This window comes from Kitasatospora sp. CB02891, assembly GCF_002803145.1.
Lineage (GTDB): Bacteria > Actinomycetota > Actinomycetes > Streptomycetales > Streptomycetaceae > Kitasatospora > Kitasatospora griseola.
The window spans coordinates 291552-346397 of the sequence record NZ_NNBO01000002.1 but is presented as its reverse complement, the minus strand read 5'-3'; the positions used below and the strand labels follow the sequence as shown (position 1 = coordinate 346397).

57 protein-coding genes and 1 riboswitch (2 of these 58 running past the window's edge) are annotated in these 54846 nt (G+C 73.5%); of the genes, 25 read left to right on the top strand and 32 right to left on the bottom strand.

The window, feature by feature from the left end; genetic code table 11:
- The 3 genes from CG736_RS06965 to CG736_RS06955 form a co-directional block, all read right to left on the bottom strand.
- Positions 1–165, bottom strand: partial view of an SDR family oxidoreductase gene (locus CG736_RS06965; RefSeq protein WP_100585281.1) — the beginning only. Its footprint begins 612 nt before the window's first position; 165 of the gene's 777 nt are visible here — the first part of the coding sequence; its start codon is at positions 163–165; its stop codon lies beyond the left edge, outside the window.
- A gap of 32 nt (positions 166–197) precedes the next feature.
- The gene (locus tag CG736_RS06960) at positions 198–1484 is read right to left on the bottom strand and encodes a cytochrome P450 (protein ID WP_100585280.1); all 1287 of its coding nucleotides are present in this window, start codon (positions 1482–1484) and stop codon (positions 198–200) included.
- Positions 1485–1559: 75 nt separating this feature from the next.
- Complete coding sequence (locus CG736_RS06955; protein ID WP_100585279.1) at positions 1560–2546, bottom strand: NAD-dependent epimerase/dehydratase family protein; 987 nt, start codon at positions 2544–2546, stop codon at positions 1560–1562.
- Between the two features lie 349 nt (positions 2547–2895).
- Here CG736_RS06955 and thrS point away from each other — a divergent pair, with 349 nt between their 5' ends.
- From thrS to CG736_RS06935, 4 genes are all read left to right on the top strand, one after another.
- Entirely contained in the window at positions 2896–4110 is a 1215-nt protein-coding gene (gene thrS, locus CG736_RS06950; protein ID WP_100585278.1) for a threonine--tRNA ligase, read from the top strand.
- A 197-nt stretch (positions 4111–4307) separates the two neighbouring features.
- On the top strand, positions 4308–4946 hold the full coding sequence (locus CG736_RS06945; RefSeq protein ID WP_100585277.1) for a hypothetical protein: 639 nt from the start codon (positions 4308–4310) through the stop codon (positions 4944–4946).
- Positions 4947–5140: 194 nt separating this feature from the next.
- Positions 5141–5935, top strand: coding sequence for a thioredoxin domain-containing protein (locus CG736_RS06940; RefSeq protein ID WP_100585276.1), 795 nt, complete (start codon positions 5141–5143; stop codon positions 5933–5935).
- A gap of 4 nt (positions 5936–5939) precedes the next feature.
- Positions 5940–6545, top strand: coding sequence for a vitamin K epoxide reductase family protein (locus CG736_RS06935; RefSeq protein WP_100585275.1), 606 nt, complete (start codon positions 5940–5942; stop codon positions 6543–6545).
- A gap of 63 nt (positions 6546–6608) precedes the next feature.
- Here the strand turns inward: CG736_RS06935 and CG736_RS06930 are convergent, their stop codons facing one another.
- Together CG736_RS06930 and CG736_RS06925 are read right to left on the bottom strand one after the other, a co-directional pair.
- Positions 6609–7220 carry a TetR/AcrR family transcriptional regulator gene (locus tag CG736_RS06930; protein ID WP_100585274.1) on the bottom strand — a complete coding sequence of 204 codons (612 nt, stop codon included), beginning with the start codon at positions 7218–7220 and terminating at the stop codon, positions 6609–6611.
- Between the two features lie 27 nt (positions 7221–7247).
- A complete protein-coding gene (locus CG736_RS06925; RefSeq protein ID WP_100585273.1) occupies positions 7248–8114 on the bottom strand; it encodes an alpha/beta fold hydrolase in 867 nt (288 codons plus the stop codon).
- A 199-nt stretch (positions 8115–8313) separates the two neighbouring features.
- Between CG736_RS06925 and CG736_RS06920 the strand changes: the two genes are divergently transcribed.
- Positions 8314–8808, top strand: coding sequence for an SRPBCC family protein (locus CG736_RS06920; RefSeq protein WP_100585272.1), 495 nt, complete (start codon positions 8314–8316; stop codon positions 8806–8808).
- A gap of 19 nt (positions 8809–8827) precedes the next feature.
- Here CG736_RS06920 and CG736_RS06915 read toward each other — a convergent pair whose 3' ends face one another.
- Complete coding sequence (locus CG736_RS06915) at positions 8828–10408, bottom strand: MFS transporter (RefSeq protein ID WP_100585271.1); 1581 nt, start codon at positions 10406–10408, stop codon at positions 8828–8830.
- Positions 10409–10559: 151 nt separating this feature from the next.
- On the opposite strand from CG736_RS06915, the gene CG736_RS06910 reads away from it, so the two are divergent.
- From CG736_RS06910 to CG736_RS06900, 3 genes are all read left to right on the top strand, one after another.
- Positions 10560–10907 (top strand): helix-turn-helix transcriptional regulator, encoded by a 348-nt coding sequence (locus tag CG736_RS06910; RefSeq protein ID WP_100585270.1) that lies wholly within the window; start codon positions 10560–10562, stop codon positions 10905–10907.
- A 146-nt stretch (positions 10908–11053) separates the two neighbouring features.
- Positions 11054–11683: a YbhB/YbcL family Raf kinase inhibitor-like protein gene (locus CG736_RS06905; protein WP_157815450.1), complete on the top strand. Its 630-nt coding sequence runs from the start codon at positions 11054–11056 to the stop codon at positions 11681–11683.
- Between the two features lie 117 nt (positions 11684–11800).
- A complete protein-coding gene (locus tag CG736_RS06900) occupies positions 11801–12451 on the top strand; it encodes a transcriptional regulator (protein ID WP_100585268.1) in 651 nt (216 codons plus the stop codon).
- Here CG736_RS06900 and CG736_RS06895 read toward each other — a convergent pair.
- The 5 genes from CG736_RS06895 to CG736_RS06875 all read right to left on the bottom strand — a co-directional run bounded on the left by CG736_RS06895 (position 12448) and on the right by CG736_RS06875 (position 16522).
- Entirely contained in the window at positions 12448–12993 is a 546-nt protein-coding gene (locus CG736_RS06895; protein ID WP_100585267.1) for a GNAT family N-acetyltransferase, read from the bottom strand. The two genes, CG736_RS06900 and CG736_RS06895, sit on opposite strands and share 4 nt — an antisense overlap.
- Entirely contained in the window at positions 12986–13846 is an 861-nt protein-coding gene (locus CG736_RS06890) for a nucleotidyltransferase domain-containing protein (protein WP_100585266.1), read from the bottom strand. Before CG736_RS06890 ends, CG736_RS06895 begins: the two co-directional genes overlap by 8 nt.
- 90 nt (positions 13847–13936) lie before the next feature.
- Positions 13937–15382 carry an endo-1,4-beta-xylanase gene (locus CG736_RS06885; protein WP_100585265.1) on the bottom strand — a complete coding sequence of 482 codons (1446 nt, stop codon included), beginning with the start codon at positions 15380–15382 and terminating at the stop codon, positions 13937–13939.
- A 237-nt stretch (positions 15383–15619) separates the two neighbouring features.
- A complete protein-coding gene (locus CG736_RS06880; protein WP_100585607.1) occupies positions 15620–16099 on the bottom strand; it encodes a GNAT family N-acetyltransferase in 480 nt (159 codons plus the stop codon).
- Positions 16100–16120: 21 nt separating this feature from the next.
- Positions 16121–16522, bottom strand: coding sequence for an ankyrin repeat domain-containing protein (locus tag CG736_RS06875; RefSeq protein ID WP_100585264.1), 402 nt, complete (start codon positions 16520–16522; stop codon positions 16121–16123).
- Between the two features lie 195 nt (positions 16523–16717).
- Between CG736_RS06875 and CG736_RS06870 the strand changes: the two genes are divergently transcribed.
- The 3 genes from CG736_RS06870 to CG736_RS06860 all read left to right on the top strand — a co-directional run bounded on the left by CG736_RS06870 (position 16718) and on the right by CG736_RS06860 (position 19274).
- Positions 16718–16912 carry a hypothetical protein gene (locus tag CG736_RS06870; protein ID WP_014134294.1) on the top strand — a complete coding sequence of 65 codons (195 nt, stop codon included), beginning with the start codon at positions 16718–16720 and terminating at the stop codon, positions 16910–16912.
- A 117-nt stretch (positions 16913–17029) separates the two neighbouring features.
- Complete coding sequence (locus tag CG736_RS06865) at positions 17030–18631, top strand: hypothetical protein (RefSeq protein WP_232733846.1); 1602 nt, start codon at positions 17030–17032, stop codon at positions 18629–18631.
- 268 nt (positions 18632–18899) lie between these two features.
- The gene (locus tag CG736_RS06860) at positions 18900–19274 is read left to right on the top strand and encodes an RNA polymerase-binding protein RbpA (protein WP_043908226.1); all 375 of its coding nucleotides are present in this window, start codon (positions 18900–18902) and stop codon (positions 19272–19274) included.
- A 94-nt stretch (positions 19275–19368) separates the two neighbouring features.
- Here the strand turns inward: CG736_RS06860 and fxsA are convergent, their stop codons facing one another.
- The 4 genes from fxsA to CG736_RS06840 form a co-directional block, all read right to left on the bottom strand.
- Complete coding sequence (fxsA, locus tag CG736_RS06855) at positions 19369–19938, bottom strand: FxsA family membrane protein (RefSeq protein WP_043909382.1); 570 nt, start codon at positions 19936–19938, stop codon at positions 19369–19371.
- 988 nt (positions 19939–20926) lie between these two features.
- Positions 20927–22501, bottom strand: a complete 1575-nt coding sequence (lnt, locus tag CG736_RS06850) for an apolipoprotein N-acyltransferase (protein ID WP_232733845.1) — start codon at positions 22499–22501, stop codon at positions 20927–20929.
- 45 nt (positions 22502–22546) lie between these two features.
- Positions 22547–24211: an amidohydrolase gene (locus tag CG736_RS06845; RefSeq protein ID WP_100585263.1), complete on the bottom strand. Its 1665-nt coding sequence runs from the start codon at positions 24209–24211 to the stop codon at positions 22547–22549.
- A gap of 42 nt (positions 24212–24253) precedes the next feature.
- Entirely contained in the window at positions 24254–24694 is a 441-nt protein-coding gene (locus CG736_RS06840) for an Lrp/AsnC family transcriptional regulator (RefSeq protein WP_035859581.1), read from the bottom strand.
- Between the two features lie 208 nt (positions 24695–24902).
- Here CG736_RS06840 and CG736_RS06835 point away from each other — a divergent pair, with 208 nt between their 5' ends.
- The 3 genes from CG736_RS06835 (at position 24903) to CG736_RS06825 (ending at position 28127) form a co-directional block, all read left to right on the top strand.
- Positions 24903–25304, top strand: a complete 402-nt coding sequence (locus CG736_RS06835) for a hypothetical protein (protein ID WP_100585262.1) — start codon at positions 24903–24905, stop codon at positions 25302–25304.
- A gap of 77 nt (positions 25305–25381) precedes the next feature.
- Entirely contained in the window at positions 25382–26005 is a 624-nt protein-coding gene (locus tag CG736_RS06830) for a uridine kinase (RefSeq protein WP_100585261.1), read from the top strand.
- A 316-nt stretch (positions 26006–26321) separates the two neighbouring features.
- The gene (locus CG736_RS06825) at positions 26322–28127 is read left to right on the top strand and encodes an AAA family ATPase (RefSeq protein WP_100585260.1); all 1806 of its coding nucleotides are present in this window, start codon (positions 26322–26324) and stop codon (positions 28125–28127) included.
- 3 nt (positions 28128–28130) lie between these two features.
- Here CG736_RS06825 and CG736_RS06820 read toward each other — a convergent pair whose 3' ends face one another.
- Both CG736_RS06820 and CG736_RS06815 read right to left on the bottom strand, forming a co-directional pair.
- The gene (locus tag CG736_RS06820) at positions 28131–28538 is read right to left on the bottom strand and encodes a hypothetical protein (RefSeq protein ID WP_100585259.1); all 408 of its coding nucleotides are present in this window, start codon (positions 28536–28538) and stop codon (positions 28131–28133) included.
- A 43-nt stretch (positions 28539–28581) separates the two neighbouring features.
- Positions 28582–29256 carry a TetR family transcriptional regulator gene (locus CG736_RS06815; RefSeq protein WP_100585258.1) on the bottom strand — a complete coding sequence of 225 codons (675 nt, stop codon included), beginning with the start codon at positions 29254–29256 and terminating at the stop codon, positions 28582–28584.
- Between the two features lie 68 nt (positions 29257–29324).
- Here CG736_RS06815 and CG736_RS06810 point away from each other — a divergent pair, with 68 nt between their 5' ends.
- Positions 29325–30203 (top strand): SDR family NAD(P)-dependent oxidoreductase, encoded by an 879-nt coding sequence (locus tag CG736_RS06810; RefSeq protein WP_100585257.1) that lies wholly within the window; start codon positions 29325–29327, stop codon positions 30201–30203.
- A gap of 52 nt (positions 30204–30255) precedes the next feature.
- Here the strand turns inward: CG736_RS06810 and CG736_RS06805 are convergent, their stop codons facing one another.
- From CG736_RS06805 to CG736_RS06765, 9 genes are all read right to left on the bottom strand, one after another.
- Positions 30256–31287, bottom strand: a complete 1032-nt coding sequence (locus CG736_RS06805) for a hemolysin family protein (protein WP_100585256.1) — start codon at positions 31285–31287, stop codon at positions 30256–30258.
- Positions 31284–32624: a hemolysin family protein gene (locus CG736_RS06800; protein ID WP_100585255.1), complete on the bottom strand. Its 1341-nt coding sequence runs from the start codon at positions 32622–32624 to the stop codon at positions 31284–31286. Before CG736_RS06800 ends, CG736_RS06805 begins: the two co-directional genes overlap by 4 nt.
- Before the next feature lie 204 nt (positions 32625–32828).
- The gene (locus CG736_RS06795) at positions 32829–33272 is read right to left on the bottom strand and encodes a PH domain-containing protein (RefSeq protein WP_232733844.1); all 444 of its coding nucleotides are present in this window, start codon (positions 33270–33272) and stop codon (positions 32829–32831) included.
- A gap of 59 nt (positions 33273–33331) precedes the next feature.
- Positions 33332–34180 (bottom strand): ATP phosphoribosyltransferase, encoded by an 849-nt coding sequence (gene hisG / locus CG736_RS06790; protein ID WP_100585254.1) that lies wholly within the window; start codon positions 34178–34180, stop codon positions 33332–33334.
- A gap of 33 nt (positions 34181–34213) precedes the next feature.
- Entirely contained in the window at positions 34214–34486 is a 273-nt protein-coding gene (locus CG736_RS06785; protein ID WP_043908254.1) for a phosphoribosyl-ATP diphosphatase, read from the bottom strand.
- A gap of 104 nt (positions 34487–34590) precedes the next feature.
- Positions 34591–35076, bottom strand: coding sequence for a 6,7-dimethyl-8-ribityllumazine synthase (ribH, locus tag CG736_RS06780; protein ID WP_100585253.1), 486 nt, complete (start codon positions 35074–35076; stop codon positions 34591–34593).
- A 45-nt stretch (positions 35077–35121) separates the two neighbouring features.
- Complete coding sequence (locus tag CG736_RS06775; RefSeq protein ID WP_100585252.1) at positions 35122–36387, bottom strand: bifunctional 3,4-dihydroxy-2-butanone-4-phosphate synthase/GTP cyclohydrolase II; 1266 nt, start codon at positions 36385–36387, stop codon at positions 35122–35124.
- Positions 36384–36965: a nicotinamide mononucleotide transporter family protein gene (locus CG736_RS06770; protein ID WP_100585604.1), complete on the bottom strand. Its 582-nt coding sequence runs from the start codon at positions 36963–36965 to the stop codon at positions 36384–36386. Before CG736_RS06770 ends, CG736_RS06775 begins: the two co-directional genes overlap by 4 nt.
- 56 nt (positions 36966–37021) lie before the next feature.
- Positions 37022–37681, bottom strand: coding sequence for a riboflavin synthase (locus CG736_RS06765; RefSeq protein WP_100585251.1), 660 nt, complete (start codon positions 37679–37681; stop codon positions 37022–37024).
- A 188-nt stretch (positions 37682–37869) separates the two neighbouring features.
- Positions 37870–37997: riboswitch (FMN riboswitch) on the bottom strand.
- 149 nt (positions 37998–38146) lie between these two features.
- Between CG736_RS06765 and CG736_RS06760 the strand changes: the two genes are divergently transcribed.
- From CG736_RS06760 to CG736_RS06750, 3 genes are all read left to right on the top strand, one after another.
- Positions 38147–38395, top strand: a complete 249-nt coding sequence (locus CG736_RS06760) for an SCO4226 family nickel-binding protein (protein ID WP_100585250.1) — start codon at positions 38147–38149, stop codon at positions 38393–38395.
- Between the two features lie 44 nt (positions 38396–38439).
- Positions 38440–39078, top strand: coding sequence for an MSMEG_1061 family FMN-dependent PPOX-type flavoprotein (locus CG736_RS06755; protein WP_232733843.1), 639 nt, complete (start codon positions 38440–38442; stop codon positions 39076–39078).
- A gap of 189 nt (positions 39079–39267) precedes the next feature.
- On the top strand, positions 39268–40656 hold the full coding sequence (locus tag CG736_RS06750; protein ID WP_100585248.1) for an FAD-dependent oxidoreductase: 1389 nt from the start codon (positions 39268–39270) through the stop codon (positions 40654–40656).
- 160 nt (positions 40657–40816) lie between these two features.
- Here the strand turns inward: CG736_RS06750 and CG736_RS06745 are convergent, their stop codons facing one another.
- Together CG736_RS06745 and CG736_RS06740 are read right to left on the bottom strand one after the other, a co-directional pair.
- Complete coding sequence (locus CG736_RS06745; RefSeq protein ID WP_100585247.1) at positions 40817–41467, bottom strand: ABC transporter ATP-binding protein; 651 nt, start codon at positions 41465–41467, stop codon at positions 40817–40819.
- Positions 41464–42576, bottom strand: a complete 1113-nt coding sequence (locus CG736_RS06740; protein WP_100585246.1) for an ABC transporter permease — start codon at positions 42574–42576, stop codon at positions 41464–41466. The genes CG736_RS06745 and CG736_RS06740 overlap by 4 nt, the downstream gene beginning before the upstream one ends.
- 107 nt (positions 42577–42683) lie before the next feature.
- On the opposite strand from CG736_RS06740, the gene CG736_RS06735 reads away from it, so the two are divergent.
- On the top strand, positions 42684–43316 hold the full coding sequence (locus CG736_RS06735) for a TetR/AcrR family transcriptional regulator (RefSeq protein ID WP_100585245.1): 633 nt from the start codon (positions 42684–42686) through the stop codon (positions 43314–43316).
- A 255-nt stretch (positions 43317–43571) separates the two neighbouring features.
- Positions 43572–45965, top strand: a complete 2394-nt coding sequence (locus CG736_RS35990; RefSeq protein WP_157815449.1) for an LPXTG cell wall anchor domain-containing protein — start codon at positions 43572–43574, stop codon at positions 45963–45965.
- Between the two features lie 19 nt (positions 45966–45984).
- Here the strand turns inward: CG736_RS35990 and CG736_RS06725 are convergent, their stop codons facing one another.
- Positions 45985–47394, bottom strand: coding sequence for an FtsW/RodA/SpoVE family cell cycle protein (locus tag CG736_RS06725; protein WP_100585243.1), 1410 nt, complete (start codon positions 47392–47394; stop codon positions 45985–45987).
- Positions 47395–47546: 152 nt separating this feature from the next.
- On the opposite strand from CG736_RS06725, the gene CG736_RS06720 reads away from it, so the two are divergent.
- From CG736_RS06720 to CG736_RS36960, 4 genes are all read left to right on the top strand, one after another.
- Positions 47547–48488: a cytochrome c oxidase assembly protein gene (locus CG736_RS06720; protein WP_198520383.1), complete on the top strand. Its 942-nt coding sequence runs from the start codon at positions 47547–47549 to the stop codon at positions 48486–48488.
- A 159-nt stretch (positions 48489–48647) separates the two neighbouring features.
- On the top strand, positions 48648–49037 hold the full coding sequence (locus CG736_RS06715; protein WP_100585241.1) for a DUF302 domain-containing protein: 390 nt from the start codon (positions 48648–48650) through the stop codon (positions 49035–49037).
- Between the two features lie 143 nt (positions 49038–49180).
- Entirely contained in the window at positions 49181–51349 is a 2169-nt protein-coding gene (locus tag CG736_RS06710) for an MMPL family transporter (RefSeq protein WP_100585240.1), read from the top strand.
- Between the two features lie 29 nt (positions 51350–51378).
- A complete protein-coding gene (locus CG736_RS36960) occupies positions 51379–51546 on the top strand; it encodes a hypothetical protein (RefSeq protein WP_167349374.1) in 168 nt (55 codons plus the stop codon).
- Positions 51547–51604: 58 nt separating this feature from the next.
- Here CG736_RS36960 and CG736_RS06705 read toward each other — a convergent pair whose 3' ends face one another.
- The 3 genes from CG736_RS06705 to CG736_RS06695 all read right to left on the bottom strand — a co-directional run bounded on the left by CG736_RS06705 (position 51605) and on the right by CG736_RS06695 (position 54076).
- On the bottom strand, positions 51605–52273 hold the full coding sequence (locus CG736_RS06705; RefSeq protein WP_100585239.1) for an endonuclease: 669 nt from the start codon (positions 52271–52273) through the stop codon (positions 51605–51607).
- A gap of 101 nt (positions 52274–52374) precedes the next feature.
- Positions 52375–53067: an HAD family hydrolase gene (locus tag CG736_RS06700; RefSeq protein ID WP_100585238.1), complete on the bottom strand. Its 693-nt coding sequence runs from the start codon at positions 53065–53067 to the stop codon at positions 52375–52377.
- A gap of 37 nt (positions 53068–53104) precedes the next feature.
- On the bottom strand, positions 53105–54076 hold the full coding sequence (locus CG736_RS06695; RefSeq protein WP_100585237.1) for an ADP-ribosylglycohydrolase family protein: 972 nt from the start codon (positions 54074–54076) through the stop codon (positions 53105–53107).
- 102 nt (positions 54077–54178) lie between these two features.
- On the opposite strand from CG736_RS06695, the gene CG736_RS06690 reads away from it, so the two are divergent.
- Positions 54179–54846, top strand: partial view of a phytanoyl-CoA dioxygenase family protein gene (locus tag CG736_RS06690; protein ID WP_100585236.1) — the 5' portion only. Its footprint extends 121 nt past the window's final position; the window shows 668 of its 789 coding nt (coding positions 1–668); it begins with the start codon at positions 54179–54181; its stop codon lies off the right edge, out of view.

Sequence of the window (54846 nt, the reverse complement as noted above, 5' to 3'; positions counted from 1 at the left end):
GCCCCAGGGCATCCGGGCGTCGTACGGCGCCCAGTGGGTGTGCGCGATGTCCCAACCGGAGGCGGCGAGTTGCTCGGCGATCGCGGCGCCGATGCCGACCGTCCGGCCGACTCCCGTCACCAGGGCGACGGGACGGGCGGGGGTGTGCTGCTGACCGGTCTTCATCGCCGCCGATCCTGTCGGCCCGTCGGGCGTGCTCACAAACGGTTTTCGGCCCGGTGCAGCACGGCCCGCACCGGCCCGTCGGGGTGGACGGTCAGCCGGTAGCCGGCCTCGGTGGGCTGCTCCCGGATCTCCGGCCGGAACGCGGGGAGCAGCTCCTCCAGCAGCAGCGTCATCTCCCGGACCGCGAACTGGGCGCCGATGCAGGCGCGCGGGCCGAGGCCGAACGGGAAGTAGCTGCCGGGCGCGGGACGGCGTTCGGCGGCCAGGAAGCGCTGCGGACGGAACGTCTCCGGGTCGGGCCAGACCTCCGGGTCGCGGTGGGTCAGGTAGGGGCAGAGCAGCACCGTCGCCCCGGCGGGGACGAGGTGCCCGCCGACGGCGCCGGTCTCGGCGGCGTGCCGGGGCATCAGCCAGGCGACGGGGTAGAGCCGCAGCGTCTCGTCGATCAGCGCGCGGATCGCGGCCGCCCGCTCGGCGGAGCCCGCCGGGCCGGCCGACAGCACCAGGTCGCGCTGCTCGGGGTGGGCGTCGAGCAGCAGGAACAGCCAGCCGAGGGTGGTGGCGGTGGTCTCGTAGCCGGCCACCATCAGGGTGAGCAGTTCGTCGCGGACCAACGTCTCGTCGTAGTCGGGCAGTTCGCGGGCGGCGCGGAGCAGCACCCCGATCAGGGTGGGCTCGTCGGCCTGCCGGGCGAGCGCGATGGCGTGCTCGGCGGCGCGGTCGGCGTCGGCGACGGCCCGGCTGAAGTCGGCGTCGCTCTCGCCGGTGGCGGGCGCGAACGCGGGGATGGCGGCGAGGCTGTCCCCGGCGGCGACCAGCTGCCGGTAGGTGGGCTCGTCCAGCGGTCGGGCGGTGAGCGAGCGCCAGATCACGTCGAGCGAGAAGTACCGCAGGTCGGCGTCGAGTTCGCGCACCTCGCCGGCGTCCGCGGCGGCCCGCCAGCGGTCGGCGACGGCCGCGACGGCGGCGCGCAGCTGCGGCTCGTAGGCCCGGATCCCGCGCACGGTGAACTGCGGTTGCAGCAGCTTGCGTTGACGCCGCCAGGGCTCGCCGGCGGCGCACAGCAGGCCGTCGCCGAGCAGCACCTTCGCGCGGTGGCCGTGCTTGACGTACGTGTCGGGGTTGCGGGCCAGCACGTGCTGGACCTCCTCGGGCCCGGTGACCAGCACCACCTGCCGGTCCCCGATCCGGAACCCGGCGACCGGGCCGAGCCGCTGAGCGGCCGTCAGCAGGTCGACCAGCCGCCCGCCGTCGGCCCGCCAGCGGACCAGTTCCTCGGCGTCGAGTTCCGGAAGGGTGCTGTCCGCTGCCGTCACCATCACGTCTCTCCCCTGCCGACCCGTCCGGACGGTGCCCACCTTAACGGAGCGTGGGCACCTCGCGCCGGTGTGCGATCAGCGGGCGTTCAGCAGCCGCTCCTCCTCCGCCGGGGTGAGGCCCTCCTTCTCGGGCACGCCGCGGGCGGCGTCCCAGGCCGCGGTGTCGGCGAGGGTCTCGGCCGGCGGACGGAGCGTCAGGCCGGCGGCCAGGGCGCGCGAGATGTCGATCCGCTCGGCGGCCGCGAACTCCGGGTCGCCGTTCCACAGCGGGACGCCCATGAACGGCTCGACGCCCTCCTTCAGCAGCGTCTCGGTGTCGACCCAGACCCCTTCCACGTCGGAGCCCACGGCGGCCTGGCAGGCGGCGAAGAACTCGCCGATCGGCATGGAGCGGCCGGTGACGATGTGGACGCCGGCGCGTTCGGCGGCGACGCAGCCGAGGATCCACGCCGCGACGTCGCGGACGTCGATGAACTGGGTGGGGGCGGCCGGGTCGCCGGGCAGCAGCACCCGGCCGCCGCGCCGGAAGCGCCGCGGCCAGTAGGCGAACCGGTCGGTCGGGTCGTGCGGGCCGACGATCAGCCCGGGGCGGACGATGCTCGCGCGCTCGCCGTACGCGTCCAGCACGATCCGCTCGCAGGCGGCCTTGTTGGCGCCGTACAGCTGGATCCGCGGCAGGCCGTCGACGACCTCCAGCACCGCGCCGTCCTCGTCCTGGACGGTGGACAGGTCGGCGAACACCGAGATCGTGGAGACGAACACGTACCGGCCGACCCGGTCGCCGAGCGCGTCGACCGAGCGCCGCACCACCTCGGGCAGGTAGCCCGCGACGTCGATCACCGCGTCCCAGCGGCGTCCGTCGAGCGCGGACAGGTCCTCGGTGCGGTCCCCGATCACCGTCTCGACGCCGGCGTCGGCGAACAGCCCGGGGTCGGTCAGGCCGCGGTTGAACATCGTGACCCGGTAGCCGTCGGCCAGCGCGGCCTCGACCACGGCCCGGCCGACGAACCGCGTGCCGCCCAGGACGAGCAGGCTGGGACGGTCGGCGGAAGTGCTCTGCATGGTGGACAACTCCCTCTCGGTGGGGCATCGGAGCCGATCGGTGGCCATCCTCGGCGCGGGACGCCCACCAGGTCCAACGGATTGTCGAGTTGACCGTCCGTCAGGCGCTGGGGTCCCCCCTTCGGTCACCGGCCCGCCGCGGCCCGCCGGTCGGCGCGTCAATTCGGGTGCGGAGCGGGGGTGCGGCTGCTACCGTCCGGGGCATGAAGCGCGCTGCGATGCCGACGACGACGCCGGAGAGTGTCCCGGCGCGCTGACTGCTGTTCTGATCAAGCCCCGGGGCCGAGCGCCCGGGGCTTTCGCATGTGCGGCCGTGGCGGCTCGTCCCCCATCCGGTGAGGAGACCGCCGTGTTCGACCATCGCAAGCTGGGCCGCGAGCTGGGCCTGTTCGACACCGATCCGCTGATCGGCGCGGGTCTGCCGTTCTGGCTGCCGGACGGCGCCGTGGTGCGGCAGGGCCTGGAGGATTTCGTCCGCACCCTGGAGCGGCGTGCGGGCTACCGGCACGTGTACTCGCCGGTGCTGGGCAAGCGCGAGCTGTACGAGCTCTCCGGCCACTGGGCGCACTACCGGGACGACATGTTCCCGCCCCTGTCCATGGGCGAGGACGACCAGCTGGTGCTCCGTCCCAGCCTCTGTCCGCACCATGCCGTGATGTTCCGCTCCCGCTCCCGCAGCTACCGCGAGCTGCCGTTTCGGATGGCCGAGCTGGGCGGCATGTACCGCTCCGAGCGGTCCGGGGTGCTGGGCGGGCTGACCAGGGTGCGGGCGATCCAGCTGAACGACGGGCACATCTTCTGCACCCCGGACCAGGTGGCCGAGGAGGCGCGCGGCGCGCTGGAGCTGATCGCGGTGGCGTACCGGGCGATGGGCATCGCCCCGTCCCGCTACCGGCTGTCGCTGCCGGGCGGCGGCGGCAAGTACGTGGCCCGGCCGGAGCTGTGGGAGCGGGCGACCGCGCTGCTGGTGCGGGTGCTGGACGAGCTGGGCGTGCCGTACGAGGAGGGGGTCGGCGAGGCGGCGTTCTACGGGCCGAAGATCGACGTGCAGGTGGTGGACGCCGCGGGTCGCGAGTCGACCCTGTCGACCGTGCAGGTCGACTTCCACCAGCCCGAGCAGTTCGACCTGCACTACATCGGCCCGGACGGGGCGCGGCACCGGCCGGTGATGGTGCACCGGGCGATCATCGGCAGCGTGGAGCGGGCGGTGGCGCACCTGGTCGAGCAGCACGGCGGGGCGTTCCCGGCCTGGCTGGCGCCGGTGCAGCTGGCGGTGCTGCCGCTGGACGAGGAGCAGGCGGGCGCGGCGCGCGAGCTGGCCGCCCGCTGCCTGGAGCTCGATCTGCGGGCCGAGGTGCTGGGGGCGGACCGCGGCTCGTTGGGCGCGCGGGTCCGGGACGCCCGACTGGCCCCGTACCAGGTGGTGCTCGGGCCGCGCGAGGCCGCCGACGGCTCCCTCGCGGTGCGGCTGCGCGACGGCCGCCGGCTCGATCCGCTGCCCGCCGCGGAGGTGCTGGAGCGGATCGCGGCCAAGGTCCGGGCGCACGCCGTCGACCTGTGGTGAGACCCGCCGGGGGTGTGGCGCGGGCCACCGCGGGAACGTGACAAGTCCCACGCCGCACCCCCGGCCCGGGGCGGGCGCCGAACGCCCCGACGCCGCCCACCACTCACCGAAGTCCCCTTTATCCAGGGCTTATCCGCAGGTGAGGGGCCGAACGGCCCCTCGTGCGGGGGACCTTCGGCGTGGCATACTCCGGAGCCATGACCGGCATTCACGCGACCAGAGCCCTGCGGGGCGCGGTGTTCACCGCGCTCGCCGTGCCGCTGGCCGCGTTCGGCCAGGTGGTGATCACCGGCCGTGCCCTGCCGCTCACCCTGGTCGCCGTGGCCTGCGTCGCGGTCTTCCTGCTCGCGGTCCTGCTGGACGGCGCACGCCGCCGCTTCCTGCTGCTGTCCGCGGTGCTGGTGCCGGTGGAACTGCTGCTGAACACCGCCTTCAACCTCGGCCAGGACGCCTGTTCCCGGCCCGTCCACGGCGTGGACCTGCTGGTCTGCGGCGGCGACCGGGTCAGCGGCTCCGAACTCTTCGCGCAGTGGACGCACAACTCGGCGGGCACGCTGCGCCTGCTGGTGCTGGGCGTGCACCTGGCGGTCGCGCTGGCCGCCGCGGCCTGGCTCCGGCTCGCCGACGCCGCCCTCGACGGGGTCGGCGAGGCACTGCGCACCATGGCCCGGCTGCTGCCGCACTGCTGGCGCTCGCTGCTGCTGGCCGCCCGCCCGGCCTGCCCGGCGGCGCTGCTGCCCCGGGCCGGCGCCGAGCCCGCCCCGCGGCGTCCGCAGGACGCCGTCCACTCCCCCGCCCCGCGTCGCGGACCGCCGCAGCCGGCCTTCGCCTGCTGACGGCCCGTCACCTCGCACGACGCGTACACGGCCGTCTCCGGGCATCGCCCCCTGCCCCCTTTCTTTTCGACCCCGCACCCCGCCGGGCCGCCCGCCCCTGCTCCCGTCCGGATGGAACCACCTGACCAGGTGGGACTGCCTGCCGGAGCCGGGCCGCGTCGCGCCGCCCCGGGGCGCAGAGGAGACGGATCACCATGCCCAGCACCCACAAGTCCGCCAAGACCGTCACCGCCCGCGAGCGCCTGAAGCAGGCCCAGCAGGCGGAGGCGCTGCGCGCCAAGCGCCGCCGCACGCTCACCATCGGCGTCTCGGTGGTCGCGGCCGTCGCCGTGATCGCCGGCGGCACCACCCTCGCGGTGAACGCGTCCAAGAACTCCGACTCCGGCAGCGGCACGGTCGCCGTCCCGGCCAACGCCTCCGGCCCCGACAACACCGTGGTCGTGTACGGCAAGGCCGACGCCCCGCACACCCTGGCCGTCTACGAGGACTTCCGCTGCCCGGTCTGCGAGTCCTTCGAGACCTCGGCCGGCCCGACCGTGAAGGAACTCGCCGACCAGGGCCAGTACAAGATCGAGTACCACCTGGCCGCATTCCTCGACAACAACCTCGGCGGCAAGGGCTCGCGCACCGCGCTGGCCGCGGCGGGCGCCGCGCTGAACGAGGGCGTCGACAAGTTCAAGGCCTTCCACGACGTGCTGTACGCGAACCAGCCGTCCGAGCGCGAGGACGCGTTCGGCGACGTCAACCACATCCTGGACCTCGCCGGCCAGGTCCCCGGCCTGAAGACCGAGGCGTTCACCAAGGCCGTCACCGAGGGCACCTACAAGGGCTGGGCCGCCAAGGTCGCGAGCGCCTTCAACAAGAGCGGCGTCTCCGGCACCCCGACCGTCAAGCTCGACGGCCGGACGCTGGACGTGATCGGCAAGGACGGCAAGGCGCTCACCGGCGACCAGTTCGGCGCGCTGGTCAAGCAGAGCATCGGCGGGTGACCCGATGACCACGGCCCAGAACGCCCCGGTGGGGGCGAGTCGCCGCTTCTCGTGGCTGATCCTGCTGAGCGGACTGATCGGCCTGGCCGCGTCCGCCCAGCTCACCCTGGACAAGATCCGGCTGATCGAGAACCCGGCCTACCAGCCGAACTGCAACATCAACCCGATCATCAGCTGCGGATCGGTCATGCGCACCGAGCAGGCCGAAGTCTTCGGGTTCCCCAACCCGGTCATCGGCCTGGCCGCGTTCGGAGCCCTCGCCGCCATCGGCGCGGGCCTCCTCGCAGGCGCCTCCTACCGGCGCTGGTTCTGGCTCTCCCTCCAGGGCGGCGCCCTCGCCGGCCTCGGCTTCGTCGCCTGGCTGATCCACGAGGCCCTCTACGAGATCGGCGCCCTCTGCCCGTACTGCATGGTGGTCTGGGCCGTGGTCATCACCCTCTTCTGGTCCACCACCGTCCACAACATCCGCACCGGCGTCCTCCCCGCCCCACCCGCCCTCCGCCGGCTGGCCGCCCTCCGCCACCAGTGGCTCGTCCCGCTCGCCGTCTACCTGGCGATAGCCCTGATGATCCTGACCCGATTCTGGTACTACTGGTCGACCCTGATCTGACCGGTCGCCAGGGCCGCCCCCTCCCCGGGGGCGGCCCTTTCGGCGTTTCGAGGGGTCGGGGCGTCAGGGGATTCGCGGCGGGGCGGCCAGGGCGGCCGCGACCAGGGCGTGGACGGCGTGGTCGTCGAGGTCGCCGGCGAGGAGCAGGCCGCGGAAGAGCATCAGGCCGGCCCACATGTCGAGGAGGGTGAGGACGTCGGTGTCGGCGGGGAGGACGCCTCGGGTGACGGCGCGGCGCAGGACGGTGGCGGAGCGTTCGCGGCGGGGTTCGATCAGTTCGGTGCGCAGGCGGTGGGCGAGTTCGGGGTCGGTGGCGGCGTCCGCGATCAGGGCGGGGAGGATCGCCCGGACCTGCGGAGCGCCGTAGAGGCCGGCCAGCGCTCGGGCCACGGCGAGGATCTCGCGCGGGCTGTCGCCGAGGTCGTCCACCGGGACGTCGGGCAGCCGGGTGCGGACGGCGTCCAGGGTGAGGGCGGCCTTGTGCGGCCAGGAGCGGTAGACGGTGGCCTTGCCGACGCCGGCCTCCTGCGCGATGCCGCCGACCGTCGCCTTCGGGTAGCCGACCCGGGACAGGACCCGCAGCGTGGTCGCGAGGATCCGCTCCCGGGCCGCCAGGTCCCGGACGGGAGCGCCCTGTTCGTCGGACAGCGGGAGCAGGTTGCGCTTCTCCCCCATGGTGTGTCGCCTCCGTGGTGTCTCTGCTCAGCGACCGGCCAGCCAGCCGGTGATCAGTTCGGCGATGCCGCCGCCGGAGCGGGCCCAGCGGACGTGGTCGGCGGCTTCGCCCTCGGCGGGGACGTGGTGCCGGCGCTCCACGTCCGCGGCGGGGAGCTTGGCGACCAGCCGGTCGACCGCGGTGGCGGGGGCGAGGTGGTCGTCGGGGAGGGAGACGGCGAGCACCGGGAGGGTGAGCGCGGCGAGGGCCTGCTCGTAGTCGAGGTCGGCGCCGGTGGGCGCGTAGCGGCCGGTGCGGCCGAGGCGGGCCCAGTCGCGCATCAGTCGGGCCGGCTGGCGGCCGCCGAACCCCAGCCGGTCGCCGGGCCAGTAGCCCCACAGGGCGGCGACCAGGGCGACGAGTTGGGTGTTGGCCAGCACCCGCCAGCGGGCGGCGCCGGTGAATCCCCGGAAGTCCACCGAGCCGGACGCGACCAGCACCAGGCCGTCCACCGCCTTGGGTTCGCGCGCGGCGGCCAGCACCGCGCTCTGCCCGCCGATGCTGTGGCCGAGCAGGAACAGCGGCACGTCCCGGCCGAACCGGCCCCGGGCGGCCGCCGTCGCCGCCGGGAAGTCCCGGGACGCCAGCGAGTGGTAGCCGTGCGTCGAACGGCGGGCGGCGGGCGGACCGCTCTCGCCCTGGCCGCGCAGGTCGACCGCGACGACGGCCACCCCGCGGGCGGCCAACTCGGCGCAGAACGGCCCGTAGTAGCCGGCCGGCACCCCGAGCGCGGGCCACAGCACCAGCACCGCCGACGGCGGGCCGGCCGGCGCCGTCACCGTCGCGGCCAGCGGCTCGGCGCCGGGCACCGGTATCCGCAGCTTCTCCGGCTCCGCGATCGGCTCCGCCGCCATCGATTCCTCCGCCGTCCGTCGCCACCCGCGCCGCAGGTCGGAACGGGTCGTCTCGTCCGCACGCTAGCGACACCCCGCACGGGCCGTCAAGTGCCGTTCCGGGAGCCGGTTTTGGCCCCTTGCGAGGCGCTTCGCCGAGCGATTACAGTCCGGGACGCCCAGCCCTGCTCGCCAGTCACTTCCAGCCGCGGAGGCCCGCGTGACCCGTCAATGGACCCTCCGGGAGAGCGTCACGGTGCACGCGTCCGCCGAAGCGGTGTACGCCGCCCTCGAGGACCTGCAGAACCTGGCCCGCTGGAGCCCCGAGTGCATCGCGATCCGGCGGCTCGGCGGCGGTCCGGTCGCCGAAGGCGCCCGCTTCCTGGGCTTCAACCGCAAGGGCCTGTTCCTGTGGTTCACCGACTGCCGGGTCACCACCGCCCGGGCCGCGCAGGAGTTCGCCTTCCGGGTGTCCACATTCGGCCTGCCGGTGGCCACCTGGGGCTACCTGGTCGAACCGGAGGGGCCCGACGCCGTCCGCGTCACCGAGTACTGGGAGGACCTGCGCACCGGACGCGGCTCCCGCCTGACCGAATTCCTCGGCCGGGTCTTCACCGGCACCCGCCCCACCGACCGCGCCGCCGTCAACAGCGCCGGCATGCGCGCCACCCTCGCCCGCCTCCGCGACGCCGTCGAGGCGGCGCACCCCGCGTAGGGCAGGTCGGGCATCGGGGTCAGTCGGCCGCCGCCTGCCCGGTCCTGCGGCCCCTAAGCAGGGCCGCGATGAGCGCGAGCAGCGCCAGGCAGATGCCGCCGAGCACCCACAGGACGGTGTGGAAGGCGCCGTCGTATGCGTGGACCAGGAGGTCGGTGAAGCTGCCGCGCCGCGCCTCGGCGACGTGTCCGACCGGGCCGGAGATGTTGCCGCTCGCCACGGTGCCGGCGACGGTGGTCGGGTCGCCGGCGTCGGCGAAGTCGGCGATGCCGTCCCGGGTCCTGCCGCTGATGACGGTCGCGAGCAGCGAGCCGTAGACGGCCACGGCGACGGCCTCGCTGCCGAGGCGCAGGGTGTTGAGGAGACCGGCGGCCATGCCGGCCCGTTCCGGGGCGACGAGCGCCAGGGCCTGGCCGTCGACCAGGCCGGCCGCGAGGGCGAAGCCGGCGCCGGTGATCAGCATCGGCAGGGCGACCAGCCCGAGGTCGATCCCGGGCCGGAAGAGCTGGAGGCCGACGGCGCCGACCACCAGGAGGACCACGCTCAGGCGGATGATGCGCATCGCGGGGACGCCCCTGGCGACGAGCTTGGCGGTCACCAGCGGGAGGACCAGCATCGGGGCCGTCAGCAGCAGCATGGTCGCCCCGGCCGCGCCGCTGGACCAGCCGCCGACGGCGGTGAGGTAGCCGGGCAGGTAGGTCAGCATGGTGACGAAGCCGAAGGAGCCGGCCACCGGCACCAGGCAGAGCGCCATGAACCGGCGGTCGGTGACGATGCCCAGGTCGAGCATCGGGTGCTCCGTGCGCTGCTCCACCGCGGCGAAGACCGCGAGGACCGCGATCGTGCCGGCGAACAGGCCGAGCACGCCCGGGCTCGCCCAGCCCCACTGCGAGCCCTGGGCGATGCCGGTGGTGAGCAGCAGCATGGCGAGGACGAACAGGGCGGAGCCGCGGACGTCGATGCGCGCGCCTTCGACGCGGGTCTCCCGAACGGCGCGGCGCATGGTCGGGACGGCGAGCAGGACCAGGGCGGGCACGATCGCGTGCACGGCGAACACCCAGCGCCAGCCGGCGCTCTCGATCAGCACGCCGGAGAGCGACGGGCCGAAGGAGACGCCGACGCCGGCGACGGTGCCGAAGAGCGCGAACGCCCGGCCGCGGGCGGGACCTTCGAAGACGGTGGACAGCAGCGCGGCGCCGCAGGCGAAGATCGCGGCGCCGCCGATGCCGGCCAGGGCGCGGGCGGCGTCCAGCAGGATCACGTTGCCGGCGAACACGCTGACCAGCGAGGCGGCCGCGTAGATCGTGGCGCCGAGGGCGAAGGCGCGGACGCGGCCGATGATGTCGGCGACGGATCCCCAGGCGAGGGTGAAGCAGGCGAACGCCACGTTGAAGGCGTTGACGACCCACTGCAGGGGCACCAGGCCGGCGTCGAGGTCGGAGCCGATGTACGGCAGCGCCACACCGGTGCCGGAGATGGACATGGGGACGACGAGGACGGCCAGCAGGACGGCGACCAGGATCAACGTCTGCCGTCGGCGCCCCGACCCCTGAGGTCCGGCGCCTTCCCCGACGAGGGGAACTTCGGTCTGTGCAGCCATGGTTGAGGATGCTCCCGTTCCGGAGGACTCCGAGGACCCCGAACCTCAGGTTCGGTTTTTGTCGAACCTGAGACTGACAGGAAGCAGAGGTATCATGCAAGTCGAACCTGACCCGCGACTGCGGCGGGCGAGCGACGGGAAAGACGGAGAGATGGTCGACGCGGAAGGTCACCCGAGCCGGGACGAGATGGAGCTCACGGCGGTCCTGAACGCCCTGTCGGACCCCTTGCGGTACCGGGTCGTCCAGGAGTTCGCGGAACTGCCGGAGGGCACCGAGCGGACCTGCCTGTCCTTCGAGCTCGGGGTCTCGAAGTCCACGCTCAGCCACCACTTCCGCGTCCTGCGCGAATCCGGGCTGGTCCAGCAGATCAACCGGGGCAACAGCCGCAAGGCGCACCTGCGCCGGCAGGACCTGGAGGCACGCTTCCCGGGGCTGCTCGACCTGATCGGCCAGAACCCGCCGCCCCGGAAGGATCCGGCGGACGACGCCGACGCCTGAGCACCGCCGCGGTCGGTCACCCCGTGCGCGCGGGACGCCGGAAATCGGTGTGCAAACTCTTGACCCTCCGCCGTTCGGCGGCTTAGCTGACGGCCGCCGCCCGGTCTTTTCCGACGGGGCGTCACATCAACGACACGGGGGTCAAGTTGATCATCTCTCGCCTGCCCGCGCTCCGGACGGCGGCCGTCGCCGCCGCCGCGCTGGCCGTCAGCTGCACGCTCACCGCCGCCGCGCCCGCGAGCACCGCGGACGCCGCCTCGAAGGACCGTCTCACGCCGTTCACCCTGACCAGTCCGGACTTCCGCGACGGCGGCAAGCTGCCGGCGTGGACGGAGTTCGGCGGGCCGGGCTCCGAGGGCGCGTCGTGCCACGGCAAGAACCTCGCGCCCCAGCTGAACTGGCGCAACGCCCCGGCCGGCACGGCCGGTTACGCGCTGCTGGTGAACGACCCGGACGCCCCGCTGGCCGGCGGCTGGCACCACTGGGTGCTGTACGACATCCCGGGCTCGACCCACCGGATCGACGGCCACGGCGCCCTCCAGTTCACCCAGGGCGCCAACAGCTTCGACGTCTACGGCAGGCCGGTGGTCGGCTGGGGCGGTCCGTGCCCGCCCGCGACCGGTCAGCCGCACCACTACGTGTTCACGCTCTACGCGCTCTCCACGCCCGCCCTCCCGTCCGCGGGCCTGACGTACGAGCAGGTCACGGCCGCCATCGAGCCGTACGTCCTCGGGGCGACCAGCATCGTCGGCACCTTCGTCCGGGTGCCTGCCTGACCCTGCTGAAGCACCGCCGGTGTGGCACTCCGGCGGCTGCGGGCGCCCGCCCCTAGCATGGGCGGTGCCCGCAGCCGTCAGCAGCGGCCCTGCCGCTCGCGCGCCGGAGGTACCCCGTTGACCAGCGCACGCGAACTGTACGAACGCACCGTCGCCGAGTTGGCCCCGGCCGCCGCGCACAACCGCCTGGTCGAGCGGGTGGAGGCGGGCACCGCACCGGTCGGGGCGCTGCAGCGGATCGCCGGGGAGGAGGACCGGATCATCCGCAGCGACCGCCGCTCGTTCGCCCTGCTCGCCGCCCGCTTCGCGGACTCCGGCCCGACCGCCGCCCCGTTCTTCCTCGGGCTCTCCCAGGGCGAGGGCCAGGCGCTCGACCTGCTGCCGCCGTTCGCCGCCGCCGTCGGCCTCTCCCCCGCCGACCTGGCCGCCTACCGCCCCCGCGCGGCTGCCCAGACCTACCCGCACCACCTCGCCTGGCTGGCGCAGTTCGGCACGATTGCCGAGACCGTCCTCGCCCTGCTCGCCAACTTCGGCTTCTGGGGCGGCTACTGCGGCCGTCTCGCCGGCGCCCTCCCCCGCCGCTACGGGCTCTCCGCCGAGGCGACCGCCTTCTTCCGCTTCTTCGCCACCCTGCCCCCGGACTTCGAGCCCACCGCCCTCGGACTCCTCCAACACGCCCTCGACGAAGGCGAGTCCGCCGAGGACGCCCGGCACGCCGCCCACCTGATGCAGGCGTACGAGGCGTCCTTCTGGGCGGCGGTGCTCTAACCTGCGCTCGGCCTCAGCCGGTACACCACCGTCCGGCGGTGCGGGCCCGGCGGCAGGGTCAGGTCGTCGAAGTCCGCCGACGGGTCGTGCGTCATGCCGAGGCGTTCCGCCACGGCGCGCGACGGGGTGTTCCCCGCCGCGATCAGGGCCAGGACCTCCGGCAGCGCCAACTCCTGGAAGCCGTACCGGAGTACGGCCCGCGCCGCCTCGGTGGCGTAGCCGTGGCCCCAGGCGTCGCGGTGCAGGCGCCAGCCGGCCTCGACGCCATCGACGGGCGCCTCCTCGTCCACGGGATCGAGCCCGGCGAAGCCCAGGAACCGTCCTCCGTCGCGGAGTTGGACGGCCCACCAGCCCCAGCCGCGGTCGGCGAGCTCCGCCCGGAAGGCCGCCAGGGAGCCGGCCGAGTCGGCGCGGGTCAGCAGACTGCCGAAGTGGCGGCGCACCTCGGGGTCGGCGTTCAGCTCCGCCCAGCGGTCCAGATCGCTGTCCTTCCACTGGCGCAACAGCAGGCGGGGGGTGGTCAGTTCGACGAAATCAGCCATGTCGGACCTCCGCTCCGGCCAGCACCTCGGCCGCCAATGCCTCCGCCGCGTCCAGCACCGCGCCGAGCGCGGCCGGGTCGACGGCGCCGGGAGCGAACAGGGCCTGCGCCCGACGCTCGAAGTCCGGTGGTGCACAGGCGAGTCGGCCGGCCGAGGCGATCGCGCCCTGCTCGTTGACCAGCCATCGCCCGGCCCGGGCGTGCAGCGCGTGCACCAGCAGCCCGACCGCCCGGAACAGGCAGCCCTGCACGTGGCCGGCGTCGCCGCGCCGCGCGCCCTTGCGGGCGACCGCCAGCGCGAACGGCGCCTCCCATGCGGCGTCCGCCTCCAGACGCTTCGCCAACTCGACCGGGAATTCCCGCACTTCGGCCCGGAGCGAGGCCAGCGCGCCGTCCGGGTCGGCGAGCACCCGCCCCAGCGCCAGCTCGCCGACGTACGCGTAGGACGGCACCCCGTACGGGTGCCCGGCCTGCCGGCCGGCGAGGTAGCGGCCGGCCCGGGCCTCGACGGCGTAGTGGCGGACCCGGGCGATGTCCCGGTAGATCCAGTCGACGCGGGCCGGGCCGAGATCGAGCCAGGCGCCGCCGTCCACCCACGGTCCCCAGCCGCCGGGTTCGGTCACCTCGACGGGGTGGCCGCAGAGTTCGGCGGCGAGGGCGCGCAATGCGGCGGTGTCGAGTTCGCCGGCCCGGTAGTACAGGCCGAGGTCGTAGTCGGAGCCGTCGACGTGCGCCCCGCGGGCCCGGCTGCCGCCGAGGCAGACGCCGACGATGCCGTCGATCCGGGCGAGCCGGGCGGCGATCCGCCCGACCTCTTCCTCGATCGCTTCGCTGTTTCCGGTGTTCTCGTTCATCGTCCGTCAGGATGCCGCACCGCTCCCGCCCTCGCGAGGAGGTTTCCGTTCGGACGGGCGCGGCGCGGCCGACTGCGGCCCGACCCGGGATCAACCGACCGTGCAGGCCACTCCGTTGAGCGAGAAGCCGGTCGCGGCGGCCGGGTTGCCGGTGTGGTTGGCGTTGAACCCGAAGCCGGTGGACCCGCCCGCCGGGATGGCCGCGTTGTAGGCCAGGTCGGTGGCGGTGACCTGCCCGCTCGCGGGGCTGACGGCGGCGTTCCAGGCGCTGGTGACGGTCTGTCCGCCGGGCAGCGTGAACTTGACCGACCAGCCGTTGACGGCGCTGCCGCCGGTGTTGGTGACGGTGACGTTCTCGGTCAGGCCGGTGGCCCAGGCGTTGATCTGGGTGCTGACCCGGCACCCGGAGCCGGTCGGCGGCGTGGACGGCGAGGAGGAGGACGACGGGGACGAGGACGGCGAGGGCGAGCCCGCGGTGCCGCCGAGCGCGGTGACGGCCGAGCGGTAGGAGGCCTTCGGCTGGTAGTTGTCGTCGTACATGGTGGCGGCGCCGTAGCCGCCGAACGCGCCGGGGATCCACGAGTCGGCGTCGCCGACGCCCCACTGGGAGATGCCCACGCAGCCGCTGACGGCCAGGCAGTTGGCGATCACCGCAGCGTAGTCGGTGGCCTGCTGGGCCAGGTTCGCGGCGCTCGCGGGCACCTGCATCCGGTCGTCGAGTTCGGTGACGGCGACGTCCAGGCCGAGCGCGGCGAAGCGCTGGATGTTGGCCTTCATGGTGCTCGGGATCTGGCCGACGATGAAGTGGCTCTCCAGGCCGACGCCGTCGATCGGCACGCCCTGCGACTTGAGCGAGGAGACCAGCTGGTACATGGCGTCGCTCTTCGCGTTGACGCCTTCGATGTTGTAGTCGTTCAGGTAGAGCTTGGCGTTCGGGTCGGCGGCGTGCGCGGTGCGCAGCGCGTCCGCGATGTAGCCGCTGCCCATGGCGTTGTAGAAGGCGCTGGTGCGCAGCGAACCGTCCTCGTTGAAGGGCTCGTTGACGACGTCCCAGGAGTAGACCTGGCCCTTGTAGTGGGTGGCCTGGGTGGTGACGTGGTTCTCCATCGCGGCCTGCACCTGGGCGGTGGGCAGGCTGCTGACCCAGGACGGCAGTTGGCTGTGCCAGACCAGGGTGTGGCCGCGCACCCGCATGCTGTGGGCCTTGGCGAAGGAGACGATCTGGTCGCCGGGGCCGAAGTTGAAGGTGGTGGCGGAGGGTTGGGTGGTGTCCCACTTCATCTCGTTGCCGGGGGTGACCATGTCGAACTGGGCGCCGGCGACGGCGGTGAGCGTGGAGTTGCTCAGGTTGGACTGGGTGAGGGCGGTGCCGAAGTAGCGGCCCTTGGCCTCGGCGAGGTCGTGCAGGGTGCCGCCGGCGGCTCCGGCGGGGCCGCTGCCGAGGGTGGCGGCGGCCAGCAGTCCGCCGGCGGCGGCGACGGCGAGCGCCGCGAGGGCGCGCCCGCGCCGGTGTGCTGCGCGCAACTGTGCAGCCATGGTTCGTCCTTCCGGGGGTGGGTGGGTGGACGGACCGTACGGTCGGGTGCGCTCGCCGGGCAACGGACCGCCGCGGCACCGGTCGGCAGCGTCAACGGGCTTGACGCACAGGGAAGTTCGGTGGAACACAGCCCCGTCCGAGCCCCGACCTGCGGCGGGCCGGGAGAACGGCGGAGCGGCCGCCGCCCGCGGATCACGGGTCGACGGCCGCTCCAACCGGACCGGCGGGTGCGAAAGTTACAGCGCGCCGAGCTCCTTGCCCATGCAGATGCTGAGCTCGTGGTCCTTGTAGAAGCCGAACTTGCGGATCTCGGCGTAGCCCTCGGAGGCGTACAGTCCGACGGCCTCCGGCTGCAGGGTGCCGGTCTCCAGCACCAGCCGGGTGCGGCCGGCGGCGATCGCTGCGGCTTCGAGGTGCCGCAGCAGGGTGCGGGCGTAGCCCTTGCCGCGAGCGGCGGGGACGACGTACATCCGCTTGAGTTCGGCGTCGCCGTCGCGCAGGCCGTCCGCGTCGCGCTCCTTGACCCGCCAGCCGCCGCAGGCCACCGGCTCGCCGTCCTGGTAGCCGATCACGAACAGCCCGGCGGGCGGGTCGAAGTGGTCGGTGTGCATGGCGGTCTGGTCGCCGTCGCCGTAGCGCAGGACGTACTCCTGCTGGACGTCGGCGGCGAGCTGCTGGGCGTCGGGGTGTCCGAAGCCGGTGGTGCGGATCTCCATGTCGGTCAAGGGTACGGGCCGCTATCGGGCGGCCGTGAGGCGGGCGACCAGATCGCTCTTGCCGAACAGTCGGGCGGCGTCGAGCGCGGAGGGCGCGCCGGCGTGCGGGTCGGCGCCGTGGGCGAGCAGGGCGTCGACGACCTCGGTGGCGCCCTTGAAGACGGCGCCGGCCAGCGGGGTCTGGGCGCGGTCGTTGGCCCGATCGGGTTCGGCGCCGCGTTCCAGCAGTGCGGTGACGGTGGCGGCGTGGCCGTGGTAGGCGGCGAGCATCAGCAGGGTGTCGCCGCGGTCGTTGGTGAGGTCGGCGGGGACGCCGGCGTCGAGGTGGGCAGCCAGCAGCGTGGTGTCGCCGGTGCGGGCGGCGTCGAACAGGCGGCCGGCGAGGGCGACGACCTCGGGGTCGGGCGGAGTGTGGTCGGTCATGCGCGAACGGTAGCGGACGCCACTCGGGGCGCGGTTCCGGACGGCCGTTCGGGCGATCTCCGGGCGGGCGGGACGCGGTCGCGGCGGGCGGCCCGGTGAGGTCCACCCGTTTGCCGCACACCATCATCTATTACTTTTTGTCACCATAAAGGCACTTTCTGTCACACTGTCCCCGCCCTTTGTGAGGAGCGTCCCGTGATTCTCTCCATCTCCGGCATCGTGCTGTTCGGCGTCATCGCCTTCCTGTTCTTCCGCCGGGACGGGCTGAAGATCTCGCATGCCCTGGTGTGCGCGCTGTTCGGCTTCTACGTCGCGGGCTCCTCGATCGCCCCGAGCATCCAGGCGGGCGGCGCGAGCCTGGCCAGCCTGATCGGCGGCCTGAAGTTCTGAACCGTCCCGGCTCCCGGCGGCCCGGGCGCGGAGGTCCCACCGCCCCGGGCCGTTCGCCGACCCGGGCCGACCCCGCCCGACCCACCGCCACCACCCCATCCCGCCACCGGAGCCCGCATGTCCTTCACCCGCCACTTCCACCGGGGCCGCGACCTCGCCCGCACCGCCGGCGACCACGCCGCCGACGTGTTCGCGCCGCTGACCGTGATCGGCCGCGGCCTGCGCCGCCACGCCGACTGGACCAAGGCCCGCTGGGCGGCCACCCCGAAGGAGCGCCGCGGCCCGACGCTGCTGGTCGGCGCGGCCGTCACGATCGGCGTCTTCCTCCTGCCGCACGGCCCGCTGATGGCGCTCGTCGCCCTGGTCGCCTCGGCCGCCTGGGCCGGCCGCGGCCCCAAGTCCGAACCCGAGCCGGAGGCGGACCTCGCCGACACCAAGCTGACCGCGCTGTACGCGGCGCTCACCCCGTACCTCGGCGGGATCGACGAGCCGTTCGCGCTGTACCGGCTGGACGGCGAGTGGCGGGCGGCGTTCTCCGGCTGGGAGTTCGACCCGGACGGCCGCCTCACCGCGCTGGAGATCTCCTACCCGGCGTACTTCACCGACACCGAGCCCGCCGCCCGGGCCCGGATCGAGCAGGTCGTGCAGGGCAAGGCCGGCCGCTCCCGGGAGTACCGCTTCGACTGGGACGAGGAGATCAACCGGCTGCGGGTGAGCGCGCTCGCCCCGCTGCCCGCCGACATCGTGGCGCAGCGGTTCGTCACCGCGCCGGGCGAGATCGTGCTCGGCTTCACCGACGGCGCGGGCAGCAACCGCACCATCCCGGTCGAGCAGGGCGGGGCCACCGAGCAGCAGCCGCCGGTGGTGTGGCGGGTCGGCCCGCGCTCCGGCGAACCGCACCTGCTGGCCCTCGGCGCCGCCGGGTACGGCACCTCGACGCTGCTGCGCTCGATCGCCCTGCAGGCGCTGCCGCACGGCGACCTGGTGGTGGTCGACGGGGCGAGCACCGGCGAGCACGCCTGCCTGGTGAACCGTCCCGGCGTGTACACCGTGGAGACCAGCCTGCACGGGGCGCTGGCCGCGCTGGACTGGGTGGCGAAGGAGACCGAGCGCCGGCTGATCGCACTGAACGCGGCCCGCCACCACGGGGTGGCCGCGCCGGCCGACGTCACCCGGCCGCTGTGGATCCTGCTGGACCACCTCACCGAGCTGTCCGAGCTCGCCCACGCCGAGGGCCGCACCGACCCGCAGGAGCTGCTGGAGGTGCCGCTGCGGCACGGCCGGTCGGCGCGCGTCACGGTGGTGTTCGTCGACGACCTGGAGGCCCGCCACCGGATCGCCGCCACCGTGCACGCCTGCACCCGGGCCCGGGTGGTGCTCGGTCCGATCACCTCCGAGTCCGGCTCGGCCGGGCTGGGCGTCCCGCTGGACATCGCGCCCGCCGCGCACACCCCGCCCGGCCGCGGCTACGCCCGGATCGGCACCGCGGCCCCCGTCCGGGTGCAGGTCCCGGTCACGGTGGACCCGCTCGACGAGGAGGCCCCGCAGGCGCTGCGCGAGGCGGTGGTCGCGCTGCTGCCGCACCGCGACACCCGCACCGAGGAGTCCCCGTCCGCCGGAGCGGAGGTCACGGGGTCGGAGGCCGCCGGGGCCGAGCCGGAGCGGGCCGAGGTCCGGCTGACCAAGGACCACGCCCCCGCGCAGCCCGGGATGGCCTGACGACCCGCCCTCGACCTTTCCTCGACCTTCCCTCGACCATCTCTTCGAACGCTCTGCGCGCGCCGACCAGAAGTGCACAAAATGTGACACGCCGGGTGATATCACCGCTCAGATGTGACAAATCGGGCGACCATGGGTACAAACAGGGGCGGCACGACAGGCGACGTATGTCCCGGACGGGAATCTTCGTCGGAGGTCGGGCGTTGGACCCATCGACGAAGACAGCGACCACTAGTCCTGTGGGCAAGAAGCCCGGGAGGCACGATTCATGAGCGAGCGAGCTCTCCGCGGCACGCGACTCGGGGCGACCAGCTACGAGACCGACCGCGGCATTGATCTGGCACCGCGCCAGACCGTCGAATACGCATGTCAGAACGGACACCGCTTCGAGGTTCCGTTCTCGGTCGAGGCGGAGATCCCCGTGGTGTGGGAGTGCCGTTTCTGTGGCCAGGAGGCCGCACTCCTCGACGGCGACGAGCCTGAGGAGAAGAAGACCAAGCCCACACGTACCCACTGGGACATGCTGATGGAGCGCCGGACCCGCGAAGAGCTCGAGGAGGTCCTGGCCGAGCGCCTGGCCGTCCTCCGCTCCGGCGGGATGAACCTGGCGGTCCACCCGCGGGATTCCCGCAAGTCCGCCTGACGGACCGAAACCCGCACCACTGCCGAAGGGCCCCGGAAGTTCCGGGGCCCTTCGGCGTTGCCTGCTGTTGCCCGCTGTCGGGATCAGGAGCGGGTCACGGGGCGATCGGCGGCCGGTACTCGGTGTCCGGCCCCTTCGGGCCGGCCGGCGGGTCGACGACCTCGCCCTGGACGATCTTGCCGTCCGGGCGGTGGATGCGCAGCTGCTCCTGCAGGCGCATCGCGTCGGCGAACCGGTCCGCGCCGACCGGGGCGGTGGAGCGCAGCACGCTGCCGGTGAGCCGGCGGGCGACGGCGCGCCACACGGCGCGGGTCGGCGGGAGCAGCAGGGTGGCGGCCAGCAGGTCCGACAGGAAGCCCGGCAGGATCAGCAGCACACCGGCCAGCACCGTCATCGAGGTGCCGGTCTGCGGCTGCGCGGACTGCGGGTCCTTGGACAGCTCGACGGCCGCGCGGAACGCCCGCGCCCCGGCGCGCTTGATCACCGTGCCGCCCAGGAACACCCCGGCCAGCAACAGCACCAACGTCAGGAACCAGCCCACCCAGCCGGCCACCACGGTGACCAGCCAGATCTCCAGCACCAGCCAGACGGCGATCAACAGCGGCACGATCCGGGCAAGACGCCCACGCCGGGTCGGACGGGCCGGGGTTGCTTGCTGGGACACGGTACGGATCCACTCCATCGCGGTGCTCTCAGCGACGACCGGCGACTCCGGCCGCATTCACGGCACCACCCTGGACAACGGCCCACCGGGCCTGCGTGTTCCGCCGCACGGGCCCGTCGCCCGCCCCACCGCCCGCCCGGGCCTGCTCGGCTACTCGGTGTCGGACCTGCCTCAGGGATGCCTGCCCGCCCACCGCGAGGCGGCAGGCCGGGCAGCGGCAGGGACCCGCTCCGGCCCTACGCTCCGTTGCCCACAGCCCCACTGCCCGACCTCGGACCCGCGAAGCCGAAGGCCGACGACGGGCCGCCGAGCACGAACCTCCCACCCTCGCCCGGCGGCCCTCCGCACTCCTCCGCCCGGGCCGTGACGCGACCTGCCCGACCACTCAGACCCGCTTGGCCGCCCGACGACGCAGCAGGCCCGTCGCGAAGACCAACAGGCCACCGAGCGCGAACCTCCCGCCCTCGCCCAGGCGACGCTCCGCGCTCCGCCGCCTAGGCCGTGACGCGTCCCGCCGCTCGCCCGGGCCTGCTCGGCTACTCGGTGTCGGGCCTGCGTCAAGGATGCCTGCCCGCCCACCGCGAGGCCGCACGCCGGACGAAGGCAAGCGCCCGCTCCGGCCGCACACGCCGCGGCCCCCGACCCCACCACCTGACCTCGGACCCGCATGACGACCCGAGGCCGCAAAACCGGAGCCGGCAGGCCACCGAGCGCGAACCTCCCGCCCTCGCCCGGCGACCCTCCGTGCCCCGCCGCCCAGGCCGTGACGCGTCCTGCCGACCGCTCAGGCCTACCTCAGGCCCAGGGATGCCTGGCCGCACGCCGGACGGAGGCAAGGGCCCGCCCCGGCCGCACACTCCCCTGCCCCCGACCCCACCACCTGACCTCGGACCCGCATGACGACCCGAGGCCGCAAAACCGGAGCCGGCAGGCCGCCGCGACGAACCTCCCGCCCTCGCCCGGCGACCCTCCGTGCCCCGCCGCCCGCTCAGGCCTGCTTGGCCGCCCGGCGGCGCTGGAGGCCCGTCGCGGCGGCGAAGGCGCAGGCCAGCAGGCCGCCGAGGGCGAGGATCCATTCGGGGCCGGCGCCGACCTTGTCGGCGATGGTCTGGCCGTCGCGCAGCGGGACCACGGCGTTGAGGACCTCCTGGTCGAGCTCCGCGGTGCGCTGCTGGACCTCGCCGTCCGGGGTGATCACGGCGCTGACGCCGCTGGTGGCCGCGATCAGCACGGCCCGGCCGTGCTCGACGGCGCGCAGTCGGGACATCGCCAGCTGCTGCTCGGTCTGGCCGGTCCGGTTGTAGGTGGCGTTGTTGGTCTGGACGACCAGCACCCGGCCGCCCTGGTTGACGGTGTCGCGGACGATCTCGTCGTACGCCACCTCGAAGCAGATCACGTCGCCGATCCGGGCCGGGCCGAGGTGCATGACGCCGCTGCCGGTGCCGGGGTAGAAGTCGCGGGCGACCCGCTGCAGGCGGGTGATCACCTTGGACAGTTCGGCGCGGAACGGCACGTACTCGCCGAACGGCACCGGGTGCTGCTTGGTGTAGGACTCCCCCGGGCCGGTCGTCGGGTCCCACACGATGCCCTCGTTGCGCACGTGCTGCTGGTCCGGTCCGTCGACCAGGGCGCCGACCAGGGTGGGGACGCCGATGCTCTTCACGGCCTCGTCGATCCGGGCGTAGGCCGCCGGGTCGGTGAACGGGTCGAGGTCGGAGGCGTTCTCCGGCCAGATCACCACGTCGGGCTTGGGCACCCGGCCGGCGGCGACGTCCGCGGCGAGCTGCTCGGTGGTCTTGGCGTGGTTGTTGAGCACCAGCATCGGCCGGCCCAGGAAGTCCATGCCGGGCCGGTCCACGTTGCCCTGGACGATCGCGACCTTCACGGTGTCGGCGGCCGCGGTCGGCACCGGCACGACATAGCCGATCAGCACCAGCGCGACGGCCGCCAGGCCGCCCGCGACGGTGCGCCACGGCAGCACGGCGGTGCCGGCCCGGCGGGCCCGCAGCACGCACAGCGCCGCCCAGGCGAGCAGCGTGCCGCAGCCGGCCACCGCGAAGGTCACCAGCGGGGCACCGCCGAGCGCGGCGAGCGGCGTGAACGGGCTGGCGGTGTTGGCGAACGCCAGGCGGCCCCAGGGGAAGCCGCCGAACGGCAGCCGGTCACGGGCCCACTCCTGGGTAACCCAGAGCATCGCGGCCCACAGCGGCCAGCCGCGCAGCTTCGAGGTCAGCGCCAGGCCCGCGCCCATCAGCGCGAGGAACAGCGCTTCGATCGCCGACAGGCCGATCACGCCGTCCCAGCCCACCACCCGCAGCCAGGACAGCAGCACCACGAAGAACGGCACTCCGAACACGAAGCCCAGCCAGGCCCCGTGCCGGGCCCGCCGCCCCCGGGTCAGCAGCGTCAGCGCCGCCACCCCGAGGATCGACAGCGGCCACACGTCGTACGGCGGGAAGGCGAACGCCATCGCCGTCCCGCACACCGCGGCCAGCCCCGTCCGGGCCCACCATCCCCCGCGGCCGGGGCGCTGCGGCGCGCTGTCCGCCTGCCCCTCGGTCACGGGGTGCTCCTGCGAAACGGGCAGTGCCACCTGCGCACCATCTCTCTACTTCGTACGACGTCCCCCGAAAGGTACCTCACCCGAAGAGACGGTCTGCTGGCCCTGGTGGGTGTGGACCGTCCGGCCCCGGACGACGGTGCGCAGGCAGGTGGGGAGGGGTTCGCCGGGGGTTAGGTCGGGGAGGCCGGGGGTGCCGGAGCGGGGGTCGGTGGACCAGCCGGCGATGCGGTTGTCGGGGGCCTGGACGACCAGCTCGGTGGTGGCCCAGACCGCGTAGGAGGCGATCGCGCCGGGCACCAGGACGCCGTCGGCGTCGTGGCCGAGGGCGCGGTGGCCGCCGCGGGTGTGGGCGGTGAACGCGGCGCGCACCGAGATCCGGTGCTCGGGGGTGCGGTGGAACGCGGCGGCGCGGACGGTGCCCCACGGGTCGAGCGGGGTGACGGGCGCGTCGGAGCCGAAGGCCAGCGGGATGCCGGCCCGCAGCATCGCGGCGAACGGGTTGAGCTGCGCGGCGCGGTCGGCGCCGAGGCGTTCGACGTACATGCCGTCGGGGCCGCCCCAGGCGGCGTCGAAGGCGGGCTGGACGGAGGCGGTCAGGCCGAGTTCGGCGAACGCGGCGAGGGTCTCCGGGGTGAGCGCCTCGGCGTGCTCGACGCGGTGCCGCATCGCCTTGACCCGTTCGGCGCCGAGCTCGTCGCCGGCGGCGCGGACGCCTTCGACGACGGCGGTGATCGCGGCGTCGCCGATCGCGTGGAACCCGGCCTGCAGGCCGGCCTCGGTGCAGGCGGCGACGTGCTCGGCGATCTGCCCGGCCGTCAGGTAGGCGACGCCGGTGTGGCCGGTGTCGGCGTAGTCCTCGTGCAGGCAGGCGGTGTGCGAGCCGAGCGCGCCGTCGACGAACAGGTCGCCGCCGGCGCCGACCGCGCCGAGCCGCTTGGCGGTCTCGACGCCCGCGGCGCCGAGCTCGCCCCAGTAGCCGAACACCTCGGGGCCGGGGGTCTCGGCGGCGAGGGCGAGCAGCGCGGCGAGGTCCTCGACGGAGGAGATGTCGGGGCCGGCGCACTCGTGCAGCGCGCCGATGCCGAGTTCGGCGGCGCGGCGCAGCGTGGCGAGCTGGGCGTCGCGGCGCTGGGCGGGCGTGAGGTGGGCGAGCGCGGCGCGGCGGACGGCGTGGTGGGCGTCCTGGGTGAGCGGGCCGTCGGCGGAGTACCCGGCGCAGTCGGCCAGTGCCGGGACGAGGGCGCGCAGGGCGCTGGTGGCGAGGCCGGAGTGGACGTCGGTGCGGGACAGGTAGAGCGCGGCCCCGCCGGCGGCGGCGTCGAGTTCGGCGAGCGAGGGGGCGCGGCGCTCGGGCCAGCGGGTCTCGTCCCAGCCGTGGCCGAGCAGGACGCCGTCGGCGCCGCCGGCGGTGAACTCGGCGATCGCGGCGAGCGTTTCGGCGAGCGAGGTGCCGGCGGTGAGGTCGAGGCCGGTCAGGGCGAGGCCGGTGGAGGTGGCGTGCACGTGGGCGTCGACGAACGCGGGGGTGACCAGGGCGCCCTGCAGGTCGACGATCTCGTCGGCGACGTCGGCGTAGGCCTCGGCGGCTCCGTCGCTGCCGACCCAGGCGATGTGTTCGCCCTCGACCAGCATGGCGGTGGCGAAGGGGTCGGCGGGGCTGTAGACGTTGCCGCCGCGCAGCAGGACGGTCCGGTCGGTGCGTTCGGTCATGGCGACCAGTCTCGCATCCTGGCCGATTGCACAGTCGGGGGGTCAGAGCTTCGGGGGGCGGGCCTCGTACGGGGTGGAGAGGACGACGGTGGTGCGGGTGGACACGCCGGCGGCGGAGCGGATCCGGGCGAGCAGGTCCTCCAGGTCGCCGGGGCCGGGGACGCGGACCTTGAGGATGTAGTTCTCGTCGCCGGCGACGCTGTGGCAGGCCTCGATCTCGGGGAGGGCGACCAGGCGTTCGGGGGTGTCGTCGGGGGCGCTGGGGTCGAACGGCTTGACGGAGATGAACGCGGTGAGCGCCAGATCGACCGCCTCGGGGTCGACGATGGCGGTGTAGCCGCGGATGACGCCGCGCTGTTCGAGGCGGCGCACCCGCTGGTGCACGGCCGAGGTGGACAGGCCGGTGGCCTTGCCCAGGTCGGTGTAGCTCATCCGTCCGTCCTGCAGCAGCAGCTGGACGATGCGCTGGTCGAGTTCCTCCACAAGGCGTCAACCTACTCGATGGACGGCCGGGCTGTGCAGACAGCTCGCTGGGGGCGCATTCGGGGGGCACATGCCAACGGAATGTGGCGAGGAACACACTTGGTGCATCACCGTGCGCCGGAGCGCAGGGTTATGACGCGTCGTCAGCGGGAAGTGCTGCTGGTGGCCCGGTCAACGAGTGATTCCGGCCCGATCCGAGGGGGATCAGATGCCTTCCACCGACCAGCGTCCCGACGTCGAGGACGAACCCGTCGCGTCCGAGCCGCCCTTCGGGACGGACCCGGGCGCGGCCGACAACTGGGACATCGTGCGGGTGCACTGCCCGGCCTGCGACCGCCCGATCGCCCTGATCGGGGACGAGGAGAGCCTGCCGCAGCACGCGGTGCTGCCCTCCGCGTGGAACCCCTTCCAATCGGCGATCTGCCGGGGCACCGGCGCGCCGACGGCCGACCTGCCGGAGAGCGTGGAGCAGCCCGAGCAGGGCGCCGTCGAGAACCTGGTGGCGCTGCCGACGGCGCTGGACTGGCGCACCCAGCCGTTCTCGCACGCGGGCGCCCACCGCGCGGTGCGCGCCCTGGTGCCCGCGCAGCGCGACCGCCGGGCGGCCTGACCCGCCCGTTCCCGTCGAGGGCGCCGCGGCTCCGGTGCCCTCCGGGAGCCCCCCGCCCGGCCACGTAGGCTGGCCGGATGACCGATGCCTTCCCCGACCTGTCCGCGCTGGCCGCGGGCCTGCTCGCGCTGCCGCCGTCGCTGGGCCCGGTGCGACTGGTCGCGGTGGACGGGCACGCCGGTTCCGGCAAGACCACCTTCGCCGGCCGGCTGGCGGCGGCGCTGGGCGGCGCACCGGTGGTGCACCTGGACGATCTGGCGACCCATCGGGAACCGTTCGGCTGGGTGGACCGGCTGCGCGCCCAGGTGCTGGAGCCGCTGGGGCGGGGCGAGTCGGCCCGGCACGGCGTGTACGACTGGACGGCACGGGAGTTCGACGACGTGGTGACGGTGCCGCCGGCCCCCGTGGTGCTGCTGGAGGGAGTGGGCGCGGGCCGGCGGGCGGTGCGTCCGGCGCTGGCGGCGCTGCTGTGGATGGAGCTGGACGCGGCGGCGGCGCGGGCCCGCGGAGAGCTGCGGGACGGTCCGGAACTGGCCGAGTTCTGGGCGGGTTGGGCGGTCGCGGAACGGGCGCACTTCGCCGCCGATCCGAGCCGTCCGTCCGCCTCGCTGCGGGTCGACGGGATCACCGGGCGGATCGTCGGGGACACCCTGAGTGAACCGTTTGAACCACTCTTGACCTGCGACGTCGCCAGGATCTAAGTTCAGCCTGTCGCGGAAATCAGTTGAATCCGCAACCACAGACACGGCGTCTCCGGCTTGTTCCCCCGTGAGCCGGAGACGCCGTTCTCCTGCGCCCGGTGTTGTGTTCGTGCCCCCAACACCCGATCGTCTCGCGCCATTTGACTCGCGCGCCACCCTTACGGATCAGCTCCGCGCCGGTACCATGCCCACGCAGGCCCGTTTGAAGCGGCCCGAGGTCTGGCGGGGGGCGTCAGTGACGGTGGAGAGTTCCGGCGGCAAGGGGCCCGCCGCGGCGGGGCCGGATCCGGAGGCCGACCGCTCGTGGTCGCGTGCCATGGACGCCTACACGGCCGGTTCCTACGCCCGCGCGGAGGAGGAGTTCAAGGCCGCGGTCCGGGTCGACCCGGGCATGGCGGACGCCTGGCTGGGCCTGCACGCGCTGCGCAGCGACACCGCCGGCGCGCTGCTGGCGATGCACCGGCACCGGGAGCGGTTCGGCGAGCAGCGCGAGCGGCACCGGCGCCCGCTCAGTTCCTGGTACTGGCTGGGCTGGTGGGTGCAGCCGGTGCTGGAGAGCGCGCAGGACCTCGCCCTGGCGCACGCCTCGCACTGGCTGGACGGGCGTCACCTCGCCGAGCTGGACCAGGCGTTGGCGTCCTGTCCGACGCCGGAGCAGGAGCCCGCGGTGCGGTTCCTGCACGCCTGTCGCTCCTACCTGCTGAAGGACTGGGAGCAGTTGATCCGGGACACCGACCGGCTGCTCGACGATCCGGTGCTGGGCATCGAGGCCGGCCTGTTCGCGGGGATGGCCCGGGTCCGGCTCGACATGTGCGCGCAGGCGCAGCGCCCGCTGGCGGCCTCGCTGGCCCGCTGCCGCTCCGAGCAGCCGCAGCGCAAGGAGTTGCGCTACTGGCTGGGCCGGGCGTACGAGGGCGCGGGGCGCAGCGCGGCGGCGCTGCCGCTGTACCGGGCGGTGCACCGGGCCGATCCGGCGTTCATGGACACCGAGCAGCGGCTGGCGGCGATCTCCGCCGAGGACGGGCTGCTGGACGGCGCCGCGCTGTCGGGCGAGTCGTACGGCGAGTACCGGGGCGCGGTGGTGGAGACCGCGGTCGAGACCTTGGAGGACGTCGAGCCGGAGCGGGCCCAGCCGCCGGCCGGGGAGCCGCGCGGCGGGCAGCTGGCCGAACGGGCGTCCGCCGCTTCGCCGTTACCCCTGCGACTGGGCAACTGGCCTGCGGCGGCGGCGATTCCGCCGGCCGGGCCGAACCCCGGTCCGGCGGCCCGGCTGGAGCTGGACCAGGCGCTGGCGGAGCTGGAGGCGATGGTCGGCCTCGACCCGGTGAAGCGTCAGGTGCGGGCGCTGTCGGCGCAGTTGCGAATGGCTCGGCTGCGCGCGGACCGGGGGCTGCCGGTGCAGCCGCCGAAACGGCACTTCGTGTTCTCCGGGCCCTCGGGCACCGGCAAGACCACGGTGGCGCGGATCCTCGGCCGGGTCTTCCATGCCCTCGGGCTGCTCTCCGGCGACCACCTGGTGGAGGCGCAACGAGCCGACCTGGTGGGCGAGTTCCTCGGGCAGACGGCGGTGAAGGCGAACGAGCTGATCGACTCGGCGCTGGACGGCGTGCTGTTCATCGACGAGGCTTACTCGCTGGCCAACTCCGGCTACAGCAAGGGTGACGCGTTCGGCGACGAGGCCCTCCAGGTGCTGCTGAAGCGCGCCGAGGACAACCGGGACCGGCTGGTGGTGATCCTGGCCGGCTACCCGGAGGGCATGAACCGGCTGCTGGCGACCAACCCGGGCCTGAACTCGCGGTTCACCACCCGGGTCGACTTCCCCTCCTACCGCCCGGCCGAACTCGCCGAGATCGGCGCCCAGTTGGCCGGCGCCGACGGCGACGACTGGGACGTCGACGCGGCCGAGGAGCTGGCCTCGATCTGCGCCCACGTGGTCGCCGAGGGCTGGATCGACCAGCTCGGCAACGGCCGCTTCATCCGCACCCTCTACGAAAAGTCCTGCGCCTACCGGGACTTGCGGCTCTCCGGCCAACGCGGCATCCCGTCCCGCGAGGACCTGGCGACCCTGCGCCTGCCGGACCTCCTCCAGGCGTACGGCGAGCTGATCGACGGGCGACAGTGACGGTCAGAAGGGCCAGATCGGCAGGTACTCCAGCAGCAGCAGGACCGTGACGGTGCCGCTCACTGCCAGCGCGGCCCACGCGCCTCGGCGCCGCTCCTCCGGGCTCCGATCGAACCTGTGGACATACGGGCTCCCGGCCCGTTCGAATTGCGCGATGCCCTCGCGGAGCAGCCAGAACAGCAGCGGGAAGGCGAGCAGCACGTCCGCCGCCACCAGCATCATCGTCGGAACGCTGCTGCCCCGGAGACAGGGCAGCATGATCGCGGGGACCAGCGCCGCGATGGAGAGGAATGCCTTCCGCCGGTTCCTCGGCTCCGTGTAGACGTGCAGCACCGCCGCAATGTTCAGCAGGTATCCGGCCGCGAGCAGGCACAGCACGAGGGGTACCGGCGGCGAGTCGATCAGTGCCATGGTTGTCGGTCCTCCCGCTGCGGCGCATGAATCGCCGCTCACTCTAGGCCCTGTCCGACCTCGGCATCTGTGCCTGTGTTCCCGTCAGGAAGGCGCCGAGGACGCGCCGCAGCCGGGGTTCGACCTCGACGATCGCGTGGCCGAGGCGGGGGTCGGAGGCGTAGAGGGCCTGCAGGCGGGGGCCGGGGGTGGCCATCTGCCAGAGGGCGCCGGCCATGCCGGTGGCGGTGGCGGCGAGGTCGAGCACCTGCTGTTCCGTCAGGCCGAGGAGGCGGTTCAACTCCGCGCCGATCAGGGCGACTTCGTCCAGCGTGACGAGCTTGAAGGCGCGCACGGCGTCCAGTGAGACGTTGCGTTCCAGGTTGAGCGGGGCCTGGGCGAGCAGGTCGCAGAACATCGGGCGGGCCGAGAGCGTCGCGGCGAGCACCTCGGCGACCTCGGCGGGGGTGGCGTGCGCGCGGGCCGCGAGATCGGCGCGCAGCGCGCCGGACCACTCGCGCCAGCCCTGGGCGGTGAGTTCGAGGAAGATCTGCTCCCTGGTCTCGAAGTACCGCAGCAGCGCCGACTTGTGCATGCCCACTTCGGCGGCGATGTCCGTGAGGGTGACGTCACGGATGCCGCGCCCTTCGCCGAGCGCGCGGGCCGCGTCCAGGATCGCCCCTTCGCGCGCCTGCTTGGCCTCGGCGCTGCGCGCCCGTCGGAAGGCTGGCTGAGTCATGGGGCCATTCTAGGAGCCGCTAACACAACAGTGTTGCGCTAATAAGAGAACGGTGTTGTACTAAACCCATGAGCGAAGAAGCGCGCACCACCCAGCAGCAGGTCTGGTTCATCACCGGTTCGTCCCGCGGCTTCGGCCGCGCCCTGGTCACCGCCGTCCTCGAAGCGGGCGACCTGGTCGTCGCCACCGCCCGCCGCCCCGAGCCCCTCGCCGCGGAACTCGCCGAGTACGGCGACCGCGTCCTCACCGTGCCCCTGGATGTCACCGACCCGGTGGCGGCGCAGCGCGCGATCGACGCCGCGCTCGCCCGCTTCGGCCGCATCGACGTGCTGGTGAACAACGCCGGCTACGCGAACGTCTCGCCGGTCGAGACCTCGGACGACGCCGACTTCCGCGCCCAGTTCGAGACCAACTTCTGGGGCGTCTACCACGTCACCAAGGCGGCGCTGCCCGCACTGCGACGGCAGGGGTCGGGCACCGTCGTGCAGTTCTCCTCGGTCGGCGGGCGGGTCGGCGGCTCCCCCGGCATCGCCTCCTACCAGGCCGCCAAGTTCGCCGTCGACGGCTTCACCCGGGTGCTGGCCACCGAGACCGCGCCGTTCGGCATCCGATACCTGGTGGTCGAGCCGAGCGGCTTCGCCACCGACTGGGCGGGCGCCTCGATGACCGCCTTTCCCGTCCCCGAGGCCTACGACGAAACGGTCGGCGCGATGAACCGGCGGATGCGCCAGGGCGAGGCCGGGGCCGCCGGCGACCCGGAGCGCGCCGCCGCGATCATCGTCCGCACCGTCAAGCGCGGCGACGCCCCGAGCCACCTGCTGCTCGGCGTGAACGCGGTGACCATGGCGCTCGACTGGTCCCGCCGCCAGCTCGCCGAGGCGACCGCCTGGGAGCAGGTCAGCCGCTCCGCCGACTTCGCCGAGCCGTACCCGGTGGAACTGCCGTGAACGGCGGCGGCCCCGCCGCAACGAGTGCGACGGGGCCGGGAGCAGCGGGCGATCAGTGTCGGTGGTCCGGGTCGTGGACCTCGCCGACCAGCTCCTCCAGCACGTCCTCCAGGGCGACCAGGCCGAGCTGGCGGCCGTCCGCGTCCACCACGGCCGCCAGGTGGGCGGCGGCGCGGCGCATGGAGGCGAGCGCGTCGTCCAGCCGCAGGCCGGAGCGGACCACGGTGATCGGCCGCCACAGCCGGTCCGGGACGGGCGCCGTCAGGTCGTCGACCTCCAGCGAGTCCTTGACGTGCAGGTAGCCGAGCACGGTGCCCTGCTCGTCGGCGACCGGGAACCGCGAGAAGCCGGTGCGCACGGCGAGCTGCTGGATCTGGTCGCCGGTGACGTCGCGGCCCACGGTGACCAGCTGGTCGGCGGGCAGCAGCACCTCGGTGACCGGGCGGCTGCCCATCTCCAGGGCGTCCTCCAGGCGTTCGCGACGGGTGTCGTCGAGCAGGCCGGCCTCGCCGGAGTCGGCCAGCAGGTGCAGCAGCTGCTCGCTGGTGAACACCGAGTTGACCTCGTCCTTGGGCTCGACCCGGAACAGCCGCAGCACGCCGTTGGCGAAGGCGTTCAGCAGGGTGATCACCGGGGCCAGCCAGCGGGCCAGGCGGTCCAGCGGCGGGCCGAGCCAGAGCGCGGCCTTCTCCGGTCCGGCCAGCGCCAGGTTCTTCGGCACCATCTCGCCGATCACCATGTGCAGGAACACCACCAGGCTGAGCGCGATGGCGTAGCTGAGCAGGTGCATCGCCGAGTCGGGCACGCCGAGCGCGTGGAAGGCGGGCTCCAGCAGGTGCGCGATGGTCGGCTCGGCGAGCGCGCCGAGCAGCAGCGAGCAGACGGTGATGCCGAGCTGGGCGGCGGCCAGCATCGCGGAGACGTTGGACAGCGCGTGCAGCACGGTGCGGGCGCGCCGGTTGCCGGCCTCGGCGAGCGGTTCGATCTGGCTGCGGCGCACCGAGATGACGGCGAACTCGGCGCCGACGAAGAAGGCGTTGCCGAGCAGCAGGAGCAGCGAGAAGGCGAGTTGCAGGGCGCTCATCGGTTGCTGTCCTGGTCCTCGTGGTCGTCCTCGGAGCGGGTGCGGCGCACCTCGACCCGGCTGGTGCGGTGGCGGTCGACGGCGGTCACCGTCAGTTCCCAGCCCGGCAGTTCGACGCTCTCGCCGACGGCGGGGAGCTTGCCGAGCAGGTCGGCGAGCAGTCCGCCGAGGGTCTCGTAGGGACCGTCGGGGGCGTGCAGGCCGATCATGGCGAGCTGGTCGAGCCGGGCCCGGCCGTCGGCGTCCCAGACCGGCAGTCCGTCGCGCGGGCCGAGCGGGCGCAGGTCGGGGGTGTCGGCGGGGTCGTGCTCGTCCTGGACCTCGCCGACCACTTCTTCGACGATGTCCTCGATGGTGGCGACGCCGGCGGTGCCGCCGTACTCGTCGACCACCACGGCCATCGGTTCGCGGCCGCGCAGCAGGTCGAGCAGTCGCTCGGCCGGCAGCGTCTCGGGGACCAGCAGCGGCGGGGACGCCAGGTGGCGGACCTTGGTGTGGTCGCGGCGGTCGGCGGGGACGGCCAGGGCGTCCTTGAGCGTGACGGTGCCGGTGACGTTGTCCAGGCTGTCGCTGTACACCGGGAAGCGGCTCAGCCCGGTGGCCCGGGTGAGGTTGAGCACGTCGCCGGCGGTGGCGTCCTGCTGGAGCGCGGCGACGTCGATCCGCGGCGTCATGACGGATTCCGCGGTCAGCTCGCGCAGGCCCAGGGTGCGCACGAACAGCGTCGCCGACTCCTCGTCCATCGCTCCGGCCTGGTACGAGTGCCGGGCGAGCGCGAGGAGTTCGTCGGCGGTGCGGGCGTGGCCGAGTTCCTCCTGCGGCTCGATGCCGAAGAGCCGGACGATCCGGTTGGCGGCGCCGTTCAGGAACGCGATCAGCGGGCGGCAGGCGGCGGAGAACACCCGCTGCGGTCCGACCACGGCGTAGGCGACCTGCATCGGGTGGGAGATCGCCCAGTTCTTCGGGACGAGTTCGCCGATCACCATCTGCAGCACGGTGGCCAGCACCAGGCCGACGATCAGCGCGGTGCCGCGGGCCGCCGAGTCGGGCAGGCCGACGCCGGTGAACACCGGCGAGAGCAGGGTGGACAGCGCCGGCTCGGCGAGCATGCCGACCACCAGCGAGGTGATGGTGATGCCGAGCTGGGCGCCGGAGAGCTGGAAGGACAGTTCGTGCAGGGCCTTGGCCAGGCCCTTCGCCCGGCCGTCGCCGGTGGCCGCGGCGCGTTCGACGGTACCGCGGTCGGCGGTCACGAACGCGAACTCGGCGGCCACGAACAGGCCGTTGGCGAGGATGAGCAGGAAGGCCGCGAGCAGCAGGAGCCAGGCGGTGGTCATCGGGCCGCCCGCCTTCCCTGGCTCGGAATGTGCATGGCGGCGCGGGTACTACCGGACGGATCGTCCATCGAGGGGAGGTGTCACTCCTCAGGTCGCGGGCGGACGCGGCAGGCCTGACACTGGTGGGCTTTGCCGCGGTTTTACCAGCGTAGACGATACCCGAACGGTCTTCCGGCGCTGTTCGGCCGGGCTGCCGGGGGCGTGTCAGCCCCGGGTCGCGCCCCGCTCCTCGACCAGGTCGCGCAGCGTGCGGGCGGCCGTGACGGCTTGGTCGCGTCCGCCGGCGGGCTGGATGCCGACGGCGGCCAGCGCGGTGCCGTCGGCGAGGTCGAGCATCACCCACGGGTCGCCGTGCTTGAGGTTGACCCGGACCACCTCGGCCCAGGCCAGCCGGCGGCTGCGGACGAAGTTGACCACCGTCAGCCCGTCGGCGTCGGCGACCACCTTGGGCCGGGCCAGCATCAGGCCGACCGCGGCGAACAGCAGGCCGCTGATCACCATCATCACCCGGTCCCTGAGCTGCCAGTTCTCCGGCAGCACGACGGCGAGCACGGCGAACAGCACCACCATCAGGGCGCCCAGCGTGAGCAGCACGGCACGGTTCCGGCGGGGGGCCCAGGTGACGGGCAGAGTGAGGGGGGTCGACACGGGTGGCTCCAAGAAGAAGCGGGGGCCGCCGGGCGGGCGACCCCCGTTCCGGTGACGGATCAGATGCGGCAGGCGTGGATGTTGGTGACCAGGATGGCGCGGGCGCCGATCGCCCACAGGTCGTCCATGATCCGCTGGGCCTCCTTGCGGAGCACCATCGAGCGGACCGCGACCCAGCCGGCGGTGTGCAGCGGCGACACGGTCGGCGACTCCAGGCCGGGCGTGAGCGCGACGGCCGCGCCGACGTTCTCGGCCCGGATGTCGTAGTCCATCAGCACGTAGCGGCGGGCCACCAGCACGCCCTGCAGGCGGCGCAGGAACTGGTCGACGCCGGCGTCCTGACCGGCGCCCTTGGGGCGGACCACCACGGCGTCGGAGATCAGGATCGGGTCGCCGAACACCTCCAGGCCGGCGTTGCGCAGGCTGGTGCCGGTCTCCACCACGTCGGCGATCACGTCGGCGACGCCCAGGTGCACGGCGGTCTCCACCGCGCCGTCCAGCTTGGTGACGGTGGCCTTCACGCCGTGCTCGGCGAGGTGCTGCTCGACCAGGCCGGTGTACGAGGTGGCGATCCGCAGGCCGTCGAGGTCCTGCACGGTGGCGATCTCGGCGCCGACCGGCTTGGCGAACCGGAAGGTCGAGCCGGCGAAGCCGAGCGCGAGCACCTCCTCGGCGTCCGAGGCGGAGTCCAGCAGGAGGTCCCGGCCGGTGATGCCGATGTCGAGCCGGCCGGAGCCGACGTAGACGGCGATGTCACGCGGGCGCAGGAAGAAGAACTCGACCTGGTTGTCCGGGTCGACCAGGACGAGTTCCTTGGGGTCCTTGCGCTGCCGGTAGCCGGCCTCATGGAGCATCTCCGCCGCGGGACCCGAGAGCGAACCCTTGTTGGGGACGGCGATGCGGAGCATGAGAGGCGAACCCTTCGTCGACTGCGGTGGGATTTACAGGTACTTGTAGACGTCTTCGAGCGTCAGCCCGCGAGCGATCATCATCACCTGGACGTGGTAGAGGAGCTGGGACATCTCCTCCGCCGCTTCCTCGGGCGACTGGTACTCGGCGGCCATCCAGACCTCGGCGGCCTCCTCGACGACCTTCTTGCCGATGGCGTGAACGCCCTGCTGCACGAGCTGGGCGGTGCGGGAGGTCTCGGGGTCGCCGGTGGCGGCCTTCTGCTGGAGCTCTGCGAAGAGCTCCTCGAATGTCTTGGAAGCCATGATGACCTCACCTTACGGGGTGCGGGCTGACGGGCGGTAAACGGTTCCGCACCGTGGACAGTCCGCTGGACATCCGAACGGACCGCCACGGTGCGATCAGCCGATCAACGCCAGGGCTCGACGACCTCGCGGAGCGCGGCCGCGGTGGCGACGGCGGCGGTCGCCGCCTCGTGGCCCTTGTCCTCGACGGAGTCGGGCAGCCCGGCCCGGTCCAGCGCCTGCTGCTCGGTGTCGCAGGTCAGCACGCCGAAGCCGACCGGGACGCCGGTGTCCACCGCGACCTGGGTCAGGCCGAGCGTCGCGCCCTGGCAGACGTAGTCGAAGTGCGGGGTGCCGCCGCGCACCACCACGCCCAGGGCGACGATCGCGTCGTAGCCGCGGCCGGCCAGCTGCTTGGCCGCGACCGGCAGCTCGAAGGCGCCGGGGACGCGGACCACGCTCGGCTCCTCGATCCCGACCTCCTTGAGCGCCCGCAGCGCGCCCTCCAGCAGCCCGTTCATCACCCGGTCGTGCCACTGCGCGGCGACGATCGCGACCCGCAGGTCGGCGCAGTTCTGCGGGGACAGCACGGGGGCTCCGTGTCCGGCCATTTCGGTTCCTCTTTCGACGGTGCGTCAGAACGGGTGCTTCGACGGCTACTTGTTGTCGTCCTCGAGCCACGGCAGGTCGTGGCCCATTCGGTCGCGCTTGGTGCGCAGGTAGCGCAGGTTGTGTGCGCCGGCAGCGGTGGGCAGCGGGCGGCGGGCGGCGACCTTCAGGCCGTGCTCGGTGAGCGCGGCCTGCTTGGCCGGGTTGTTGGAGAGCAGGGTGAGCGAGCGCACCCCCAGGTCGGCGAGCATCTGCGCGCCGATCGAGTAGTCGCGGGCGTCGGCGGGCAGCCCCTGGTCGAGGTTGGCATCGACGGTGTCACGGCCCTGCTCCTGGAGCTGGTAGGCGCGCAGCTTGTGGGTCAGTCCGATGCCGCGGCCCTCGTGGCCGCGCAGGTACAGCACCACGCCGCGGCCGGCCTCGGCGACGGCGCGCAGCGAGGCGTGCAGCTGCGGGCCGCAGTCGCAGCGCAGCGAGCTGAACACGTCGCCGGTCAGGCACTCGGAGTGCACCCGCACCAGCACGTCCTCGCCGTCGGGGAGCTTCCCGTCGGCGTCCAGGCCGCCGGCCACCAGGGCCAGGTGCTCGACGCCGTCGATGGTGCCTCGGTAGCCGACGGCGGTGAACTCGCCGTGGTCGGTGGGCAGTCCGGTGACCGCGACGCGGTCGACGTGCAGCTCGGTGCGGCGCCGGTAGGCGATCAGGTCGGCGATGGAGATGATCGCCAGGCCGTGCCGGCGGGCGAAGGCGTGCAGCTCGGGCAGCCGGGCCATGGTGCCGTCGTCGTTGACCACCTCGGCGATCGCCGCGGCGGGGGCGAGGCCGGCCAGCCGGGCCAGGTCGACGGCGGCCTCGGTGTGCCCGCCGCGCGCCAGCACGCCGCCGTCCACCGCGCGCAGCGGGAAGACGTGGCCGGGCCGGGTGAGGTCGCCGGGCTCGGTGCCCGGGGAGGCCAGCAGCCGGACGGTGCGGGCCCGGTCGGCGGCGGAGATGCCGGTGTCGATGCCCTCGCGGGCGTCCACCGAGACGGTGTAGGCGGTGCCCTTGCGGTCCTCGTTGACCTGCGTCATCGGGGGCAGCCGGAGCCGGTCGAGCTCGGCGCCGGTCATCGGGGCGCAGACCACGCCGGAGCTGTAGCGGATGGTGAAGGCCATCAGCTCGGGGGTGGCGGCCGACGCGGCGAACACCAGGTCGCCCTCGTTCTCGCGGTCCTCGTCGTCGACCACGACCACGGCACGGCCGAGCGCGATGTCGGCGATGGCGCGTTCGACCGGGTCGAGGGCGATCGGTTCTTCGGGCTGGTCGGCGCTCATGCGGCAACTCCCTCGGCGCGCGGGACGGTTCGGACGGTGCGGGCCTTCGTCCACCAGCTGGCCAGGCCGGCCACCACCAGGACGAAGTAGACGGTGAAGGTGAGCGCGGAGAACACGTAGCCGTGGGCGTAGCTGTACGGCACGCTGATCACGTCGACGGCGATCCAGGCGAACCAGAACTCCACCCAGCCGCGGGCCTGGGCGTACATCGCGGCCAGCGTGCCGGTGAAGATGTACGCGTCCAGCAGCGGGTTCCAGGACAGCTTCGGGAAGGCGTTGAACAGCACGGCGACGGCGGCGGTGCCGGCCGCGGTGGCCAGGACCAGCACGGCGCGCTGCCGCCAACCGGCGAACCGGACCTCGATCTCGCCGGTGTCGCGGCGGCCGCGGTTCCACTGGGTCCAGCCCCAGATCGCGGTGACCACGACGATCACCTGCTTGCCGATCAGGCCGGGCACCTGCCCGCCGAGGAACACGCTGATCAGCACGGCGCCGGCCAGCAGCTGGGCGGGCCAGGTGAGCACGGAGCGCCGCCAGCCGAACGCCAGCCCGGCGAGCCCTATCAGGTTGCCGACCATGTCGGCCACCTTCACCTTCTCGCCGAAGGCGGTGAAGGTCAGATCTGCGATCGCGCTCACTTGGATTCCCCCAGGGTGTCGGGCAGTGCACGGGTTTCGAGCAGTCGTTCCACGTACTTGGCGAGCACGTCCACCTCCAGGTTGACGGGGTCGCCCACCGCCTTCACCCCGAGCGTGGTCAGGGCGAGCGTGGCGGGGATCAGCGAGACGGTGAAGCTGTCCAGGGCCGCCTCGACGACGGTGAGGCTCACTCCGTCCACGGTGATCGACCCCTTCTCCACCAGGTAGCGCGAGATCGGCTGCGGCAGGGAGAAACGCACCACCTCCCAGCGCGGATTCCCGTCCGCGTCCAGGTCGCCCGGCTCGCGGGAGAGCAGGGCGCCGGTGGCGTCGACGTGGCCCTGCACCAGGTGGCCGCCGAGTCGGGCGCCGAGCGCCATCGCCCGCTCCAGGTTGACCCGGGAGCCGGGGCGCAGTGCGCCGAGGCTGGAGCGGCGCAGCGTCTCGCGCATCACGTCGGCGCTGAACTCGCCGTCGCGCTTGGCCAGTTGCTCGCTGTCGTCGACGACGGTGAGACACACGCCGTTGACCGCGATGGAGTCGCCGTGGCGGGCGTCCGCGGTGACCAGCGGGCCGCGCAGGCGGATTCGCGAGGATTCGCCGATCTCCTCGATGGAGACAACCTCGCCGAGCTCTTCGATGATGCCGGTGAACACCCGGGTTCTCCTCGCGCTTAGGGGCGCGGACTCCGGGGCGGCATTCGGGAGCCGACTGCGGACGTGGCGTGCCGAGGACGCCCCCGCGAGGCCATGACTCGTCGTCGTGGCACGGGTTCGCCGCCGGAAATGCCGTGCTTCCGCACCCCGGCCCTCGGGTGGGCCGTGGTGTGAACACACCTGTCCGCCGCGCACGCCTCCCATCCGGACTTTAACCGTCGGTCCAGGAATTTCACCTGGTCAACCGGCCGCTGGCTGCGGACGGGTCGCGGACTGTAACCGCCGGCTCGGAATTTCACCGACCCCGGAGTGCGCTGAACGTCACTGCTACTGCACCAGCATTCTTGCACGCGCATGTACGTCGAAGGCAAGAAACGCTCCCTGTGGCCTGGTTCACGCCCCGGGGCGCAGGGTGGAGGTGAGCGCCCCCGCACGGGGGGCTCCCGGCCGAGGAGTTGAGCGACGATGACGATGTTCATGGACGTCCACCACGGGATGGCCGGCATCACCGCCGAACAGTTGAAGGCCGCCCACGAGGCGGACCTCGCGGTGCAGGGCGGGGAAGGTGTGGAGTTCCGGCAGGCCTGGGCCGACCCGGAGTCCGGCACCGTCTACTGCCTGTCCTCCGCACCGTCCAAGGAGGCCGTCCAGCGCGTCCACGAGCGCACCGGACACCCCGCCGACGAGGTGCACCCCGTTCCGCTGCAGATCTGACCCGCTCGCCGCGGACGCGGTGAACGGGGATAGGGTCGGGTCGCGTGATCTTCGACGCCCTCGCCGCTGAGGCGATCCACGACCCGGCCCGACTGCGGGAGTTGTACGAGCAGCCGAGCCCGCTGGTGCAGCGCAAGCAGGTCGACCGCCTGCACGAGGCGGCCCGGCGGCTGGTCGGCTGCGCCTCCCTGGTGTTCGTCGCCACCGCCGACGCGGACGGCAACTGCGACGCCACCCCGCGCGGTGGCCCGCCCGGGTTCGTCTCCGTGCTGGACGAGCGGACGATCGCCGTCCCCGACGCCACCGGCAATCGCCGGCTGGACAGCCTGCACAACATCGTCGCCACCGGAAAGGCCGGGCTGATCTTCCTGGTGCCCGGCCGGGCCGCCACCCTGCGCATCAACGGCCGGGCCTGCGTCAGCACGGACCCGCGGCTGCTGGAACAGCTCACCCCGGTCGGCAAGCCGCCGCGCAGCGCGATCGTGGTGTCCGCCGACGAGGTGTACGGGCACTGCCCGAAGGCACTGCTGCGCAGCTCGGCCTGGAATCCCGAGCAGTGGCTGCCCGCCGACGCGATGCCCAGCTCCGCCGAGATCACCCTGTCCCATCTGGACGACCCGTCGCTGACGCTCGACCAGGTCCTGGCCGCCGAGGAGGAGTCGCTGCGCCTGCGCTACGAGTGAGTCGGGGCCGGTCCGGGGGCGGGGCGGCGCTTCGTGCATGCTGGAGGGCACGGGGAAAGCCGCATAGGCAGAACTTTGGGGGGCCATAGCTTCGGCTTATGACGACATAAGCCGAAGCACCGTACCGGGCGCGCCCGCACGCCGGAAGGCTGGCGGTACGCGCCCAGAGCCGAACAGGAGTACCTGCCCATGTCCCGCCCCGTCCGGGTGGCCATCGTCGGTGCCGGCCCCGCCGGGATCTACGCCGCCGACGCGCTGCTGAAGTCCGAGCTGGCCACCGCCCCCGGTGTCTCCATCGACCTGATCGAGCGGCTGCCCGCCCCCTTCGGCCTGATCCGCTACGGCGTCGCCCCCGACCACCCGCGGATCAAGGGCATCGTCACCGCCCTCCACCAGGTCCTCGACAAGCCGCAGGTCCGCCTGCTCGGCAACGTCGACTACCCCGGCGACCTCTCCCTCGACGAGCTGCACCGCTTCTACGACGCCCTGGTCTTCGCCACCGGCGCCGAGGCCGACCGCGACCTGGCGATACCCGGCATCGAGCTCGACGGCTCCTACGGCGCCGCGGACTTCGTCTCCTGGTACGACGGCCACCCCGAGGTCCCCCGCGAGTGGCCGCTGGAGGCCGAGCAGGTCGCCGTCCTCGGCGTCGGCAACGTCGCCCTGGACGTCGCCCGGGTGCTCGCCAAGACCGCGGACGAGCTGCTGTCCACCGAGATCCCGCCGAACGTGTACGACGGCCTGTCCGCCAACCGCGCCGTCGAGGTCCACGTGTTCGGCCGCCGCGGCCCCGCGCAGGCCAAGTTCTCCCCGATGGAACTCCGCGAGCTCGACCACTCCCCCACCATCGAGGTGATCGTCGACCCCGAGGACATCGACTACGACGACGCCTCGATCGCCACCCGGCGCGCCAACAAGCAGGCCGACATGGTCGCCTCGACCCTGGAGAACTGGGCGATCCGCGACATCGGCGACCGCCCGCACCGCATCCACCTGCACTTCTTCGAGAACCCCGTCGAGGTCCTCGGCGAGGACGGCCGGGTCGTCGCCCTGCGCACCGAGCGCACCGAACTCGACGGCACCGGCAACACCGTCGGCACCGGCGCCTTCCGCGAGTGGCCCGTCCAGGCGGTCTACCGCGCGGTCGGCTACCGCTCCGACGAGCTGCCGAAGCTGCCCTTCGACGCCCTCTCCTCGACCGTTCCGCACGAGGCGGGCCGGGTCCACGAGAACGGCGCCCACCTCCCCTCCGTCTACGTCACCGGCTGGGTCAAGCGCGGCCCCGTCGGCCTGATCGGCCACACCAAGGGCGACGCCAACGAGACCGTCGCCTGCCTGGTCGCCGACCACGCCTCCGGCCGCCTCCGCCCCGCCACCGAGCCCGCCGAGGACGCGGTGGTCGACTTCCTCCGCTCCCGCGGCGTCGACTTCACCACCTGGGAGGGGTGGCACCGGCTCGACGCGTTCGAGAAGTCCCTCGGCGATGCGGAGGGCCGCGAGCGGGTGAAGGTCGTGGACCGGGTGGCGATGCTCGACGCTTCGGCGAGCGACAGGGTTGCGGAGCGCAAGCCTCAGTAGCCGGCGGGCGCGGAACCCGTCCGCAAGGTCGCGATCAAGTGCAGGTCATTGCCCTGCGTCGCGATCTTGCGGTCGGGCGCCTTCCGCTTCGCGCAGTTCTCCCCCAGCCCTGGCGGGCCGGGAGGTACCCCCACGCGCCCCCGGTGGTGCTCACCTCCCCTTACATCCGAATCACCTCTGTCGCCGCGTCCACGACCACCGGATCGTGGGTCGCCACCAGTGCCACGCAGCCGCGTGCGCGGGCTGTGCGGGCGATCAGGTCGGTGAGGGTGCCGGCCTGGTCGCGGTCGACGGCTGCGGTGGGTTCGTCGATCAGCAGGAGCTGGGGTTCGAGGAAGAGGGCGCGGGCCAGGGCGACGCGTTGCCTCTCGCCGCCGGAGAGCTGGTCCGCGCGGTGGCGCAGGCGGTGGCCGAGGCCGACGTCGCCGAGGGCCGTCTCCGCCGCGGCGCGCAGCCGCCTGGCGGGGCGCCCGGCGATGGACGCGGCGGCCAGCAGCTGTTCGACGGTGGTGAGTCCGCCGAGCAGGTTGCCGCTCTGGAACATGTAGCCGATCTGTTCGCGCCGGGCCCTGGCCCGCTCGCCGTCCCCGAGCTGCGCCAAGTCCGCGTCACCGAGCAGCACCTGTCCGCTGTCGGGTCGCAGCAGCGCACCGGCCACGGCGAGCAGGGTGGACTTTCCGGAGCCCGACGGTCCGACCAGGGCGGTCAGCTCGCCGGGGCGGCACGCGGCGGAGACGTCTCGCAGGACGGGTGTCCTCGCGTCGCCGTGGCCGAGCGAGACGGACACCTGGCGCAGGGTGAGTGAGGTCATCGTCCGGCTCCCAGCATGGTCATCGGGTCGGCGGTGGCGACCCGGCGGAGGGTGAGGGCGGCGCCGGCGAGGGCGGCGAGGGCGACGGTGGCCATGGTCGCGGTGAGGGCCAGTCCGGGGAGGCTGAACGGGACTTCGGCGCCGACCAGGAGGCCGACGGCCGAGGCGAGTGCCGCGCCGGCCAGGGTGCCGCCGAGGACGACGGCCGCGGCCTGGACCAGGGTGTGTCCGAGGAGTCGGCGCCGGGAGGCGCCCATCGCGCGCAGCAGGGCGAGTTCGGGTTGCCGTTGGACGGTCCAGACGCCGAAGAACGCGCCGACCACCAGCGGGGCGATCAGGTACAGGAAGAACTGGATGGACGTCATGGTGACGCGTTCGCCGGTGTAGCCGGGTGCGGCGGCGTACGCGTCGGTCACCGCGACGGTCCTGGTCCCGAGCTCGCCGTCCGCGGCGTCGAGGTTCGCGGCGGACGCCGCCCGCAGGGCTATCGCGCTGTACTGCTGCGGCAGCCCGGCGGCGGGCGTGCTCGCGCCGGGGGCGGTGAAGCGGATCGCCTGCCAGGTGGCGGTGGTGACGTAGCCGGCCGGGACGTGGCCGTAGGAGGCGCGGCCGGTGATGCCGGTGACCTTGAGGGCGATGCCGAGCCGGTCGACAGTGAGGGTGTCGCCGATCGCGACGCCTTCTTCGGCGAGCTTCCGGGAGATCACCAACTGGCCGTCGCCGCCGAGGCGTTGACCGTCCTCGACAGCCGGGTCGAGGAACGAGCCGACCTCGACGCCGAACGCGGCGAGGTCGACCTCGGCGTGCCGGTCGGTGGTGCCGCGGGTGATGGTGACGCCGAGCGGGGTGGCCTGCACGCCGGGGCGCTGCTGCCAGCCGGCCAGCGTCTCGGCGGGGACGAGGCTGCGGGCGAACTGGTCGGACTTCGCGTCCGGGGAGAACGCCAGGTGGGTCGCGGGCAGGCGGCGCAGCGCGGAGACGGTGTCGTCGCCGAGTCCGGTGGTGAACCCGGAGACGATTCCGACCAGGGCGGCGACCAGCAGGACGACGCAGCCCATGAGCAGGAAGCGGCCGCGGGCGGCCTTGAGTTCGAGCAGGGCGAGGTACACCGTGCTCCTTCCGAGAGGCGAACAGTGATGGGGACAGTGCGTCCCCAAGATAAACATGGCGACACTGCGTCCCCAACACCGGGGGTACCGCCTTCTAGACTGTCGGGGTGCCGAAGATCAGCGCCGCCACGGTCGCCGACCATCGCGCCCAGCAGCGCCGGGCGCTGGTCGACGCTGCCCGCGAGCTGCTGGAGAGCGAGGGCGACGCGGCCGCCGTCACCTTCGCCGCGGTCGCCCGCCGCACCGGCCTGGCCCGCAACAGCGTCTACAAGTACTTCGCGGACCGCGCCGAACTGCTCTCCGCCGTGGTGCGGGAGTCCGCCCCCCGTTGGACGGAGCGCATCACCGCCGCGATGGCCGCCGCCGACACCCCCGAGCAACGGGTCGCCGCCTACGTCCGCGCCCAGTGCGAGCTGGTCCGCGACGGCGAGCACCGGATCGCCCGCGCGCTGGCCGGCGACCGCGACGCCGCCGCCCTGCGCGAGGCCGCCGGCCACGCGCACCGCGAACTGCTCACCCCCCTGATCACCGCCCTCGTCGAACTCGGCGACAACAGACCGGAGTTCACCGCCCAACTCCTCCAGGGCCTGGTGAACGCGACCGTCACCGCCCTCGAATCCGGTGCCCCGTACGCCCCCACCACCGACCGCGCCACCACCATGGCCGTCGCCGCCCTCAGCGCGATCCGGGAAGAGCACAAGCAGGGGCGCGGAGAACTGCGCGAAGCGGAAGGCATCTGACCGCAGGATCGCGACGCAGGACAACGACCTGCACGTGATCGCGACCTCCCGGACGGGCCGTGCGCTTGTCGCGCAGTTCTCCCCAGGGAGGCACCCCCGCGCGCGCCTGCTGGTGCACTCACTTGCCCTCGCGCCCGCGCGCGTTCTCGCGCCCGTTCGGGCGACTGGCGGTGTGTCAGGCCCCGTACTCGACTCTATACTTCGCGGTCGCGTGGTCAGCTCAGGACGTCCCTATCGCCGATCCGACGGGTCGTCATGCGCACTCTGCGGTTCCTGCTCGTCGCCGCGGTCCTCGCGGCACTCCCCGGCGCGGCCGCGGCCGCACCGGAGGCTTCCGACACCTTGCTGGTCACGTACGTCGCGCGGGTGTGCGACAAGTACGACAAGGTGATGGCCAACAAGGCCCGCAACAACATCCAGGAGTCGTTGCGGGATCTCGGCCCGGATTCGAACTACGCCCCGGGCGTGGCGGTCAATCCGACCAACGAGGCGGAGGGGACGCCCGTCCCGCCGTGCCGTCCGCTGCCCGGGTGGTCGTTCAGCACCGGGACGGGGTTCACCGCCAAGTCCCCGGCGACGCTCCAACTGACGACCGTGACCAAGCAGTTGCGGACCGGCATCACCACCCAGGACAGCACCCCGGAGCTGGACGCGCAGGGCAACCCGACCGGCCGCACGCTGGAGGGCGCGGTCACGGTGCAGCTGGACGCGAACGAGCTCGCGGCCGCCCGGAAGGCCGCACTGGTCGCGCAGGGCGGCACCAAGTCCGCGCCGCTGAACAAAATGCAGGACACCTACGGCTTCGCCGCGCTGCGCTGCTCGCAGGACAACCAGAACGGCGACAACGCGGAGTACGTGGACTTCCCGTCCGGCACCACGCACGTGTTCTGCTACTACTACGCGATCACCCCGCCGCCGGGCGCGGGCACCATCACGGTGACCAAGCGGATCGTGGACGGCTCCAACGGCGTGGGCTCGTTCCGCTACGACGGCAACCTGTCGTACGCGGACACCAACAACGACGGCGTCAACGACTTCGTGCTGACGGCGAGTTCGACCAAGTCCGCGTCGATGGACTTCGTCCGCGGCGAGACCCGGGAAGGCGACGAACCGTGGCACTTCAAGGAGTTCGTCGATCCGGCCACCGGCTGGGTGCCGGCCGGGCGACCGGTGTGCACCGCGGTGAACGCGGACGGCGGGCCGGGCACCAGCACCTCGGTGACCGACCACAGCGGGCTGGCCTCGGTGACGCTGGCCGCCGGTGACCACGTGACGTGCGTGTACAGCAACGAGCGGGCGGCGGGCCCGGCCCTGCTGGAGAAGGAGAGCCTCGGCGGGACGGGAACCTTCGACCTCACCGTCACCGGGCCGCCCGAGGCGGAGATCACCACCGAGAACGTCGTCACCACCACCGACCCGGGCGTGCCCGTCACCGTCGCGTCCGCCGCGCACCCGGTGCCCGGGCACTACGAGCTGAGCGAGGTGATCCCGGCACCCGACGCCACCGGCCACTGGGCGACGCCGACGGCGTTCTGCAACGGCACCGAGCTGCCCGTCACGGTCGGGGCGCCGACCCCCGCCGCGCCGAACGGCACCTGGCAGGCCGGGTACGACCTGGTTCCCGAGGCCGAGGCCAAGTGCCTGATCACCAACCGGTTCGTGCCCGGCGGCCGGATCGACATCGAGAAGGTCACCGAGGGCGGCACCGGCACCTTCCGCTACACGATCAGCGCCGGCCCCGAGCCGCGGGACGAGAGCGTCGCGTTCCCGAACCCGCAGTCCGCCGTCGTCACCACCACCGCCGAGGGCACCCCGACCACCGCGCACCCCGCCGACGGTTCCGCCGGCCCGGCCGCCGACCTGCTCCCGGTCGGCCCCGGAGTGCGGTACGTCGTCCAGGAGTTGCTGCCGGCGCCGCCCGACGACGGCTGGTGGGAGCTGGAGGCCGCGGACTGCGGGCCCGGCCAGGGCCGGACGGACCTGGAGCAGGCCGTGGTCGAGGTGAACCTGACGGCCGACCACCCGACGCCGACCTGCCGGTTCACCAACCGGCTGCACCACTTCACCGGCCTGGACGTGGTCAAGGTGACCAGCGACGACACCGCGCTGCGCCCGGGCACCGCGCACCTGGACCTGCGGTGCCCCGCCTACGCCGAGCCGCTCGGCCTGGACGTCCCGCCGGGCACGGACCGCGGCGAGATCGAGGTGCGCACCTCCGTCCCGCCGGCCACCTGCGTCCTCACCGAGCCCGCCACCGGCGCGGCCGACGGCGTCACCGTCGTCACCAGCGCGGTGCTGACCAGCGACGACGGCAGCAGCACGCCGATCACGCTGGGCGAGGAGTTCACCGTCCCCGCCGAGCACACCTCGACGGTCACCGTCACCAACCGGATGACCCGCCGGGCTCCGTCGCCGTCCCCGTCGCCCACGCCGACTCAGACGCCGCCCCCGTCCGCCGGCGCCCCGGGCGGCCCGCGGCCGTCCGCCCCGGAGGGTCCCGGGTCGGAGGAGGTGGCGGGGACGCCCGGCCACCATGCGCTGCCCAGCACCGGCTCCTCGCCGCTGCCGCTGCTGGTCGCGGTGTCGGCCACCGTGCTGCTGATCGCCGGCGGCACCCTGTTCGCGGCGGCCCGCCGACGCCGGCACTGACGGCGCAGCCGACGAACCCTCACCCGCCCCGGACCGCGTCGCGCGGTTCCGGGGCGGGTTGCAGTTCGGCCCGGCCGGCGGCGTCGGAGAGTTTGATCAGGACGGCGGTGAGCAGCCAGTTCGCGGTCAGCGAGGAGCCGCCCGCGGCGAGGAACGGCAGGGCCTTGCCGGTCAGCGGTATCAGCCCGGTGACGCCGCCGACCACCACGAAGACCTGGAGCGCCACGGCGGCGGCCAGGCCGGTGGCGAGGAGTTTGCCGAACGGGTCGGTGACGGCGACGGCGGTGCGCAGGGCGCGCTGCACGAACAGGCCGTAGAGCAGCAGGACGGCCATGCCGCCGGCCAGGCCGAGTTCCTCGCCGATGGTGGTGAAGATGAAGTCGCTGCGTCCGGCGAAACCGATCAGGAAGGGTTTGCCCTGGCCGAGTCCGGTGCCCAGCACCTGGCCGCTGCCGAGGCTGAACATCGCCTGTGCGGGCTGGTCGGAGACCAGGGCCGGGTTGTGCACCGGTTTGTAGTAGTCGAGCGGGTGCAGCCAGGCCTCGACCCGGCCGTGCACGTGCGGTTCCAGGTCGCCGACCACGGACGCGCCGGCGGCGGCCATCAGCAGGCCGATCAGCACCCAGCCGGTGCGTTCGGTGGCGGTGTAGAGCATCACCACGAAGACGCCGAAGAAGATCAGCGAGGTGCCGAGGTCGCGTTCGAAGATCAGCACCAGCAGGCTGATCACCCAGATCGCCAGCACCGGCCCGAGGTTGCGGCCGCGCGGCAGGTTCACGCCCCACACCTTGCGGCCGGTCAGCGCGAGCGCGTCCCGGTTGGCCGTCAGGTAGCCGGCGAAGAACACCGCGATGGCGACCTTGACGAACTCGTCGGGTTCGAAGGAGAGCCCGCCGAGCCGGATCCAGCGCTTGGCGCCGAAGCTGTCGCCGGGGAAGAACGCGGGCGCGGCCAGCAGCACCAGGGCACCCGCCATGATCAGGTAGACGTACTTCTGGAACAGCCGGTGGTGCTTGACCGCCGCCAGCAGCACGGCGGCCGCCAGCATGGCGATCACCGTCCACTGCACCTGGCTGGGCGCGGCAGGGATCTTCTGCCAGTCGCCCTTGGCGGCGTGCCAGATCGCGTACGAGTAGTCGAGGCGGTCGAGCAGCACCAGGCCGAAGCCGGTGAGCAGCACCGCCAGCGCCAGGATCAGCGGGTCGGCGTAGGGGGCGAAGCGGCGCACGACGAGGTGCAGGACGGCGGCGAGGGCGGCCAGGCCGGCGCCGTAAGGAAGCAGGCCGGGCGGGAGGGTGCCGCGCAGGGCGAGGTTCGCGGTGCACCAGCCGGCCAGGCAGACCGTCACGGCGAGGGCCAGCAGGCCGAGTTCGACGTTCCGGCGGTGTGCGGCGCGGCGGCTGCCGACACTGCGTTCGGTGCGTCCCACCCGGCCCCCCTCCCAGTAGATTTCTACAGGCGTGTAGAACTTCAATGCCGGATCCTCGCACGGACCCGGCGCTGCGACGACGCCGGGCACCCGCCTCCGGTTCCACCCGCCGGGCGGCGCGGCCGGAAAACGACCGAAGGAGAGCCACCGCCATGTCCCGTTCCTCGCCCTGGCACTGGTCGGCGCTGGCCGACACCTGGACCTTGGAGCCGGCCGTCGCCGCCCTGACCGTCCTGCTGGCCGGCAGCTACCTGGTCGGCGTCCGCCGCCGCGGCGGCTGGCCCTGGTACCGGACGGCGGCGTTCCTCGGCGGCCTCGCGGTGTGGGTGTGGACCACCAGCTCCGGCCTGGGCGTGTACGAGCGGGTGCTGTTCACCGACCGCGCCGTGCAGCTGGTGCTGCTGCTGATGCTGGTCCCGCTGCTGCTGGCGCTCGGCGCCCCCGTCTCGCTGCTGGCCGACACGCTGCCGGCGGCCGGCCGGGAGCGGCTGCGCGCGGCGCTCGGCGGCCGGGTCTCCCGGGTGCTGATGTTCCCGCTGGTGTCGACCGTGCTGCTGGTCGCCCCGCCGTGGCTGCTGTACTTCACGCCCTGGTACCGGGAGACGCTGACCAGCACCGCCGGGAACATCGGCTTCCACCTGCTGCTGGTACTGCTCGGCCTGCTGTACTTCTGGCCGCGGCTGCAACTGGACCCGGTGGCGCACGAGTACCCGCTGCTGCTGAGCGTGGTGATCACCTTCGTCGAGGTGGTGTTCGACGCGGCGCTCGCCCTGGTGCTGCTGTACGGCGGCCGGCTGATCGCCGAGCCGTACTACGCCTCGCTGGCCCGCGACTGGGGCCCCTCGCTCGCCCGGGACCAGTTCGTCGGCGGCAACGCGATCTGGATCCTCGGCGACCTGGTCGGCCTGCCGTTCCTGGTCGCGCTGATCCGCCGCCTGATCGTCACCGGCCGGGCCGAGACCGCCGCCGTGGACGCCGCGCTGGACGCCGCCGAGCAGGCCGCCGAGCGGGCGGTGGACGCGGGCGAGGCCCCGGCGGGCGACCGGCCGTGGTGGCTGGACGACCCCAATCTGCGCCACCGCTACGGCGGCTGATCGACGTCCGGCCGGCCGGGTGAGACGCACGTCACCCGGCGCGCCCGGGAATGCGCCTCCCGACGGTCCGGTTGCACCCGACGTACGCTGAATACCCATGGGGGTATCGAAGCGCCCCAATTCGGACAACCGCGGCATCGACCAGAGAGGCTCGGCGACATGACCGACGACTTCACCGCCATCCTGAGCGGCCCGTTCACGGACGCGGCCGACCGGGTCCGCGCGGCCCTCGCCGAGCAGGGCTTCGGCATCCTCACCGAGATCGACATGACCGCCACCCTGAAGGCCAAGATCGGCGTCGAGATGGAGGACTACCTGGTCCTCGGCGCCTGCAACCCGCCGATCGCGCACCGCGCCCTGGAGATCGACCGCCGGGTCGGCCTGCTGCTCCCGTGCAACGTGGTGGTGCGCGACATCGGCGGCGGCATCCTGGTCGAGGCCATGGACCCGCAGCTGATGGTGCAGTTCACCGGCCGTCCCGAGCTCGGCGCCGTGGCCGACGAGGCCGCCGCCAAGCTGCGCGCCGCGATGGCCGCCCTGAAGGCCTGACCCGCACACCCCGGCAGGGGGCGCCCCCACGCCCCCTGCCCCCCCCTTGCATCCGCACCCCGGCCTCCGCCTGCCCCCGCATATACCCCCCTAGGTATTACCCTTGGATCGGCGGATCCCCCCGCCCGCTTGGAGAAACACCTGTGAACCGCTCCGCCCCCGCGCCGGCCGCCTCCGCGCCCCCGGCCGTCGCCCCGCCCCGGGACGGGCTGCTCGGCCGCCTCGGCGTCTGGTCCGTCCACCACTTCAAGACCGTGCTGGTCGGCTGGCTGATCGTGGTGATCGGCCTCGGCGCCTTCGCCCCCAAGGTCACCTCCGCGCTCTCCGGCGCGGGCTGGCAGGCCAACGGCTCGGACTCGGTGAAGGTCCGCACCCTCGCCGAGGAGCACTTCGCGGGCAACGCCTCCTCCGCGATCCAGATCGTGGTGCACGCCGACCGCCCGGTGACCGACCCCGGCGTGCAGCAGGTGGTCGACCGCGTCACCGCGCTGGCCGCCGCCGACTCCCGGATCTCCACCGTCGTCCCGCCGCAGCCCGGCGCGACCATCAGCCAGGACGGCCGCACGGCCGTGCTGCTGGCTGGCGCCAACGCCTCGCCGGACGACATGGTGCGCGCTGCCGACGACCTGAAGGAGCCGCTGCGCGAGCTGTCCGGCGGCGGCGTGGACGTCACCGCGACCGGCGCGTCCGTGCTGTGGAGCGACTTCAACACCGCCAACCACGACGCGATGATGAAGTCCGAGATCATGTCCTGGCCGGTCACCCTGGCCATCCTGGTGCTGGCGTTCGGCTCGCTGGTCGCCGCCGGACTGCCGCTGCTGCTGACCATGGCCGGCCTGGCCGCCTCGGCCGGCTCGCTGGTGCTGATCAGCCACCTGTTCCCGGTCTCCATCTGGGCGATGAACTTCGCCATGATGTTCGCCCTCGCACTGGGCATCGACTACGCACTGTTCCTGGTCGTCCGGTTCCGCGCCGCCCGGGCCAAGTCCGAACGCGGCAGCGACAGTTCACGGTCGGTCGCGGAGACGATGGACACCGCGGGCAAGGCCGTGCTGCTCTCCGGCGCCACCGTGCTGGTCAGCCTGTCCGCCGTGATGCTGGTCCCGTCCCCCGCGTTCCGCTCGATGGCCGGCGGCATCATGCTGGCCGTGCTGTTCGTGCTGGCCGCCACCCTGACCCTGCTGCCCGCCGTGCTCGGCAGGCTCGGCCACCGCGTCGACGCCGTGTCGCTGCCCTGGGCCAAGCGCGAGGCGCAGACCTCGCCGCGGTTCGAGGCCTGGGGCGAGCGGCTGTGGAAGCAGCCGCTGCGCTGGGGCGCACTGGCCCTGGTCGCCCTGCTGGCACTGGCCGCGCCGGTGATCGGCCTGCGCACCGCGATGCCCTCGATCAACGTGCTGCCCGACGACGCCAGCGCCAAGGCCGGCTACACCGCCGTCCAGCAGGCGTTCGGCGACGGCGCCCCCGGCACCCTGCAGATCCTCACCCCCACCGACCAGGCCGCGGCCACCGCGCAGACCGTCGCCAACACGCCCGGGATCGCCGGCGTGATGCCCGCGATGCCGGCCGCCGACGGCACGAACTGGTCGATGATCCAGGCCGTCCCGTCCGTCGACCCGTCCGACCCGCAGCTGGGCCAGACCGTGAACACGCTGCGCGCCGAACTGCCCGACCACACCCTGGTCGGCGGCGCCTCGGTGGAGAACCTCGACCTGCAGCACCTGCTGACCGAGAAGACCCCGCTGGTGATCGGCGTCGTCATGGCGCTCGGCTTCGTGCTGCTGCTGCTCGCGCTGCGCGCCCCGCTGATCGCGGCGCTCGGCACCGCGGCCAGCCTGCTGTCCACCGGCGCGGCGTTCGGCGTCGCCCGGCTGGTCTTCCAGGACGGCCACGGCTCAGGACTGCTGGGCTTCACCCCGCAGGGCTTCCTGGACGGCTGGGCGCCGGTGTTCTTCTTCGCGATGATCTTCGCGATCGCGATGGACTACACCGTCTTCCTGCTGGCCTCCGCGAAGGAGCAGTACGAGCGCACCGGCGACCCGCGCAAGGCGATGGTCGGCGCGCTGTCCCACTCCGGCCGGGTGATCTTCGCGGCGGCCGCCGTGATGGTCGCGGTGTTCTTCACCTTCGCCATCTCCGGCCCGCTGCCCCCCAAGGAGATGGGCATCGTGCTCGGCGTCGCCGTCCTGCTGGACGCCGCCCTGGTCCGACTGGTCCTGCTGCCCGTCCTGCTCCGCCTGACCGGCCGGGCCGCCTGGCACACGCCCCGCTGGCTCGACCGCGTCCTGCCCAACATCCCCTTCTCGCACTCCTGACACCCCCTCCCCCGAAAGGACCCACCACCATGTGTCGTCGCATCACCTGCAAGACCTGCAACAAGCCCTCCTACGCCGGCTGCGGCATGCACGTCGAGCAGGTCCTCGCGGGCATCCCCAAGTCCCAGCGCTGCTCCTGCACCCTGGCCGACAAGGCCTCCTCGGGTTCCTGGCTGAGCCGGATCTTCGGCCGCTGACCCGACCGGACCGCGCCCCCGCCCACCGTCAGGGCGGGGGCGCTCGGCGTTCCCGGGGTCAGACCCCGGCGGGCTCCGCGCTGTCGGGGGAGGCGGCCAGGACGCGTTCGGCCATCGCGGGGTCGAGGGCGGCGCGGACCAGGGCGTCGGCCAGCCGGTGGAGGTCGGCGGGGTCGATCAGGTCGGCGAGCTCGGCGGGGTCGGTGGGGAGGCCGAGGCGTTCCGCGCCGACGGTGGCGCGGGGGTCGAGGGCGGGACGCAGGTGCGGCCAGACCGCCTGGGCCTCACGGCAGAACGCGGCCGCGCCGGCCGGGCCGATGCCGGGGAAGCGCTGCAGCAGGGCGCGGGTGCGCTCGGGGCGGCCCTGGGACGCGGCGGCGAGCTTGCGCAGGTCGCCGCCGTACTCGCCCTCGGCCAGCCGGGCGCATTCGCCGAGCCGGGTGGCGGTGCCGTCGGCGAAGTGCTGGTAGCGGCCGGCGATCAGCGCGTCCTTGCGCTGCTGCCAGTCGAGTTCCAGCGTGCCGGCGGGCGTGCCGGCGCCGGCCGCGACCAGGGAGGCCGTGCCGGTGACGGCGATCTCGGCCTGGATCCGGGCCGAGACCAGGTTGCTGAGCATCAGCAGTTGCCACAGTTCGGCGGGGCGGTCGGCGATCTCGATGCCTGCCTGTTCGGCGTGGGTGGTCCCTGCGTCCGCCACCAGCACCGCCACTCGTTGTCGCGCGTCCATACCGGTCTCCCTGGGTCCCTTCGCTGACGAACCGTCAGCCCTCCGGCCCGACGGTACGCGGAGGGGGGCCCGGGCGGCCCGGAGGCACGCCGCGCAGGGGGTCAGTCCAGGAGCGGGGCGACCTCGGCCAGGGTGCGGACCCGGGGCACCTCGACGGCGACGCCGGTGGGCTCGCGCTCCAGCCAGATGCCGAGCAGCCCGGCCTCGGTGGCGGCCTGCGCGTCCACGTCCAGCCGGTCGCCGACGTACGCGGTGCGCCCGGGGGCGACGCCGAGGGCGCGGCAGGCCAGGTGGAAGATCGCCGGGTCGGGTTTGGCGCAGCCCGCCTCGGCGGAGGCGGTGGTGTGCGGGGCCAGGACGCCGAGGCCGACGGTGCGCAGCTTGGCGCGCTGTATGTCGCCCTCGCCGTTGGTGATCACGCCGAGCTGCCGCCCGGCGCCCAACTCGCGAACGGCGCGCGGCACTTCGGGGAACGCCCGCCAGGATCTCCGGTACCTGCGCAGGTAGCCGGCGAACCAGGCGTCGGCCCGTTCGTCCGACCACTCCCCCAGCCCGAGGTGCCGGGCCAGGCCGAGCGCGCGGACCCGGCGCTGCTGCTGCACCGTCAACTCGCCGGCCAGGTAGCGGTCGTACTCGCGCTGTTCCAGCTCCCGCCAGAACCGCAGCAGCCCGTCGCGGTCCAGCTCCCGCCCGGGGAGTTCGGCGGCCGCGCCGGCCAGCACGGCGGCCTCGGCGGCCCCGTCGTGGTCCATCAGCGTGCCGTCGAGGTCGAACAGCACCGCCTCGATGCGCATCCGCCCCTCCTCGGCCCGTCCTGCCTGCACCGTCACCCTATCCGGCGCGCCGACGGACCGTCACCAGGGCCCGGCCGGGCCCGCGGGTCTGGAGCCGGCCCTCCAGTTCCTCCACGACGGTGGCCAGCAGTGCGCCGGGCCGCCGGGCGCCGTCGCAGTGGGACGGGTGCGACTCGACCTCGGCGCCGACGGCCCGTTGCCCACTGCCGGACGGGACGACGCGGATGGCGGCGACCTCGTCCCCGGAGACGGCGAAGTGCAAGTGCAGGACGCCCGCTTCGGCCCGAGCCACCCAGCGCGCCGCCCGGTGGCCGGCCCGGTAGCGGTTCCACTGCTCCTCGGGGAAGTGCATCGCCTCCGGGACGGGGTGGGGCCGGGGCAGCCGCATCCGGGTGAGGTGCGGCAGCGGCGCGGGGATGCCGCCGGGGGCGGGGAACGCCCAGGCGGACAGGAAGTGCTCCGCGGTGAGCGGCTCGGTGCGGCAGCGCACCGCGTGGGCGGCGGCGACGGCCACCGCGATCGCGCCGTCCACCGCGTCCGGGTGGGTGTGGGTGATCACGGCGGTGTCGGCGGCCGGCCGGACGACGGCGGCCGGGTCCTCGGCGTACGCGGCGCCCAGCGGGGCCACCCGCATGGCCGCGCCGTTGCCGAACGAGCCCTGGCCGTCGAAGAGTTCGGCCGCCAGTCGGCGGGCGTCGCCGCCCTCCCGGATCAGCCGCAGCAGGCGGTTCGCGGCGGGCCCGTAGCCGCGGTCGAAGTCGTGGCGGTACGCGAAGGCGTGGGTGAGGTCGTAGCTGTCGATGGCGCCGCGCTCGGTCTGCGCGGCGTACACCGAGCAGGCCATCTCGGTGTCGTCGGTCCACGGCCAGGGGCCGGGCGGGACGGTGCCGGCGGCGAAGTGGGCGCGGGCGGTGGCGGGGACGAAGAACTGGGCGCCGAGGGCGTCGCCGACGGACAGGCCCTGGAGGGCGTCGAACGCGGGGCCGGTGTGCGGGGCAGGCGTGGTCATATGGTCCCCACCGAAGCGCGCCGGGCGCCGGTCCGTCAAGTCCGGCCCGGTGGGCGGTAATTCATTTGCGGCACCGCGTGGACCGGTCGAGAATCCGCTCCCATGAGTGTCCTTTCCGAGCAGCAGATCGAACGTTTCGTCACGGACGGCTTCGTCCGCCTGGAGGGTGCGTTCTCGCCCGAACTGGCCGCCGAGTGCCGGGAGTTCCTGTGGCAGGAGATGGGCCTCGACCCGGCCGACCCGGCAGGCTGGACGCAGCCGGTGGTGCGCCTGGGGGGGTTCGGGCAGGAGCCGTTCCGGCGGGCCGCGACCACCGAGCGCCTGCACGGCGCGTTCGACCAACTGGTCGGCGCGGGCCGCTGGACGCCGCAGCCGTGGCTGGGCACCTTCCCGATCCGCTTCCCGCACCCGGACGACCCGGGCGACGCCGGCTGGCACATGGACGCGAGCTTCACCCCGGACGGCGAACAGGGCTACTGGCTCAACCTGGTCTCACGCGGCCGGTCGCTGCTGATGCTGTTCCTGCTGTCCGACGTGGACGAGGCGAACGCGCCGACCCGGATCAAGGTCGGCTCGCACCTGGACCTGCCGCGCCTGCTGGAGCCGGCCGGGGACAAGGGCGTGGAGATGTTCGCGTTCTGCGCCGAACTCGACCGGGCCGGAGTGCTCGACAGCCCCGAGCGGGAGACCGCCCTCGCCACCGGACGGGCGGGGGACGTGTACCTGTGCCACCCGTTCCTGATCCACGCCGCGCAGCCGCACCACGGCAC

Coding starts and splice junctions, on each gene's coding strand:
- CG736_RS06960 (WP_100585280.1), bottom strand. CDS start 1,484: ATGGTGACGGCAGCGGACAGCACCCTTCCGGAACTCGACGCCGAGGAA.
- CG736_RS06955 (WP_100585279.1), bottom strand. CDS start 2,546: ATGCAGAGCACTTCCGCCGACCGTCCCAGCCTGCTCGTCCTGGGCGGC.
- CG736_RS06945 (WP_100585277.1), top strand. CDS start 4,308: ATGACCGGCATTCACGCGACCAGAGCCCTGCGGGGCGCGGTGTTCACC.
- CG736_RS06940 (WP_100585276.1), top strand. CDS start 5,141: ATGCCCAGCACCCACAAGTCCGCCAAGACCGTCACCGCCCGCGAGCGC.
- CG736_RS06935 (WP_100585275.1), top strand. CDS start 5,940: ATGACCACGGCCCAGAACGCCCCGGTGGGGGCGAGTCGCCGCTTCTCG.
- CG736_RS06930 (WP_100585274.1), bottom strand. CDS start 7,220: ATGGGGGAGAAGCGCAACCTGCTCCCGCTGTCCGACGAACAGGGCGCT.
- CG736_RS06925 (WP_100585273.1), bottom strand. CDS start 8,114: ATGGCGGCGGAGCCGATCGCGGAGCCGGAGAAGCTGCGGATACCGGTG.
- CG736_RS06915 (WP_100585271.1), bottom strand. CDS start 10,408: ATGGCTGCACAGACCGAAGTTCCCCTCGTCGGGGAAGGCGCCGGACCT.
- CG736_RS06910 (WP_100585270.1), top strand. CDS start 10,560: ATGGTCGACGCGGAAGGTCACCCGAGCCGGGACGAGATGGAGCTCACG.
- CG736_RS06895 (WP_100585267.1), bottom strand. CDS start 12,993: ATGGCTGATTTCGTCGAACTGACCACCCCCCGCCTGCTGTTGCGCCAG.
- CG736_RS06890 (WP_100585266.1), bottom strand. CDS start 13,846: ATGAACGAGAACACCGGAAACAGCGAAGCGATCGAGGAAGAGGTCGGG.
- CG736_RS06885 (WP_100585265.1), bottom strand. CDS start 15,382: ATGGCTGCACAGTTGCGCGCAGCACACCGGCGCGGGCGCGCCCTCGCG.
- CG736_RS06880 (WP_100585607.1), bottom strand. CDS start 16,099: ATGGAGATCCGCACCACCGGCTTCGGACACCCCGACGCCCAGCAGCTC.
- CG736_RS06875 (WP_100585264.1), bottom strand. CDS start 16,522: ATGACCGACCACACTCCGCCCGACCCCGAGGTCGTCGCCCTCGCCGGC.
- CG736_RS06865 (WP_232733846.1), top strand. CDS start 17,030: ATGTCCTTCACCCGCCACTTCCACCGGGGCCGCGACCTCGCCCGCACC.
- CG736_RS06860 (WP_043908226.1), top strand. CDS start 18,900: ATGAGCGAGCGAGCTCTCCGCGGCACGCGACTCGGGGCGACCAGCTAC.
- CG736_RS06845 (WP_100585263.1), bottom strand. CDS start 24,211: ATGACCGAACGCACCGACCGGACCGTCCTGCTGCGCGGCGGCAACGTC.
- CG736_RS06835 (WP_100585262.1), top strand. CDS start 24,903: ATGCCTTCCACCGACCAGCGTCCCGACGTCGAGGACGAACCCGTCGCG.
- CG736_RS06830 (WP_100585261.1), top strand. CDS start 25,382: ATGACCGATGCCTTCCCCGACCTGTCCGCGCTGGCCGCGGGCCTGCTC.
- CG736_RS06825 (WP_100585260.1), top strand. CDS start 26,322: ATGGACGCCTACACGGCCGGTTCCTACGCCCGCGCGGAGGAGGAGTTC.
- CG736_RS06820 (WP_100585259.1), bottom strand. CDS start 28,538: ATGGCACTGATCGACTCGCCGCCGGTACCCCTCGTGCTGTGCCTGCTC.
- CG736_RS06815 (WP_100585258.1), bottom strand. CDS start 29,256: ATGACTCAGCCAGCCTTCCGACGGGCGCGCAGCGCCGAGGCCAAGCAG.
- CG736_RS06810 (WP_100585257.1), top strand. CDS start 29,325: ATGAGCGAAGAAGCGCGCACCACCCAGCAGCAGGTCTGGTTCATCACC.
- CG736_RS06805 (WP_100585256.1), bottom strand. CDS start 31,287: ATGAGCGCCCTGCAACTCGCCTTCTCGCTGCTCCTGCTGCTCGGCAAC.
- CG736_RS06800 (WP_100585255.1), bottom strand. CDS start 32,624: ATGACCACCGCCTGGCTCCTGCTGCTCGCGGCCTTCCTGCTCATCCTC.
- hisG (WP_100585254.1), bottom strand. CDS start 34,180: ATGCTCCGCATCGCCGTCCCCAACAAGGGTTCGCTCTCGGGTCCCGCG.
- CG736_RS06785 (WP_043908254.1), bottom strand. CDS start 34,486: ATGGCTTCCAAGACATTCGAGGAGCTCTTCGCAGAGCTCCAGCAGAAG.
- ribH (WP_100585253.1), bottom strand. CDS start 35,076: ATGGCCGGACACGGAGCCCCCGTGCTGTCCCCGCAGAACTGCGCCGAC.
- CG736_RS06775 (WP_100585252.1), bottom strand. CDS start 36,387: ATGAGCGCCGACCAGCCCGAAGAACCGATCGCCCTCGACCCGGTCGAA.
- CG736_RS06770 (WP_100585604.1), bottom strand. CDS start 36,965: ATGGTCGGCAACCTGATAGGGCTCGCCGGGCTGGCGTTCGGCTGGCGG.
- CG736_RS06760 (WP_100585250.1), top strand. CDS start 38,147: ATGACGATGTTCATGGACGTCCACCACGGGATGGCCGGCATCACCGCC.
- CG736_RS06750 (WP_100585248.1), top strand. CDS start 39,268: ATGTCCCGCCCCGTCCGGGTGGCCATCGTCGGTGCCGGCCCCGCCGGG.
- CG736_RS06745 (WP_100585247.1), bottom strand. CDS start 41,467: ATGACCTCACTCACCCTGCGCCAGGTGTCCGTCTCGCTCGGCCACGGC.
- CG736_RS35990 (WP_157815449.1), top strand. CDS start 43,572: ATGCGCACTCTGCGGTTCCTGCTCGTCGCCGCGGTCCTCGCGGCACTC.
- CG736_RS06720 (WP_198520383.1), top strand. CDS start 47,547: ATGTCCCGTTCCTCGCCCTGGCACTGGTCGGCGCTGGCCGACACCTGG.
- CG736_RS06715 (WP_100585241.1), top strand. CDS start 48,648: ATGACCGACGACTTCACCGCCATCCTGAGCGGCCCGTTCACGGACGCG.
- CG736_RS36960 (WP_167349374.1), top strand. CDS start 51,379: ATGTGTCGTCGCATCACCTGCAAGACCTGCAACAAGCCCTCCTACGCC.
- CG736_RS06705 (WP_100585239.1), bottom strand. CDS start 52,273: ATGGACGCGCGACAACGAGTGGCGGTGCTGGTGGCGGACGCAGGGACC.
- CG736_RS06700 (WP_100585238.1), bottom strand. CDS start 53,067: ATGCGCATCGAGGCGGTGCTGTTCGACCTCGACGGCACGCTGATGGAC.
- CG736_RS06695 (WP_100585237.1), bottom strand. CDS start 54,076: ATGACCACGCCTGCCCCGCACACCGGCCCCGCGTTCGACGCCCTCCAG.